Source organism: Stenotrophomonas maltophilia (genome assembly GCF_004920835.1).
Taxonomy (GTDB): domain Bacteria; phylum Pseudomonadota; class Gammaproteobacteria; order Xanthomonadales; family Xanthomonadaceae; genus Stenotrophomonas; species Stenotrophomonas maltophilia_AQ.
The window spans coordinates 1-49,940 of record NZ_QFHO01000032.1 but is presented as its reverse complement, the minus strand read 5'-3'; the positions used below and the strand labels follow the sequence as shown (position 1 = coordinate 49,940).

Annotated in this window: 48 protein-coding genes, 1 other RNA gene, 1 pseudogene and 1 riboswitch; of the genes and pseudogenes, 29 read left to right on the top strand and 21 right to left on the bottom strand. The window is 66.4% G+C overall.

All coding sequences use genetic code 11. The features are described 5' to 3' along the window. Window positions 1-107 precede the first annotated feature (107 nt). Window positions 108-1,685, bottom strand: coding sequence for a BCCT family transporter (locus DI041_RS18060; RefSeq protein ID WP_136639585.1), 1,578 nt, complete (start codon window positions 1,683-1,685; stop codon window positions 108-110). A 246-nt stretch (window positions 1,686-1,931) separates the two neighbouring features. Further along, window positions 1,932-2,033: riboswitch (TPP riboswitch) on the top strand. Window positions 2,034-2,115: 82 nt separating this feature from the next. Between DI041_RS18060 and thiC the strand changes: the two genes are divergently transcribed. The 6 genes from thiC (at window position 2,116) to DI041_RS18030 (ending at window position 11,664) form a co-directional block, all read left to right on the top strand. Beyond that, window positions 2,116-3,960 (top strand): phosphomethylpyrimidine synthase ThiC, encoded by a 1,845-nt coding sequence (gene thiC / locus DI041_RS18055; RefSeq protein ID WP_046983048.1) that lies wholly within the window; start codon window positions 2,116-2,118, stop codon window positions 3,958-3,960. 133 nt (window positions 3,961-4,093) lie between these two features. Further along, the gene (locus tag DI041_RS18050; RefSeq protein WP_136639586.1) at window positions 4,094-4,765 is read left to right on the top strand and encodes an ion channel; all 672 of its coding nucleotides are present in this window, start codon (window positions 4,094-4,096) and stop codon (window positions 4,763-4,765) included. A gap of 259 nt (window positions 4,766-5,024) precedes the next feature. Beyond that, on the top strand, window positions 5,025-7,349 hold the full coding sequence (locus DI041_RS18045) for a winged helix-turn-helix domain-containing protein (RefSeq protein WP_046983047.1): 2,325 nt from the start codon (window positions 5,025-5,027) through the stop codon (window positions 7,347-7,349). A 115-nt stretch (window positions 7,350-7,464) separates the two neighbouring features. Continuing rightward, window positions 7,465-8,364 carry a helix-turn-helix transcriptional regulator gene (locus tag DI041_RS18040; RefSeq protein WP_046983046.1) on the top strand — a complete coding sequence of 300 codons (900 nt, stop codon included), beginning with the start codon at window positions 7,465-7,467 and terminating at the stop codon, window positions 8,362-8,364. Between the two features lie 49 nt (window positions 8,365-8,413). Continuing rightward, complete coding sequence (locus DI041_RS18035; RefSeq protein ID WP_136639587.1) at window positions 8,414-11,284, top strand: TonB-dependent receptor plug domain-containing protein; 2,871 nt, start codon at window positions 8,414-8,416, stop codon at window positions 11,282-11,284. Between the two features lie 170 nt (window positions 11,285-11,454). Continuing rightward, window positions 11,455-11,664, top strand: coding sequence for a hypothetical protein (locus tag DI041_RS18030; protein ID WP_046983044.1), 210 nt, complete (start codon window positions 11,455-11,457; stop codon window positions 11,662-11,664). Window positions 11,665-11,727: 63 nt separating this feature from the next. Here DI041_RS18030 and DI041_RS18025 read toward each other — a convergent pair whose 3' ends face one another. Then, the gene (locus tag DI041_RS18025; protein ID WP_046983043.1) at window positions 11,728-12,849 is read right to left on the bottom strand and encodes an HDOD domain-containing protein; all 1,122 of its coding nucleotides are present in this window, start codon (window positions 12,847-12,849) and stop codon (window positions 11,728-11,730) included. A gap of 151 nt (window positions 12,850-13,000) precedes the next feature. Then, a complete protein-coding gene (ppa, locus tag DI041_RS18020; RefSeq protein ID WP_005410935.1) occupies window positions 13,001-13,537 on the bottom strand; it encodes an inorganic diphosphatase in 537 nt (178 codons plus the stop codon). A 184-nt stretch (window positions 13,538-13,721) separates the two neighbouring features. Between ppa and DI041_RS18015 the strand changes: the two genes are divergently transcribed. The 4 genes from DI041_RS18015 to DI041_RS18000 all read left to right on the top strand — a co-directional run bounded on the left by DI041_RS18015 (window position 13,722) and on the right by DI041_RS18000 (window position 18,957). After that, complete coding sequence (locus tag DI041_RS18015) at window positions 13,722-14,195, top strand: hypothetical protein (RefSeq protein WP_046983042.1); 474 nt, start codon at window positions 13,722-13,724, stop codon at window positions 14,193-14,195. A 72-nt stretch (window positions 14,196-14,267) separates the two neighbouring features. Then, window positions 14,268-14,768, top strand: coding sequence for an RNA polymerase sigma factor (locus tag DI041_RS18010; RefSeq protein ID WP_046983041.1), 501 nt, complete (start codon window positions 14,268-14,270; stop codon window positions 14,766-14,768). Between the two features lie 104 nt (window positions 14,769-14,872). Beyond that, a complete protein-coding gene (locus DI041_RS18005) occupies window positions 14,873-15,811 on the top strand; it encodes a FecR family protein (RefSeq protein WP_136639588.1) in 939 nt (312 codons plus the stop codon). A 224-nt stretch (window positions 15,812-16,035) separates the two neighbouring features. Then, the gene (locus DI041_RS18000) at window positions 16,036-18,957 is read left to right on the top strand and encodes a TonB-dependent receptor (RefSeq protein ID WP_136639589.1); all 2,922 of its coding nucleotides are present in this window, start codon (window positions 16,036-16,038) and stop codon (window positions 18,955-18,957) included. 150 nt (window positions 18,958-19,107) lie between these two features. Here the strand turns inward: DI041_RS18000 and DI041_RS17995 are convergent, their stop codons facing one another. Continuing rightward, entirely contained in the window at window positions 19,108-19,365 is a 258-nt protein-coding gene (locus DI041_RS17995) for a DUF2789 domain-containing protein (protein ID WP_136639590.1), read from the bottom strand. A gap of 108 nt (window positions 19,366-19,473) precedes the next feature. Here DI041_RS17995 and DI041_RS17990 point away from each other — a divergent pair, with 108 nt between their 5' ends. From DI041_RS17990 to DI041_RS17970, 5 genes are read left to right on the top strand one after another with little or no spacing between them, the layout of a single operon-like run. Next, entirely contained in the window at window positions 19,474-20,061 is a 588-nt protein-coding gene (locus tag DI041_RS17990; protein WP_046983038.1) for a biliverdin-producing heme oxygenase, read from the top strand. Between the two features lie 31 nt (window positions 20,062-20,092). Continuing rightward, window positions 20,093-20,560, top strand: coding sequence for a YbaN family protein (locus tag DI041_RS17985; protein WP_136639591.1), 468 nt, complete (start codon window positions 20,093-20,095; stop codon window positions 20,558-20,560). After that, a complete protein-coding gene (gene exbB / locus DI041_RS17980) occupies window positions 20,547-21,275 on the top strand; it encodes a tonB-system energizer ExbB (RefSeq protein ID WP_046983036.1) in 729 nt (242 codons plus the stop codon). The genes DI041_RS17985 and exbB overlap by 14 nt, the downstream gene beginning before the upstream one ends. Before the next feature lie 9 nt (window positions 21,276-21,284). After that, window positions 21,285-21,710 (top strand): TonB system transport protein ExbD, encoded by a 426-nt coding sequence (exbD, locus tag DI041_RS17975; protein ID WP_046983035.1) that lies wholly within the window; start codon window positions 21,285-21,287, stop codon window positions 21,708-21,710. Next, complete coding sequence (locus DI041_RS17970) at window positions 21,707-22,426, top strand: energy transducer TonB (RefSeq protein WP_136639592.1); 720 nt, start codon at window positions 21,707-21,709, stop codon at window positions 22,424-22,426. Before exbD ends, DI041_RS17970 begins: the two co-directional genes overlap by 4 nt. A gap of 85 nt (window positions 22,427-22,511) precedes the next feature. Here DI041_RS17970 and DI041_RS17965 read toward each other — a convergent pair whose 3' ends face one another. Beyond that, window positions 22,512-24,539: a sodium-translocating pyrophosphatase gene (locus tag DI041_RS17965; RefSeq protein ID WP_136639593.1), complete on the bottom strand. Its 2,028-nt coding sequence runs from the start codon at window positions 24,537-24,539 to the stop codon at window positions 22,512-22,514. A 342-nt stretch (window positions 24,540-24,881) separates the two neighbouring features. On the opposite strand from DI041_RS17965, the gene DI041_RS17960 reads away from it, so the two are divergent. Then, window positions 24,882-25,385: a hypothetical protein gene (locus DI041_RS17960; protein WP_136639594.1), complete on the top strand. Its 504-nt coding sequence runs from the start codon at window positions 24,882-24,884 to the stop codon at window positions 25,383-25,385. A gap of 72 nt (window positions 25,386-25,457) precedes the next feature. Here the strand turns inward: DI041_RS17960 and DI041_RS17955 are convergent. Further along, window positions 25,458-25,846 (bottom strand): annotated as a pseudogene (locus DI041_RS17955) (DUF488 domain-containing protein). A gap of 118 nt (window positions 25,847-25,964) precedes the next feature. Further along, a complete protein-coding gene (locus DI041_RS17950) occupies window positions 25,965-27,221 on the bottom strand; it encodes a 6-phosphofructokinase (RefSeq protein WP_136639595.1) in 1,257 nt (418 codons plus the stop codon). Window positions 27,222-27,357: 136 nt separating this feature from the next. Here DI041_RS17950 and DI041_RS17945 point away from each other — a divergent pair, with 136 nt between their 5' ends. The 3 genes from DI041_RS17945 to DI041_RS17935 all read left to right on the top strand — a co-directional run bounded on the left by DI041_RS17945 (window position 27,358) and on the right by DI041_RS17935 (window position 30,189). Then, window positions 27,358-27,921 (top strand): adenylate kinase, encoded by a 564-nt coding sequence (locus tag DI041_RS17945; protein ID WP_012512023.1) that lies wholly within the window; start codon window positions 27,358-27,360, stop codon window positions 27,919-27,921. Between the two features lie 328 nt (window positions 27,922-28,249). Then, a complete protein-coding gene (gene mpl, locus DI041_RS17940) occupies window positions 28,250-29,614 on the top strand; it encodes a UDP-N-acetylmuramate:L-alanyl-gamma-D-glutamyl-meso-diaminopimelate ligase (protein WP_136639596.1) in 1,365 nt (454 codons plus the stop codon). Continuing rightward, a complete protein-coding gene (locus tag DI041_RS17935) occupies window positions 29,611-30,189 on the top strand; it encodes an LON peptidase substrate-binding domain-containing protein (protein WP_136639597.1) in 579 nt (192 codons plus the stop codon). Before mpl ends, DI041_RS17935 begins: the two co-directional genes overlap by 4 nt. A gap of 150 nt (window positions 30,190-30,339) precedes the next feature. On the opposite strand, the gene DI041_RS17930 is transcribed toward DI041_RS17935, so the two are convergent. Next, window positions 30,340-32,334 carry a bifunctional DedA family/phosphatase PAP2 family protein gene (locus DI041_RS17930; RefSeq protein ID WP_136639598.1) on the bottom strand — a complete coding sequence of 665 codons (1,995 nt, stop codon included), beginning with the start codon at window positions 32,332-32,334 and terminating at the stop codon, window positions 30,340-30,342. 85 nt (window positions 32,335-32,419) lie between these two features. Here DI041_RS17930 and DI041_RS17925 point away from each other — a divergent pair, with 85 nt between their 5' ends. Next, window positions 32,420-33,082, top strand: a complete 663-nt coding sequence (locus DI041_RS17925; protein WP_006389922.1) for a serine/threonine-protein kinase — start codon at window positions 32,420-32,422, stop codon at window positions 33,080-33,082. Then, complete coding sequence (locus tag DI041_RS17920) at window positions 33,079-33,585, top strand: DUF2867 domain-containing protein (protein ID WP_136639599.1); 507 nt, start codon at window positions 33,079-33,081, stop codon at window positions 33,583-33,585. The genes DI041_RS17925 and DI041_RS17920 overlap by 4 nt, the downstream gene beginning before the upstream one ends. A 63-nt stretch (window positions 33,586-33,648) precedes the next feature. Here DI041_RS17920 and DI041_RS17915 read toward each other — a convergent pair whose 3' ends face one another. Continuing rightward, complete coding sequence (locus DI041_RS17915) at window positions 33,649-34,332, bottom strand: hypothetical protein (protein ID WP_046983025.1); 684 nt, start codon at window positions 34,330-34,332, stop codon at window positions 33,649-33,651. 108 nt (window positions 34,333-34,440) lie between these two features. Between DI041_RS17915 and DI041_RS17910 the strand changes: the two genes are divergently transcribed. The 3 genes from DI041_RS17910 to DI041_RS17900 all read left to right on the top strand — a co-directional run bounded on the left by DI041_RS17910 (window position 34,441) and on the right by DI041_RS17900 (window position 37,453). Then, the gene (locus DI041_RS17910; protein WP_136639600.1) at window positions 34,441-35,259 is read left to right on the top strand and encodes an SDR family oxidoreductase; all 819 of its coding nucleotides are present in this window, start codon (window positions 34,441-34,443) and stop codon (window positions 35,257-35,259) included. Window positions 35,260-35,352: 93 nt separating this feature from the next. After that, window positions 35,353-36,345, top strand: coding sequence for a YiiG family protein (locus tag DI041_RS17905; RefSeq protein ID WP_136639601.1), 993 nt, complete (start codon window positions 35,353-35,355; stop codon window positions 36,343-36,345). Between the two features lie 178 nt (window positions 36,346-36,523). Beyond that, the gene (locus DI041_RS17900) at window positions 36,524-37,453 is read left to right on the top strand and encodes a YiiG family protein (RefSeq protein WP_211195217.1); all 930 of its coding nucleotides are present in this window, start codon (window positions 36,524-36,526) and stop codon (window positions 37,451-37,453) included. 65 nt (window positions 37,454-37,518) lie between these two features. On the opposite strand, the gene DI041_RS17895 is transcribed toward DI041_RS17900, so the two are convergent. Continuing rightward, a complete protein-coding gene (locus tag DI041_RS17895) occupies window positions 37,519-38,391 on the bottom strand; it encodes an ion transporter (protein ID WP_136639602.1) in 873 nt (290 codons plus the stop codon). A 63-nt stretch (window positions 38,392-38,454) separates the two neighbouring features. On the opposite strand from DI041_RS17895, the gene DI041_RS17890 reads away from it, so the two are divergent. Continuing rightward, a complete protein-coding gene (locus tag DI041_RS17890) occupies window positions 38,455-39,681 on the top strand; it encodes an acetylornithine transaminase (protein ID WP_006467246.1) in 1,227 nt (408 codons plus the stop codon). A 51-nt stretch (window positions 39,682-39,732) separates the two neighbouring features. Here DI041_RS17890 and DI041_RS17885 read toward each other — a convergent pair whose 3' ends face one another. Further along, complete coding sequence (locus tag DI041_RS17885; RefSeq protein ID WP_136639603.1) at window positions 39,733-40,344, bottom strand: HAD-IA family hydrolase; 612 nt, start codon at window positions 40,342-40,344, stop codon at window positions 39,733-39,735. Between the two features lie 123 nt (window positions 40,345-40,467). Here DI041_RS17885 and azu point away from each other — a divergent pair, with 123 nt between their 5' ends. Then, on the top strand, window positions 40,468-40,917 hold the full coding sequence (azu, locus tag DI041_RS17880) for an azurin (protein WP_046983018.1): 450 nt from the start codon (window positions 40,468-40,470) through the stop codon (window positions 40,915-40,917). 141 nt (window positions 40,918-41,058) lie between these two features. On the opposite strand, the gene hemL is transcribed toward azu, so the two are convergent. Both hemL and thiE read right to left on the bottom strand, forming a co-directional pair. Next, entirely contained in the window at window positions 41,059-42,348 is a 1,290-nt protein-coding gene (gene hemL / locus DI041_RS17875) for a glutamate-1-semialdehyde 2,1-aminomutase (protein ID WP_046983017.1), read from the bottom strand. Window positions 42,349-42,364: 16 nt separating this feature from the next. Continuing rightward, a complete protein-coding gene (gene thiE / locus DI041_RS17870) occupies window positions 42,365-42,991 on the bottom strand; it encodes a thiamine phosphate synthase (RefSeq protein ID WP_136639604.1) in 627 nt (208 codons plus the stop codon). A gap of 34 nt (window positions 42,992-43,025) precedes the next feature. Between thiE and DI041_RS17865 the strand changes: the two genes are divergently transcribed. Next, window positions 43,026-43,250: a rubredoxin gene (locus DI041_RS17865; RefSeq protein ID WP_014038358.1), complete on the top strand. Its 225-nt coding sequence runs from the start codon at window positions 43,026-43,028 to the stop codon at window positions 43,248-43,250. A 71-nt stretch (window positions 43,251-43,321) separates the two neighbouring features. Here DI041_RS17865 and DI041_RS17860 read toward each other — a convergent pair whose 3' ends face one another. The 8 genes from DI041_RS17860 to DI041_RS17825 all read right to left on the bottom strand — a co-directional run bounded on the left by DI041_RS17860 (window position 43,322) and on the right by DI041_RS17825 (window position 47,550). Continuing rightward, window positions 43,322-44,167 carry a SirB1 family protein gene (locus tag DI041_RS17860; protein WP_010484022.1) on the bottom strand — a complete coding sequence of 282 codons (846 nt, stop codon included), beginning with the start codon at window positions 44,165-44,167 and terminating at the stop codon, window positions 43,322-43,324. Between the two features lie 298 nt (window positions 44,168-44,465). Further along, entirely contained in the window at window positions 44,466-44,909 is a 444-nt protein-coding gene (locus tag DI041_RS17855; protein ID WP_136639605.1) for a DUF192 domain-containing protein, read from the bottom strand. 20 nt (window positions 44,910-44,929) lie between these two features. Next, on the bottom strand, window positions 44,930-45,577 hold the full coding sequence (gene rpiA / locus DI041_RS17850) for a ribose-5-phosphate isomerase RpiA (protein ID WP_046988281.1): 648 nt from the start codon (window positions 45,575-45,577) through the stop codon (window positions 44,930-44,932). 22 nt (window positions 45,578-45,599) lie between these two features. Further along, on the bottom strand, window positions 45,600-46,079 hold the full coding sequence (locus DI041_RS17845; RefSeq protein WP_012512007.1) for an EVE domain-containing protein: 480 nt from the start codon (window positions 46,077-46,079) through the stop codon (window positions 45,600-45,602). Beyond that, window positions 46,076-46,669 carry a 5-formyltetrahydrofolate cyclo-ligase gene (locus DI041_RS17840; RefSeq protein ID WP_046988282.1) on the bottom strand — a complete coding sequence of 198 codons (594 nt, stop codon included), beginning with the start codon at window positions 46,667-46,669 and terminating at the stop codon, window positions 46,076-46,078. Before DI041_RS17840 ends, DI041_RS17845 begins: the two co-directional genes overlap by 4 nt. Before the next feature lie 83 nt (window positions 46,670-46,752). After that, window positions 46,753-46,938, bottom strand: a non-coding RNA gene (gene ssrS / locus DI041_RS17835) — 6S RNA. Between the two features lie 97 nt (window positions 46,939-47,035). After that, on the bottom strand, window positions 47,036-47,332 hold the full coding sequence (locus tag DI041_RS17830) for a cell division protein ZapA (RefSeq protein ID WP_006467013.1): 297 nt from the start codon (window positions 47,330-47,332) through the stop codon (window positions 47,036-47,038). Next, window positions 47,329-47,550, bottom strand: a complete 222-nt coding sequence (locus tag DI041_RS17825; protein ID WP_005410898.1) for a TIGR02449 family protein — start codon at window positions 47,548-47,550, stop codon at window positions 47,329-47,331. Before DI041_RS17825 ends, DI041_RS17830 begins: the two co-directional genes overlap by 4 nt. A gap of 154 nt (window positions 47,551-47,704) precedes the next feature. On the opposite strand from DI041_RS17825, the gene DI041_RS17820 reads away from it, so the two are divergent. Both DI041_RS17820 and DI041_RS17815 read left to right on the top strand, forming a co-directional pair. Beyond that, window positions 47,705-48,253 carry a YecA/YgfB family protein gene (locus tag DI041_RS17820; RefSeq protein ID WP_046988283.1) on the top strand — a complete coding sequence of 183 codons (549 nt, stop codon included), beginning with the start codon at window positions 47,705-47,707 and terminating at the stop codon, window positions 48,251-48,253. A gap of 5 nt (window positions 48,254-48,258) precedes the next feature. Continuing rightward, window positions 48,259-49,581, top strand: coding sequence for an aminopeptidase P N-terminal domain-containing protein (locus DI041_RS17815; protein ID WP_136639606.1), 1,323 nt, complete (start codon window positions 48,259-48,261; stop codon window positions 49,579-49,581). The last annotated feature ends 359 nt before the right edge of the window (window positions 49,582-49,940 follow it).

Genomic DNA, 49,940 nt, shown 5'->3' with positions numbered 1-49,940 from the left:
GTATAAGAGACAGCCGCCCCGCCCAACCAGTAACAACCCAGAGCCGCCTTGGCTTCGGCCGTTGCCTTTGCCTGAAAAAGCGGTGCAGCCGCAGGCTGCAAACACCCTCAATCCTGATCGTGCGCGCGTGCCGCCTCCGCCTGGGTCTCTTCCTGCGCCGCCATCTCGCGTGCGATCCACGCATCGATCATGTGCCGCTGGCGCTGCGCCTGCCGCCGCTCGCGCGTGTACTCCTGGTCCAGTACCCGGTACAGCGACACCATCACCAGCACCATCAGCAGCGCGAATGGCAACGCCGCAATCGTGATCATGCCCTGCAGTGCCTCCAGCCCGCCCGCCAGCAGCAACGCACCGGCGATCAATGCAATGCCCACGCCCCACGCTACCTTGTGCTTCCGCAGTGGCTCGCCGGCATCGTCGGTGGACATGCTGGCCAGCACCAGTACCGCCGAATCGGCCGAGGTCACGAAGAAGATCATCAGCAGCACCAGCGCAATGCACGACAGCAGCAGCGGCAGCGACATGCTGTCGAACATGGTGAACAACACCGTTTCGTATCCGCTGCCCAGCGCCTGCACCAGGTCGGCCTGGCCGAAGATCTGCATCCAGATCGCGGTGCCGCCGAATACCGAGAACCAGAAAAAGCCCAGCAGTGTCGGCGCCAATACCACGCCGATGACGAACTCGCGAACGCTGCGCCCGCGCGAGATGCGCGCAATGAACGAACCGACGAACGGTGCCCAGGAAATCCACCACGCCCAGTAGAAGATCGTCCAGTCCGCGACCCAGGTGCTGGACGAGAACGGCGACATGCGCAGGCTCATCGTCACCAGCTGGTTCAGGTAGGAGCCCAGTGTGGTGGTGAAGGTGTTGAAGATCGCACCGGTCGGGCCCAACACCAGCACCAGTGTCAGCAGGACCACTGCCAGCGCCAGGTTGAAGTTGGACAGCCACTTCATGCCACGGCCGACGCCGCTGAGGGTGGACGCCATGTACAGCACGAATGCGACTGCGATGATGCTCAGCTGCAGAGGAATGCCCGCATGCAGGCCGAACACGCGCTGCACGCCCGCGGCGATCTGCACAGTGCCGAAGCCCAGCGCGGTGGCCACGCCGACCGCGGTGGCCACGACCGCAGAGATGTTGACCACGCTGCCGATCCAGCCGCGGTGGTGGCGACCGATGATCGGCTGCAGCATGTCGCTGACCTGGCCGCGACCGTTGCGGTTGAACTGGAACCAGGCCATCGCCAGGCCGATAAGGGCGTAGATCGCCCACGGGTGCAGCCCCCAATGGAAGAACACGTAGCGCATCGACGCACGCGCCGCGTCCATGCTCTCGGGAGCGAGGCCTTCAGGGGGCTTGCTGAAATGCGAGATGGGTTCGGCCGCACCCCAGAACACCAGGCCGATGCCCATGCCGGCAGCAAACAGCATCGACATCCAGCTGGCGCGGGAGAATTCGGGCTCGGCGTCCTCGCCACCGATTCGCAGGTTGCCGAAGCGACCGAAGGCCAGGTACATGAGGAACGTCAGCGCAAGGAATACGACCAGCAGGTACAGCCAGCCGACGCTGCGGATGACATCGGTCAGCGCCGATTGCACCACGGCATTGAAGGGCCCCGGTGCAACACCGGCAAGCAGCACCAGCAGTAGAACCAGCGCGATGGAAACGCGAAACACCATGAAGGAGCTTCTCCGATCAAGGGATTGAGGGGAGCGAGCAGAGCTTGCTGCGAGGGGGCCGGCGGCATGCAGCACGAGCCGGGCAGGGGCCGCGAAGACGGCAACGGAAACACCGGCCGCAGCGGCACGATGCGCGTGCACGTTACTGAATGCGATGTCACGGTTCTGTTAATGCTGATGGAGCAGCGCCATGCCATGCGTGGATGAATCGCCAGGAGATGCAGTGGTTTCTATGCTCTAATGCACGCCAAGAAGCGGGGGTACCGCGGCCTGGTGGCCACGGTTGAGACAGTCCCTTGGAACCTGATCCGGCTCATACCGGCGTAGGGAAGCTTTGCAGTGCAGCCGTGCCCGGACTCCGCCCAAGGACCGTCCGCGCGCGGCAGCAGTGCGCCGCCGCTTCGTCCCTGACCTTTCTGGACGATGCCCGATGAACGCACAGCTCTCCGCCCTGCAGCAACAGGCCCAGCAACTCTCCGAATCCGTGACCCGGCCGATTCCCGGTTCGCGCAAGATTCACGTGCCCGGCTCGCGCCCGGACCTGCTGGTGCCGATGCGCGAGATCGCGCTGACCCGCACGCCGACGCTGTTCGGTGGCGAAGAAAATGCACCGGTCACCGTCTATGACACGTCGGGCCCGTACACCGATCCGGAGGTGCGCATCGATCTGTCGGCCGGCCTGCCGGCGCTGCGGCGCGGTTGGGTGGAGGAACGTGGTGATACCGAGCAGCTCGACGGCCTGAGCTCGTCGTTCGGCCGCGACCGCGAGCATGACCCGAAGCTTGATGCGGTGCGCTTCCCCGCGCGCAGCCTGCCACGCCGTGCGCGCGCAGGTGCCAACGTCACCCAGATGCACTACGCGCGCCGCGGCATCATCACGCCGGAGATGGAGTTCGTCGCCATCCGCGAAAACCAGCGGCTGGACGCGATCCGCGATGCCGGCCTGCTGCAGCAGCACCCGGGCGAAGCGTTTGGTGCCTCGATCCAGAAGATCATCACCCCGGAGTTCGTGCGCGATGAGATCGCACGCGGCCGCGCTGTGCTGCCCAACAACATAAACCACCCGGAAAGCGAGCCGATGATCATCGGCCGCAACTTCCTGACCAAGATCAACGCCAACATCGGCAACAGCGCGGTGTCCTCGGGCATCGCCGAGGAAGTGGAGAAGCTGGTGTGGGCGATCCGCTGGGGTGGTGACACAGTGATGGACCTGTCCACCGGCAAGCACATCCACGAAACCCGCGAGTGGATCATCCGCAATTCGCCGGTGGCGATCGGCACGGTGCCGATCTACCAGGCGCTGGAAAAGGTCGACGGCCGAGCCGAAGCACTCACCTGGGAGATCTTCCGTGACACGCTGATCGAGCAGGCCGAGCAGGGCGTGGACTACTTCACCATCCACGCCGGGGTGCTGCTGCGCTACGTGCCGCTTACTGCCAAGCGGGTCACCGGCATCGTCAGCCGCGGCGGTTCGATCATGGCCAAGTGGTGCCTGGCACATCACAAGGAGAACTTCCTCTACACGCACTTCGAAGACATCTGCGAAATCATGAAGGCCTACGATGTGACCTTCTCGCTGGGTGATGGGCTGCGCCCGGGCTGCATCGCCGATGCCAACGACGCCGCGCAGTTCGGTGAGCTGGAGACACTGGGCGAACTGACGAAGATCGCCTGGAAGCACGACGTGCAGACCATGATCGAAGGCCCAGGCCATGTGCCGATGCAGCTGATCAAGGAGAACATGGACAAGCAGCTGCGCGAGTGTGGTGAGGCGCCGTTCTATACGCTGGGCCCGCTGACCACCGATATCGCACCCGGCTACGACCACATCACCAGCGCGATCGGCGCGGCGATGATCGGCTGGTTCGGTACCGCCATGCTCTGCTACGTGACGCCGAAGGAGCATCTGGGCCTGCCCAACCGCCAGGATGTGCGCGACGGCATCATGGCCTATCGCATCGCCGCGCATGCGGCCGATCTGGCCAAGGGCCATCCGGGCGCGCAGGTGCGCGACAACGCGTTGAGCAAGGCGCGTTTCGAATTCCGCTGGGAAGACCAGTTCCACCTTGGCCTGGATCCTGAGAAGGCCAAGGAGTTCCACGACGAGACGCTGCCCAAGGACGCGCACAAGCTGGCCCACTTCTGCTCGATGTGTGGTCCGCACTTCTGCTCGATGAAGATCACCCAGGACGTGCGCGAGTACGCCGAGTCGGGCATGAAGGAAAAGTCGGAGGCGTTCCGCGCCGCGGGTGCCGAGGTCTACCACCAGAGCTGATCCCGAGCGGGTAGCGCCCGGCCATGCCCGGCGACGCGGTGGTCCAGGAAACCCGCCGGGCATGGCCCGGCGCTACCGGAGCCTCACATCCGTCCCGGTTATCCTCCGCCCATCACCCCGGGGAAGGGACGCCATGCCTGTTGCCTTGACTACCCGCTGGCTGGCCATCGCCCGCCGCATTCCGTCCGCCTGGCTGCTGGGCGCACAACTGCTGGCGGTGCTGTTGTATCCGGCGCTGGATGACACCGCCAGTGGCCGTGCGGCACTGGGCATGTTCGGCATGGCGGTGCTCGGCCTGGCGTTGTGGGTGGTGCAGCGCAGTCCGCTGGGCACCTGGTTGGCGCTGCTGTTGGCGATCCCTGCAGTGGTGTTCTCGCTGGCTGGCGCGCTGCTGGACCGTAGCGCCCTGCTGACCACCGCACAGTTGCTGGAGAGCCTGCTGTACTTCTACACGGCCGGTGCGTTGATCGCCTACATGCTCCAGGACCATAAGGTCACGCGCGATGAACTGTTCGCAGCCGGTGCAACGTTCACGTTGCTGGCCTGGGCATTCGCCTTTGCTTTTTCTGTGTGCCAGCAGTGGTATCCGGGCAGTTTCCAGGGCACAGGCGGGGGGGCGCAGCGCACCTGGATGGAGTTGCTTTATCTGAGCTTCAGCTTGCTGTCAGGGGTGGGCTTGAGCGACGTCGTGCCGCTGCATCCACAGGCACGCGCATTGGTCATGCTGGAGCAGTTTTCCGGCGTGATGTACGTGGCTTTGGTGGTTTCGCGACTGGTCGGATTGACCATGCTGAGGCGCGTTTGAAAATGAACGCCAGATAAAAATTTCGCGCCCAAAAGGGCGCGAATAGTGTTGCGAATTATGTGAATGCGTCGGCGAGAGAGAGCCTGATGTCGACCACGCGATAGGCGAGGTAACCGGCATAGGCTAGTATTCGCGCGCTTCATTGTTTTTGCGGTATGCGCCGATGCTTTGTGCGGAGTCTGGCTTTTCGCTGTTCCCAGGACGGGACGGTATCGAAGGCGAACACTGCCCGGGACCTGTCTCCACTGTGTAGCGGAAAATGAACAGCAGCGAATTCCAGCCCCCCGGATTCGATCGGATCCGGATAGGAGAGTGCACCGTCACTCTGTCCTCGCGCGAAGTCGAGGTCGTCGGTGCGCGTCGCCCGCGCCGGCTGACGCCGAAGGCGTTGGGCGTGCTGCGCGCGTTGCTGCGGCAGCCGGGTCGTGTCGTCACCCGCGATGAACTGTTTGCCGAAGTGTGGCCGGACACGCTGCCGACCAACGATGTGCTGACCCAGGCCGTCACGCAGCTGCGCAAGGCCTTCAGCAACGACGACGACAATGGTCAGGCCTATATCGAGACCATCGCCAAGACCGGCTATCGCCTGCTGGTGCCCGTGCAGGTGCTGGACGATGTCGAGCCGGTCTCATCGCTGATGCCCGATGACGAGCCCGTGGAAGTGCAGCCAGCCACTGCGGCGATTGCCGTGGTGCCTGCGCATGTGCAGGAGAAACGTCGCCGTTGGCGTCATGTCCGTCGTCGCGTGCTGCTGCTAGTGGGTGTGGTGATGCTGGTTGCGTTGCTGGTATTAACCGCGCTGCTGCTTCGCCGGGCACCGGCCAGCAGTTCGGCGGTGGACGCCGCCGTGGAGAACGGCACGCGAGTGATTGGCAGTCCAGAACGACCCTATCGGCTGATCACTGCGACCAGCGGCTTTGAAACCTATCCCACGCTCTCACCTGATGGCTCGCTGGTGGCCTATGAAGGCGCCAACGAAGATGGCACTGGCGGTGGCGCGATCAAGGTGCAGACCTCCGGCAACGCACCGGCACGGCAGCTCCTGGTGCCACCGGCCGGCGCGGTCGATCGTTTCCCGAACTGGTCGCCGGATGGGCGCGAGATCGCCTTCGCGCGTTTCTCTGCCGATGGTGGCTGCCAGGTGCTGGTCGCCAGCGCCACCGGCGGTGCAGTGCGCCAGGCCACGCGTTGCGATGGCACCGAGCTGCTCAGTTTCGACTGGACCCCCGATGGCCGCGGGTTGGTGTTTGGCAGTATGGTCGGGCGCTACGCACATCGCGGCATCCGAGTGCTGGATCTGGCCAGCGGCCAGTGGCGCGCGCTGGAATACAGCGTCGACCAGGATGACTTTGACTACGCACCGCGCTATTCGCCCGACGGACAGTGGCTGGTGTTCGTGCGCAATCCGCAGTTGGGTGATCTGTGGCGCATGCCGGCCAGTGGTGGTGTGCCCGAACAATTGACCAACGAAGCGGCCGAGCTGCGTGGCTGGGCCTGGCTGGACGATGGCCGCACCATCGTGTTTGGTCGCCGCGTCGACAGCGAAGCGCGGCTTTACTACCTGGATGTCGAGCGGCATACGCTGCGTGATGCCGGTCTGGATGATGCACAGTGGCCGGCAGTGTCGCGCCGCGGTGGCATGCTGGCCTTCGTTCACCGGCGCGCTCAGTTCGGCGTGTTCAAGGTGCCGATGCAGGGCAATGGCGCGCCTGAGCGCCTGTTTGCTTCCAGTGGCCGCGATGGGCAGCCGATGGCCGCGCCGGATGGGCGGCAGCTGGTTTTCACCTCCGATCGCTCCGGCAGCTTCGCGCTGTGGTGGGCGGATATGCAGCGCCCTGATTCGCTGCGACCCATTGAAGGGCTGCGGCCGGAAGCGCGGCAGGCGCCGGACTGGTCGGCCGACAGTCGGCAGTTGCTGGTGGTCGGCCGCGACCAGCATGGACGGACCGTGGTCTATGAAATCGCCCCGCGTGATGAACGCCTGCACCCTTTGCCGGTCCCGGCCGAGCAGCCCCTGCAGGCCTTGTATGGAGCCACGCCGGAACAACTGCTGGTGGTCGAGCGCGATACCGACCAGCGCACCCGGCTGAGCCTGTTCGATCGCAGTGTGCAGCCATGGCGCCTGCTGGCCAGCATCGATGGTGTTTCGCAGGCGCGATTCGACCGCAACAGTGGCCGGGTGTTGTTCACGCGGTTGGCCGCTGGCGGGCTGTGGTCGGTGGACGCGGCGCTGTCGCCAGCCAGCGTGCAGCAGATCAGTGATGACCGGCCCAGCCGTTGGCGATACCGGGCCTGGACCGTGGCCGGCAACAGCAGCATCGGTTACCTGGGCACATCGACCAGCTGTGGCACGACTCTGGTGCGGATCCAGGTCGGTCGCGAGGAACCGGAGCGCTGCCTGGACGCAGAACGGCTCAGTGCCGGCAACGGGCTCAGCGCCAGTACCGATGGACGTGACCTGTTCGTGGCGATGGCGGTCAGCGATGGTGCCGACATCGGTGTGATGCGGTTGCCTGAACGCCCGCCCGCGCTGTTCCCGGCTTTCTCCAAGTTGCTGTTGTTCAAGGGAAATGGGCCTTCGTAATTTTTTCGTCGGGACCTCGCCGCGAATTCGTGGCGATCTCGTCGGACTTTCCTGACGCGGTGCCGCCTGATTTGGCAAAACGGAGTCCTGTACTAGGCAAATCCGTGGTGCCCCCATGCGTCAACTCTCGCTGGCCGATCGCGGCCAAACCGTCTCCCTGGATCGCTCGCTCGACGATGTCGCCCCGACCTGCCTCGGTGTGGCACGGCTGGGCAGCCTGCAGACCGCTGGCAGCAGCTTCACTGTCTGGATGCAGGTACGTGGCAGTTCCTGGGTGGAAGCCAAGGAAGGGCGTTTCCGCCTGCGCCAGGGCGAGTGGATCGCCTTCGAGAAGGAATCGCGTCCACTGGTGCAGGCAGGTCGCAACGGGTTGTGCATTGGCCTGAACCTGACCGTCGAAGCCCTTCGCGTGCTGACCGAGATGGCCGACTGCGGACTGTATGCCGGTCGTGGCCGGATGAACCGCGGCGACGCCCGTGTTGCCCTGCGGCTGTGGCGCGATGCGCTGGCCAGCGGCCAGCCGGCCCAGGCGCTGCGCCCGCTGCTGCTGCACCTGGCGGGCCTGCAGCGCGGACTGGCCGACAACGTGCAGCGCTGCCCGGGCCGCTCGCGCAGCCGCAAGCGCCAGGTGTTCGGCCGCATGCAGCGTGCCCGCCTGTACCTGGAAGGCAACAGCCACCGGGTGGTGCGCATCGGCGAGCTGGCCGAGCTGACCAATTTCTCCAGCTGGTACTTGTCCAAGACCTTCCAGAGCCTGTACGAGGAAAGCCCGCAGTCGTTGTCGGCGCGGCTGCGCCTGGAGCGGGCCGCCGATCTGCTGCGCGACACCGATATGATGGTCGGTGAGGTCGCTGCGGCCAGTGGTTTCGACAACTGCTGCAGCTTCGCGCGTGCGTTCCGTGCCCGCTACGGCCAGTCGGCTTCGCGCTTCAGGGAGAACGGCGGCTTGCTCCCGCCACATTCTGCAAAGTCTCCGGTTGGTTCGCGCAAATACAGCGCTGCAACGCAATCGTAACGTGCTGGGGTGTTTTAACACGCTGCTAACACGTACCTTGGAGAGATTGATGAACGTTCGTAATCCCGCAGTGCGGTTCGGCTTGCTGCCGGCCGGCATCGCGCTGGCGCTGGCGCCGGCCTTTGCTTCGGCTCAGGAAGCAAAGGGCACCACCGACCTGGACCGCATTTCGGTCACCGGCTCGCGTATCCGCGGCGCTGCCGTTGAAACCCAGCAGCCGGTCGTTACCCTCAGCCGTGAGAACCTGGAAAAGCAGGGCTATACCTCGGTTGCCGACGTCCTGCAGAACCTGACCTCGGCCGGTTCCCCGGCCATCTCGCGTTCGGAATCGCTGGCTTCCGGCGAAAACGTCGGCGGCTACTACGTCGACATCCGCAACCTGGGCGCCCAGCGCACCCTGGTGCTGATGAATGGCAAGCGCCTGGGCGCTACCACCTCGGGTTACCAGGATCTGAGCCAGATCCCGATGTCGGCCATCGAGCGCATCGAAATCCTGAAGGATGGCGCCTCCGCCATCTACGGGTCGGACGCGATCGCCGCCGTGGTCAACGTGATCACCCGCAAGCGCTTTGACGGTGCTGAAGCCAGCGTCTATGTCGGCCAGTACGGCAAGGGCGACGGCGACACCACCACCTATTCGTTCACCCTCGGCAGCGAAGGTGAGCGTGGTGGCGTGACGCTGGCCGCCGAGTACTCCAAGCAGGACCCGGTGTGGGCCAAGGACCGCTGGTTCAGCCGTGACGGCAACGCCGGCCCGAACTACCCGGGCTCGGGTGCCAGCCCGATCAACCAGAAGGGTGGGTTCTGCGACCCGTGCGTGACCCCCAACCTGAAGAAGGGCGAGCCCGGCTACATCGGCCCGACCGACCAGCGCTGGTACACCCTGCGCGATGGCGGCGACCCGACCAAGCGTTCGGACTATCGTCTGGAAACCAGTGCTGACGCCGTCAATGCCAACGAGCAGATGATGGTGCAGACCGGCATCGAGCGTAAGTCGCTGTACGTCAACGGCAACTACGACTTCACCGACTCGATCGCGTTCAATGCGGACGTGATCTACAACGAGCGCACCACCAACCAGCAGATCGCCGGTTACCCGTACCAGTCGGCCTCGTTCGATACCCCGCTGTCGAAGGACAGCGCGTTCAACCCGACCGATCAGGACCTGACCTTCCGTCGCCGTCTGTGGGAAATGCCGCGTACCACCGAAAGCAAGCTGAAGACCCTGCGCTTTGCGCCGAGCGTCAGCGGCTTCTTCGAGTTCGCCGGCAGGACCTTCGACTGGGACGTCGGTGCGCTGTGGAACCGCAACGAATCGACCAAGACTGGTCACGGCGACATGAGCCTGATCGCCTCGCGCCAGGCGCTGGGTGCTTCGTTCGTTGGTCCGGACGGCGTGGCCCGTTGCGGCACCAGCATGGCTGACCCGCTGGCCACCAGCAACTGCCGTCCGTGGAACCCGCTGCTGCCGTACGGCGTTGCAGGCAATGGCTCGCTGGCTGACCCGGCTGCCCAGTCGTTCCTGTTCCCGTACTTCACCGATACCGGTCTGACCAAGACCACCAGCTTCACCGCCAACCTGTCCGGTTCGATCGTGACCCTGCCGGCCGGTGATCTGGGCTTCGCCGTGGGCGTGGAGCACCGCAAGGAAGAAGGCCGCTTCTCGCCGGACGCCTTCGCACAGTCGGGTGAGTCCACCGGTCTGGGCAAGCAGACCACCCAGGGTGACTACTCGCTGGATGAAGTCTACCTGGAGCTGAACGTGCCGGTCCTCGCCGACATGCCGTTCGCCAAGGAGCTGACCCTGAATGCTGCGACCCGCTACTCGGACTACAGCAACTTCGGCAACACCCTGAACTCCAAGTTCGGCTTCACCTGGCGTCCGCTGGACGAACTGCTGGTCCGTGGCACCTGGGCTGAAGGCTTCCGTGCCCCGACCATCGACGATCTGTACGGTGGCCTGAGCAGCAGCTTCGAGTCCTACACCGATCCTTGCGGTATCACCGCTCCGGGCTCGGTCAATGGCAACGGCGCTTGCTCCTCGCGTGGCGTGCCGGTGGGTTACACGCAGCTGGGCCAGGGCCTTGTTCCCTGCACCTCGACCCCGTGCGCTACCCCGGACCAGTTCATTTCCGGTTCCAACTCCGCGCTGAAGCCGGAAACTTCCAAGAGCACCACCGTGGGTGTGGTGTGGAGCCCGCGTTGGGTCCAGGGTCTGGACATCTCGCTGGACTGGTACAAGTACGAAATCAGCGACATGATCATCGCCGACAGCGTCGATCGTATCCTGCGCGACTGCTACGTGCTGGGTGATTCGGCCCGTTGTGCCGGTCACACCCGTGCTGGTGATGGCCACATCTCCGCGATGACCTATGGTCTGGCCAACCTGGGCCAGATGGAGACCCAGGGCTACGATCTGGGTATCAAGTACCGCCTGCCGGAACTGGCCATCGGTCAGTTCAACATCGATTGGCAGACCAGCTACCTGTCCAAGTACGACGAGCAGGGCCAGAATGCTGATGGCAACAACATCACCATCGGCCGTGTCGGCGAAGCCGGCCTGTTCCGTCTGCGCTCGAACGTGGGTGTTAACTGGTCGAAGGGTGACTTCGGCGTGTCCTACATGGCGCGTTACTACTCGGGCATGAACGAAGCCTGCGTGGCCAACCGTCCCTGCGATGTCGCTGATCGTTACCAGAACGGCGAGAAGTCCCCGCTGCGCAAGACGGGCTCCAACACCTTCCACGATCTGCAGGTCAGCTGGAAGGCGCCGTGGGATGCGACCATTGCTCTGGGTGCCAACAACGTGTTCGACCACAAGGGCCCGATCATGTTCACGCAGCCGAACTCGAGCTTCGCCTACTACGGCGGTTTCGATGTCGGTCGCTTCCTGTACATGAAGTACACCCAGCGCTTCTGATAGTTCGAAGTGCAATCGCAGTAACAGGAGGGCGGGCCGCAAGGTCCGCCCTCTTCTTTTGTAGGGAAACTCCGAAGCATGTTGGAAGGTGAGCGAAGTCACGATCCTGCTGTGTCGTAATCAACACAGTTAAGGGGTCCACTTCCGGACGCCTGCACATGGAGAGAGCGATGAAGAGCACGCTGTTGCACAAACTGTCTGCTGCTGCACTGATCTATGCAACATTGGTGGGGGCGGTGTTCGCCCAGACCGGTGGCGTCTGCGGTGGTGGACTCTACTGCGAAGAGTTCCGGCAGCAGTGCCTGGCCGCAGGCAAGTCGAAGGTGCTGTGCGATCTGCAGTATCGTCATTGCGTGCAGGACGCCTGCGGCGCGCGTTGATGCATAAAAGGCGCGCCTTTGCAGGCGCGCCTTTTATTGGTCCTGCCAGTGTGATGGAGAGACTCAGGCCTCTCCTGGAATCAGTCCCATCAACGCATTGGCATGCTCGCGCCACTGCGGCAGCTTGTTGAGTACGCCCGCGCGCTGCAGGTAGTCCTCGTCCACCGGGTCGCCATTGACCAGTGCCAGTGCCACATGCACCGCGCCGGTCACCCAGAAGCTGCGGGTGCTGGCACGCTGTGGCTGCAGATGGAACGCCACCGCTTCGATGATCGGCATCGGCAGTCCCCACAGGCCCAGCAGGTAGGCGCCGGCTTCGGCGTGGCCTGGGCGCGCGTCGCCAGCCAGCGACGGCTCGGTGCGCTCGTTGCGTACACCCGGCAGCAGCAGGCCGATATCGGCCAGCAGCGCGGCGGTTGCGCCCAGTTCGGCACTGGATTCGGGCAGCAGGCGTGCGGCCAGCCGCGAGGCGAGCAGGGCACGTTGCTGCAGCGAGTTGCGTTCGGCCGTGGACAACGTCGGTGCCGAGAACACTTCGCTGGCCAGTACCAGGTCGCGCAGCGTCGACAGGCCGAGGCGTGTCACCGCCGTGCGCAGGTCGGCAATGGTGCGGCCCTGGCTGAAGAACGCCGAGTTCGAAAGCTGCAGCACCTTGGCGGCAATCGCGGGATCGGCGGCAACCAGCTTGGCCACGTCGGCGCTGTCGGCATCGTCGTCGTGTTCCAGCGCCTGGGTCAGGCTCAGGTACAGGTGCGGCGGCGACGGCAGCTTCTCGATGCGGCCGATGGCACCGCGCAGACGGGGGCTGTCCAGTACCTCGCGCAGCTCTTCCAGGCTGGTCAGTGCCTCCAGCAGCACTTCCGGCGCCAGCGGCAGTGGCAGGAAGCGGTGGGCGACACCGATCAGGCGCGCCGGCGGCGGACGGTTGCCATGCTGGGCATCCACCAGTGCGATACGGATGGTTTCCGGGCGCAGCGTCCGGATCTGGCCGAGCAACGTGGTTGCATTGAGGTCCGGCAACTGCGGACAGACAATCACCGCATCCACGCCCTGCGTAGCCACCGCGGTCATCGCGGTCTGGCCATCGGTGGCGGTCAGCGGCTGCCAGTCTTCCCCAAGATCGGCAATGAATTCGGTCAGCTCGGCCGGCAGGCTGGCTGCATCCCCAACAAGCAGAATACGCACGACACATTCCCCTGGCTGTCTCGACGATGGATGTCGACGACGTGTGAAGTGACGCAATTTACCTAATACGGCGGCACGTGTGATGTGCCGCAGTCATGAAACGTGACCCGCATCGCTCCGACGGCCTGCGCCGGAGCGATCCGGTTCAGGCTCAGGCCTTGCTGTCGAGATGGCGCTGGTGCGCCTCGATCAGGATCTGCTTGGCCTCAGCGGCGCCGCCCCAACCGTCCAGCTTGACCCACTTGCCCTTCTCCAGGTCCTTGTAGTGCTCGAAGAAGTGGCCGATGCGCTCCAGCCAGTGGCTGGACACCTGGGCGATGTCTTCCACGTGGGCGTAGCCACTGAAGATCTTCGAGACCGGCACGGCCAGGATCTTCTCGTCGCTGCCTGCCTCATCGCTCATCTTCAGCACGCCGACCGGACGGCAGCGCACGACCGAGCCCGGTACCAGCGGCAGCGGCAGCACCACCAGCACGTCGGCCGGGTCGCCGTCGCCGCACAGGGTGCTTGGCACGTAGCCGTAGTTGCACGGGTAGCGCATCGGGGTCGACAGGATACGGTCGACGAAGATCGCGCCGGTTTCCTTGTCCACTTCGTACTTCACCGGCTCCGAGTCCTTCGGGATCTCGATGATGACGTTGATTTCTTCCGGCGGGTTCTTGCCGGGCGAGACGAGTTCCAGACCCATGGTCGTGCTCCAGGTGGGGGATATAGACGGATAGCCCCCCATTTTATGCCTTTGCCGGGCGCTGTGCAGGGGGCGGGGCCGACAGCACGGCGCGGCAGTGGCCCACCCTTGCGGGAGGTGTTGCCCGATGGGGTTGTCGGGACGCCGGGTGCAGGCTGGAACCCTCTTCCCGAGGAGCTCCCGCATGAAAGTGTCTGCCCTGCCGATCGGCCTGACCTGCGCGCTGCTGATGGCGCCGTCGGTACAGGCGTTTCCCTATGTCGATCTGATCGACTACCCGCACCAGGAGGCCAACTGGGACCGCTTCTTCGCCCTGGAAGGCCGGTTGCAGCATGGTTTCGACGCCATCTGTGGCGACACCTTCTGCGAGGGCGAGTACAGCGACATCCGTGCCCTGCGCCTGCGCTGCTCGGTCGATGCGGTGCGCGGCACCATCCAGGAGTGCCTGTGGGCATTTGCCGCCAGTGATCTGGAGGTCTCCCGCAACGATGGCACGATCGTGGCCCGGCAGCCGACCTGGCTGTGCCGGCTGCCGCTCATGCCGGGCACCGGGGTGGAGGCCTTCCATGCCGCGCTGGCGGCTCGCAATCCGCTGCACGATCCGCTGCCGGGCACGTCGCAGAGCGCCTATGACGGCCTGACCGAGTGCATCCATTGATGAGAACGTGACTGATTCGCATTAACGGAGTAGCATGCGCGGCGCCTTCCGTCTGTCCTCCCGGCCTCGCGCATGTCCTCCAATGCCGCCACCCTCACCGAACTGCTGATCCGCGAGCGGCCGGCACTGCTGCGCCGGGTGCAGCGCATCCTGGGGGGCGACAACGGCGCCGAAGACGTGATCCAGGCGGTGTGGTTCAAGGCACGTGGGGTCGACGACAGCCAGGCCATCGACAACCCACGGGCCTATCTGTACCGGCTGGCCGCCAACCTGGCCACTGACCACGGCCGCGAATCGACCCGCCGCAACCGCCTGCTCGCAGACCATTACCTGTGGGGGCCGGACGAGGTGATCTCGACCGAAGAGCAGGCGATGGCACAGGACGAACTGCAGCGGGTGCTGGATGCCGCCGGCCACCTGCCGGAGCCGACCCGCACCATTTTCCGCCTCAACCGCCTGCAGGGCCTGACCCAGGCCGAGATCGCACGCCGCCTCGGCGTGTCGGTGACCACTGTCGAAAACCACGTGCGCTCCGCGCTGCAACGCCTGGCCTGGGCGCGCAGCGGCCGATGATCGACCCGGCTTGGGGCAGGCCTTCGCTGAAACGTCTTGATTACTGGACCGTGCATGCGGTCTAGTTCCTCTGCCCGCGCTTGAATGCGCCTCTCTGCCAGCCGATGAGCCCGCCGAACACGCTGCCCGCCGCCAACGACGATGCCCTGGCCGAACAGGCCCGGGGCTGGATCGCGTGGTTGGCGTCGGGCGACATCAGTGATGCGCGCATGCGCGACTTCGAGTGCTGGCTGGCACTGCCGGGGCATCGTCGTGCCTTCGAGCACGAGCGTGTGCTGTGGCGCAGTGCCGGGCCGCGTCCGCCACAGGCCGCGACGATCGTGCGGCGCCGGCCGCAGCGCCTGCGGTGGGCGATGGCCGCCGCTGCGGCGCTGGCGATGCTGGTGGTGTGGCCGGAAGCCTGGCTGCGTGCGCAGGCCGACCATCGAAGCACGCATGTCGTAAAGAACGTGCAGCTGCCCGATGGCAGTCGCGCGGTGCTGGATGCCGACAGCGCGATCGCCGTGCGCTTCGATGCGAATGCGCGCCAGATCGAGCTGCTGCGTGGCCGCGCCTGGTTCGAGGTCAGTCCGGACGCGCAGCGGCGTTTCAGCGTGCGTGCCGGCAATGGCGTGGTTGAGGATATCTCCACCGCGTTCACCGTTGCGCGAGGCGATGACCGGGTGGAAACCCAGGTCGGGCAGGGCAGGGTGCGTGTGGCCAGCCCGGCCGACGGTGGCTGGACCTATCTGCAGGTGGGGCAGCGTGCGGTCTATGGCGAGCGCAGTGGCGTGACGCGGCTCGATGACGTGGCCGCTGACAGCGTCGGCGCCTGGCGGCAGGGTGAGCTGTTGCTGGAGCAGGCCAGCGTCGCCGACGCGGTGCGAGGGGTGGGGCGCTATCGTGCCGGCCCGACCTTTGTACGCGGTGATCTGTCGCGGTTGCCGGCGGTCAGTGCGGCGTTGCGCATCGATCGTCCGGAACAGGCGCTGGACGCGCTGGCGGCAACGGCAGGTTTGCAGGTCACCCGCCTGCCGCTCGGGGTCGCCATCGTCCATCAGTAGATCCCCGCCATTCCCCGGTGTGCCGACCAACGGTCGGAACCCACCACTGCAACCAGCCGACCAACGGTCGGCACCCATCGCGACCGCGAATCTCCCTTGGGGTTGTCGCCACCCCATCCGTCTTACCCCGCGAACGTACCCGCCGCCGCCACGTACGTCGCCGTGTCCGCGCCTGCCGCGGATGACGCCGCGCCCGCGGCTCCGATTACCTGACAGGTTCCCCCATGTTCGACTCCCATCGCCCGGGCCGCGTGCTGCGCCCGTCCCGCCTGTGCATCGCGTTGCTGGCTGCCGGCCTCGCCAGCGCCGCACCATCGTCCGTATTGGCGCAGGACGCCGCCAGCGGCCATGCGGCCATGCAGCGTTTCGACATTCCCGCGCAGCCGCTGGATGAAGCGCTGCGCAGCTACATGCGCCAGTCCGGCGTGCAGGTGGTGTATCCGGCTACGCTGGCCCAGGGCGTGAGCTCGCACGCGGTCAGTGGCAACCTGTCTTCCGATGAGGCCCTGGCCCGCCTGCTGCAGGGCAGTGGCCTGGCGGTGCGCCGGGTCGGCGCCGATGCGGTCACCCTGGAGGCGGCATCCCCAGCGCAGGCCGACAGCGGCGTGATCGTCACCGACACGCTGAGCGTGGCCGGCGACCGCGTCGACAGTGGCGCGGCCAGCGATGAGGCGCGGCTGCTCGACAGCTACCGCAGCGTGGGCTCCACCACCACGCTCAATCGCACGCATCTGGAGCGCTTCCGCGGTACCTCCAACGGCGACATCGTCAAGGGCGTGGCCGGCGTCACCGCCGGTGATCCGCGCGTGGGCAACGGTTTCGACGTCAACATCCGTGGTATCCAGGGCCAGGGCCGCGTGCCGGTGATCATCGACGGTGGCCAGTCGAGCATGGACACCTACCGAGGCTACGCAGGCCAGTCGCAGCGCAGCTACCTCGATCCGGACCTGATCTCCAGCCTGACCATCACCAAGGGCCCGAGCCTGCAGGCCAATGCCTCCGGTGGCATCGGCGGCGTGGTCGAGATGGAAACGCTGAAGATCGGCGACGTGCTGCGCGAAGGCCGTGACTTCGGCGTACGCGTGCGTGGTGGCCTGGCCAACGCCAGTGCCAACAACCTGCCTTCCTACAGTGCCGCGCCGCGCAGCGATCGCAGTGCCACCGGCAGCCAGTTCTTCAACGTCGCCGCGGCTGGTCATTGGGATCGTTTCGATCTGGTCGCCGCCTATGCCTACCGTGACAATGGAAACTACTTCTCCGGAAAGCACGGCTACGACGATTTCCCGCAGACCCGGCGCACGCTGGCACCGCTGAATCCGCCGCGTACCGAGGTCTTCAATACCTCGGCGCGCTCGAAGTCGGCGCTGCTCAAGGGCACCTGGCGCATCGACGATGCACAGACGCTGGAAGCAGGCTATCGCCGCTACGAAGGCACCGCCGGCGAGATCATGGCGTCGCAGATCATCCGTGTGGATCGCGACCGCATCCCGCAGTGGGATCCGGGCCACGTTGACATGGACAGCTACACCCTGCGTTACCGCTTCAACCCGGACAGCGAGCTGATCGACCTGCGCGTCAATGCCGCCTACACCGACACCGACAGCGTGATGTACAACAGCCTCACCGGCATCACCCCGTGGTACTTCGATCGACGCACCGAGTGGTACGACGCGCCCAGCTTCAGTGGCGACCCCGGCTACAAGGATGCCTACCGCAATCCGCTGCGACAGAAGCGCTTCGGCCTGGATGCCAGCAATACCTCGAAGTTCGACACTCGTGCCGGCGCGTTCACCCTCGACTACGGCCTGTCCTACAGCGACGAAGACATCGCGCCGGGTAGTTCGGGGCCGGTCATGCACGACGATCTGATCAACAACCGTTTCCTGCGCAACGCCGAGCGCAAGGAATACAGTGCCGTGGCCTCGCTGAAGTGGCAGCCCGATGAGCACTGGGAACTGCTGGCCGGCGGCCGCTGGAACCGGGTGGACGTGCAGGACCGCAACCGCTTGGCCACGCCCGATGCCTATGAGGTGCAGGGCCAGTACCGCTACACCGAACTGCTCAACGGCAACCCGGCGCTGCCGTCGTGGCGTGCCAAACGCATCGCGCTGCTGAACTGGTATCCGGATGCCAACGGCAACTTCACCCAGGCATCGCTGCTGGCTTCACCGTACAAGAAGGGTACGGTGGGCGACATCGGTGGCTGGAACTTCTACGACGCCGGCAAGGCGCAGGACCTGGAGGTGCCGGTCAGCTGGACCTGGTCGCAACCGATCCGCCGTCGTGACACCGCGTTCTCGCCGACCGCCAGCGTGGCCTACCGCTTCAGCGAAGACACCATGGTCTACGTGAAGTACGCCGAAGGCACCAAGCTGCCGAGCCTGTTCGAGACCACGCTGGGCCTGTTCACCGCCGCCAAGCCGGTCGGCGAGCTGAAGCCGGAGCGTGCGCGCAGCTGGGAAATCGGTGCCAGTACCATCCGCTACGACCTGTTCACCGCCGGCGACCGCCTGGCGCTGAAGCTGGCCTACTTCGATACCCGCATCGACGATCTGATCACCCGCGACTACCGCACGCTGTCGGCCGGCCTGATCCGCAACGTCGATCAGTTCAAGGTCTCGGGCATGGAGTTCCAGTCCAGCTATGACAGCGGCAAGGTGTTTGCTGATCTGTCCGCGCACTACTACTTCAAGGCCAAGACCTGCGCACCGGACATCGCCGCCGAGCGCCGTGCCTATGGTGCGCAGCGCAAGAACGATGAGCTGGCCAATACGCCCAACTGCGTGGACGGCGGCTTCGAGGGCTCGTATACCAACACCCAGAACCCGCCGCGCTACATGGTCAACCTGACCCTGGGCTCGCGCCTGTTCGACGAACGCCTGACCTTCGGTACCCGCGTGGTCCACAACGCCGGCCCGATCAGCAAGCTGGACAAGGACTGGAACGTGGGCCTGTCGGCGATCCAGCAGCTGTACCGGCCGACTACCCTGGTCGACCTGTTCGCCAGCTGGAGCTTCAACGACCAGCTGTCGGTGGAAGCGGGCGTGGACAACGTCACCGACCGCTACTACCTGGATCCGCTGGCGCTGGGCGTGATGCCGGCCCCGGGCCGTACCGCGAGGCTGGCGCTGACCTGGAAGTACTGATCGGTCGCGGATGAGTGGTGGGGTCGGATCCCTTTCCTGCGGAAAGGGCTCTGACCCCATCGCGCCCCAACCGCCCACGGTGGGTGCGGACCTTGGTCCGCACCGCTTCTGCCGTGCAATCGCCCGCGCCGGGCCATGCCCGGCGTCTGCTTACAGCCCGGTGGCAGCCTTCACTGCATCTTCGTGCAGCGACTCGTTCAACTCATCCACCACGGTGCTCCACGCCGCGTCGGCCTGCAGCGATTCGGACAGGAACTGGCGCTGGGCGTCGTTCCAGTAGGTCGCCTCGACCACCTCCACATCGGTGGCCAGCTGGTGCTCGCGGATGAAGCGGGCGATGCCCTCGGCGCTGGCGTCCAGGCCCAGCTGCAGGAACAGGTTGGTCATGCGCGGTTCGGTGGTGATCATCATCGGTTCCGGGTGGAAGAAGGGACTGGCCCATTATCGGTGCACATGGGCTTGGGGAAAGCCCCGTGGCGAACGTCTACAGCAGGACGACCCCCTTGGCATTCCCCCATGAACGCACACATCGCCCCTGAAGACAGCCGCAGCCTGCGGCTCAAGGCCGCCACCCGCGACAGCCACGGCGCGTTGGACAAACGCATCATGGCCGGCGACATCTTCGCTGACCGCGGCAACTTTGCCCGTTTCCTGCGCGTGCAGTACCGCTTCCACCGCAGCATCGATGCGCTGTATGCCAACCCCGCGCTGGACGCACTGCTGCCCGACCTCGGTGAGCGCCGCCGCCTTACACAGGTGGCACGCGATCTGCAGGACCTGGAGCAGACCCTGCCGGGGGCCGACATCGCGGCGTTGCCGTCCGATCTGGAGCTGCCCGCTGCATTGGGGTGGCTGTATGTGGCCGAGGGCTCCAACCTGGGCGGCACCGTGCTGTACAAGATGGCTGCCAAGCTCGGCCTGGACCGCGATTTTGGTGCCCGTCACCTGGCCGCGCACCCGGATGGCGCGGCGCGCCACTGGCGTGAGTTCACCGCTGCGCTGGATGCGGTGCCGCTGAGCGCCGAGCAGGAGCAGCAGGTGATCGATGCGGCGGACGCCGCCTTCCGCAGCGTGCACGGCCACGTTGAAGTGGAATTCGCCTGATGGACACCTTCTGCGTGCAGGCGCACGGCTGATGCGCTGGCTCTGGTTCGCGCTGGGCTGGGTGATGGTCGGGCTCGGGGTGATCGGCGCGCTGCTGCCGGTGATGCCGACCACCATCTTCCTGATCCTGGCAGTGGGCTGCTTCGCACGCAGTTCACCGAAGTTCGAGCAGCGCCTGCTGGCGCATCCGCGTTATGGCCCGTCGCTGCGTCTGTGGCGCGAGCAGGGTGCGGTATCGCGCAAGGGCAAGGCGTTTGCCAGCGCCGGCATGGCAGTGGGGTTCGCCCTGTTCTGCTGGGGCGCGCACCCGTCGTGGCGGCTGCTGCTGGGCGTGGGCCTGTTCTTCGCGGTCAGCGCCGGCTACGTGCTCAGCCGCCCGGCACCGCGGCTGGAGCCCAATCCGGTCGTGGAAGTGGACGACGCCAATGATCCGCGCACGGCCCGCCGCCGTGCAGCGACCCCTGATGCTGATGGAAAACGAGACGATGCTGCCTGCTGACCTGGCCCCCGTGGCTGCCCCTGCACTGACGCCCTGGGGCATGTATCTGGCCGCCGACGTGGTGGTGAAGACAGTGATGATCGCGCTCGCGCTGGCATCGCTGGCCACCTGGACCGTCCTGTTGGCCAAGGGCTGGGAGCTGGCCCGCCAGGCACGGCAGCTGCGGGCGGCGCTCGCGCTGTTGCTGCAGGCGCCGAGCCTGCCCGGCGAGAGCGCCGACGCCAGTGTTCAACAGGGCACCGCATTCGCCATGCTGGACGCAGCGCGCACCGAATTGCGCCTGTCGCAGGAACTGGATAGTCGCGACGGCATCAAGGAACGCATTGCCTCGCGCCTGGACCGCATCGAACTGGAGACCGCGCGCATGCAGCGACGCGGCATCGGCGTGCTGGCCAGCATCGGCGCGGTGGCGCCGTTCGTCGGCCTGTTCGGCACGGTGTGGGGCATCATGAACAGTTTCATCGGCATCGCGCACAGCAACACCACCAACCTGGCGGTGGTTGCACCCGGTATTGCCGAGGCCTTGCTGGCGACCGCGCTGGGCCTGGTCGCAGCGATTCCCGCAGTACTGGTCTACAACCATTTCAGCCGCGTGCTGGCCGGCCTGCGTGGCCTGCTCGGCGATCTGTCGGCGGCGGTGCAGCAGCTGGTGTCGCGTGACCTCGATCGTGCCGTTCCGCGTAACGCAGCGGCGCCGCTGCGTGCCGTGCACTGAGGCGCGACGATGGCGATCAGGACCGCGTCCGACCGTGACGACGCGCCGGAAGAAGCGCACGAGATCAACGTCACGCCCTTCATCGACGTGATGCTGGTGCTGCTGATCATTTTCATGGTGGCTGCACCGCTGGCCACCGTATCGGTTCCGGTGCAGCTGCCGGCCAGCAGCGCCAGTGCCACGCCGCTGGAACAGGCGCCGGTGTATGTGACCGTGCAGGCTGATCTGTCGCTGCGCGTTGGCGAACAGGCCGTCGCGCGCGACGGGCTGGCGGCTGCATTGCAGGTGGCCACTCACAGTGACACCGAGCAGCGCATCTTCCTGCGCGCCGATACCCGTGTGCCCTACGGCGAACTGATGGCGACGCTGGATGCATTGCGTGCGGCGGGTTACCTGAAGGTGGCGCTGGTCGGCCTGGAGCAGGGCACGCGATGAGTGGACTGCGGCGCTGGGCGACCAGCCTGGCGATCGTGCTGCTGGTGCATGCGCTGTTGATCGGCGCGGCCTGCTGGTGGGCGGCGCGCGCACCGGTGCTGGCTGCGACGGCCCCACCTGCCGCGCTGATGCTGGAACTGGCGCCGATGGCACAGGCACCGCCGGTGCCGCCGCGCGAGGTCGCCACCGGGCCACTGCAGCAGCAACAGCAGCGGCAGGTGCCGAAACCGGCCCTGCGTGAGCTGCCGAAGGCGCCGGTGCAGCCGCAGGGCGACCTGCCACCGGCGCGTACACCGGAGCCGACGCCGTCGCCGGACAGCGCTGACGCCAACGTCGCGCAGACCAGCGCACCGCCGCAGGTGGCGGCCGACGCGGCCGCACGCTACACCGCACCGCAGACCACGGCCGGCGAACGCAGTCGCGCCGAGGCAACCTGGGAAGGGCGCCTGCTAGGGCATCTGCAGAAGCACCGGCGCTATCCGCGCCAGGCCGAGCGGCTGCGCCAGCAGGGCGTGGTCTATGTGCGCTTCGCAGTGGCCCGCGATGGCACGGTTTCCAGCCTGAAGCTGGGCCGCAGCAGTGGCTTCGAACTGCTCGACCAGGAGACGCTGGACACCGTGCGGCGCGCCAGCCCGTTGCCGGTGCCTCCGGCCGAAGTGGCCGGCGACCCGGTGGAAGTGATGGTGCCGGTGTCGTTCTTCCTGCGCGGGCGGTGACCTTGTAGAGCCGATCCGATGCTCGGCTGTTCTCCGATCCCGCGAGCCCGTTGAGCCGAGCATGGGCTCGGCTCTACAGGGGGCCTTACAGCAGCGGCACCAGCAGCAGCGCCACGATGTTGATGATCTTGATCAGCGGGTTGATCGCCGGGCCGGCGGTGTCCTTGTACGGGTCACCCACGGTATCGCCGGTCACCGCGGCCTTGTGCGCTTCGCTGCCCTTGCCGCCGAAGTGGCCATCCTCGATGTACTTCTTGGCATTGTCCCAGGCACCACCGCCGGTGGTCATCGAAATGGCCACGAACAGGCCGGTCACGATCGTGCCGATCAGCAACCCGCCCAGCGCACGTGGCCCCAGCAGCAGGCCGACCACCACCGGTACCGCGACGGGCAACAGCGAGGGCACAATCATTTCGCGGATCGCCGAGCGGGTCAGCATGTCCACCGCACGGTCGTACTGCGGCTTGGCAGTACCCTGCATGATGCCGGGGATCTCGCGGAACTGGCGCCGCACTTCCTCCACCACCGCGCCGGCGGCGCGCCCAACGGCTTCCATCGCCATCGCACCGAACAGATAGGGAATCAGACCGCCGATCAGCAGGCCGATGATCACCGTGTGATCGCTGAGGTCGAAGCGGAACTCCTGGCCGGGATTGGCTGCCTGCAGGTTGTGGGTGTAGTCGGCGAAAAGCACCAGCGCGGCCAGTGCCGCCGAGCCGATGGCATAGCCCTTGGTCACCGCCTTGGTGGTGTTGCCCACTGCATCCAGCGGATCGGTGATGTCGCGGATTTCCGAGGGCAGCTCGGCCATCTCGGCGATGCCACCGGCGTTGTCGGTGATTGGCCCGTAAGCATCGAGGGCGACGATCATGCCGGCCATCGACAGCATTGCAGTGGCAGCGATGGCGATGCCGTACAGGCCACCCAGCGCGAACGCACCCCAGATGGCCGCGCACACCGCGATTACCGGCAGCGCGGTGGACTTCATCGAGATGCCGAGGCCGGCGATGATGTTGGTGCCGTGGCCGGTGGTCGATGCCTGTGCCACGTGCTGCACCGGCTTGTACTGGGTGCCGGTGTAGTACTCGGTGATCCACACGATCAGCCCGGTCAGGACCAGGCCGATCAGCGCGCAGCCATACAGCGCGATGGGGCCGTGTACGTTGTCGGCCATCAGCCCGGTGGTGATCGGGTAGAACGCGATGGCCGCCAGCACGCCGGACACGATCACGCCCTTGTACAGCGCGCCCATGATGGAACCGCCCGGCTTCACCTTGACGAACAGCGCACCGATGATCGAGGCGATGATCGATACGCCGCCCAGCACCAGCGGATACAGCACGGCATTGGCACCGGCTTCGGCCAGCATCAGGCTGCCCAGCAGCATGGTGGCGATGACGGTGACCGCATAGGTTTCGAACAGGTCCGCTGCCATGCCAGCGCAGTCGCCGACGTTGTCACCAACGTTGTCGGCGATCACCGCCGGGTTGCGCGGGTCATCCTCGGGAATCCCGGCTTCGACCTTGCCGACCAGGTCGGCGCCGACGTCCGCGCCCTTGGTGAAGATGCCGCCACCCAGGCGCGCGAAGATCGAGATCAGCGACGAGCCGAACGCCAGCCCGACCAGAGCATGCAGCGCCTGGTCCATCTGCAGGCCCATGCGCAGCAGCAGCGCGTAATAGCCGGCCACGCCCAGCAGGCCCAGCCCGACTACCAGCATGCCGGTGATCGCACCGCCGCGGAAGGCGACGTCCATCGCCGCGCTGATGCCGTGTCGTGCGGCCTCGGCAGTGCGCACGTTGGCACGCACCGAGACGTTCATGCCGATATAGCCGGCTGCACCGGACAGCACCGCACCGACCGCGAAGCCGATTGCGGTGTACCAGCTGAGGAAGATGCCGACCAGCACGAACAGCACCACGCCGGCGATGCCGATGGTCAGGTATTGGCGGTTGAGGTAAGCGCGTGCGCCTTCCTGGATCGCGTTGGCGATCGCGATCATGCGCTCATTGCCGGTGGGTTGGCGCAGGATCCAGCGCGCCGAGACGATTCCGTACAGGATCGCGAGAATGGCGCAGCCCAGCGCCAATGACAGCCCATGACGTTCCAGCATTAGACCCCTCCGCAGAATGGATGGACAAGCATCCAGTGGCGATGAACGGCACCACGAGGGGGACGACGGGCTGCAGCCTGGAACCAACCCGTACCGACCTTGGTGGTCGTCCGACGTATGGCGGTGTTCAGCATTCCCTGGTGCCCGCAGTATGCGTGCACCGGCCCCGGGATGGTAGCGCCGGGCCGCGCCTCATGGCCCGCGGCCGCCATCACGACGAACGCATCGCCATGCGCGGGGAACCCGCCGCCGGGACGTGGACTGATTCATGAACCCACGAGCCTTTGCACCCCGTTAAGCCTCCCTCTGCAAGCCTGCGCACAGTCCTGAAGGAGATCCCGCATGCGCCTGTCCCTGTTGATGCTTGCCGTCCTGGCCCCGGCGATGCCCGCGCTGGCTGCCGAAACCCCCGAACTGCAGCGTGCCGTCGGTGCGGCACAGGTGGTGGGCGCGGTGCACACACTGCGGCAGATCCCCGAGGCCTGCGCGCGCCTGGAAGGTGCATTCACCGGCCAGGCTGCCGAGCCATATCGCTTCGCGCCGGTGCGGACCAGCGAGCAGTGCCAGCCGCGCGCACGGTTCGTCGACTACGCCAAGGCGCAGCCGAGCGCGGACAAGGGCTGGAAGCTCAATGATGTGATCCGCGTACCCAATGCCGCATGCCCGGCGCAGCAGGCGGTAGTGCGGGTGTGGCGCCTGCCGGTGAACAGCACCCAGGCATTGGATGGGCAGGGCCAGTCGCGCATCTATCTGGAAGAGGCGAAGAAGCAGGCCGCTGCCGGCAAGATCCCGCAGGTGACGATGTTCGCCGCGCAGCTGCAGATGGAGGGCAAGGCCTGCAATTGAAATTGCGTGGGCGGTGTACCCACGCGGTCATCCACGGGTAGTGCCGGCCGCTGGCCGGCAACCCTGCAATCATCACTCCGCCAGCGTCGCCCCGCGCGCCACCAGTAGCTCGCGCAGCGCCGTGCGATGGCAATGCGCCTCGTCCTCGCAGTAGCAGCCCACGCTGATGTCGCTGTGCTGCGACATCGCGGCCAGCAGGTCCAGCGCGTGCGCCGCATCGGGTGCCTTCATCTCGGCCTTGTAGTGGCGGAAGAACGCATCCCAGTCGGCCTCCGTCTTCGCCTCATGCGCCTGCTTCACCAGTTCCGCGCTGGGCGACAGGGTCGGGAACCACACGTCGTACCAGTCCTGCCGGGCGAACTCACTGCGCGGCACGCCACGTGGCGGCCGTCGCACCGTGCCGATGCGGAGCCCTCACCGGGCGCACGCGGTGTACCCAGTCGAACAACACGCAATGCCATGGCAGGCCTCCATAAAAAGGGGACGGAGGGGATTAAGTCGTATCCGGCCCACTGCTGACGCTGTTGGAGATGACGGAGGGGCAGATGCGACTTAATCCCCTCCGTCCCCTTTTTCGACTCAGCCCTCGAAGGCCGGCAGCTTCTGCTTCACCGCCACGTTTTTCAGCGCCACGTATTTCGGCAGGCCATCGGTGCCATACGGCAGCGGCGCTTCGCCCTTGATCAGCGGCGACAGGTAGGCGCGTGCCTTGGCGGTGATACCGAAGCCATCGCGGCGGATGAAGCCGGCGGGTATCTTCTTTTCATGGTTGGCGATCTTCGACAACGGCGCCGCTTCGATCTTCCAGCGATACGGCGCATCACTGCTGCGCACGATCACCGGCATCACACCGTTCTGGCCCTTCAGTGCCAGCTGCACCGCGGCCTTGCCCACTGCCTGCGCTTGCTCCCAGTCGGTCTTGCTGGCCAGGTGGCGGGCCGAGCGCTGCAGGTAATCGGGCAGCGCCCAATGCACCTTCAGGCCCAATTGGTCCTTGACCCGGCCAGCCAGATGCGCGGCCACGCCGCCCAGCTGCGAGTGCCCGAACGAATCCTTGCCGCCACCGGCGTCGGCGACGAAGCGGCCATCGGCGGTAGCGATGCCTTCCGAGGCCACCACCACGCAGTAGCCGACGCGGTCGACCACGGCCTTGACCTTGGCCAGGAACACCGCCTCGTCATAGGCGCGTTCGGGCAGCAGGATGATGTGCGGTGCTTCGTCATCGCCGTTGCCGGCCAGGCCAGCGGCCGCAGCCAGCCAGCCAGCGTGGCGGCCCATTGCCTCGTAGATGAAGACGCGGGTGGAGGTCTCGGCCATCGCCGCCACGTCCAGCGCCGCTTCGCGCACCGACACGGCGGTGTACTTGGCCGCTGAGCCGAAGCCGGGGCAGGTGTCGGTCACCGCCAGGTCGTTGTCGATGGTCTTGGGCACACCGATGCAGGTCAGGTCGTAGCCAGAGGCCTTGGCCAGCTGCGAGACCTTCAGCGCGGTATCGGCCGAGTCGTTGCCACCGTTGTAGAGGAACCAGCGCACGTCGTGTGCGCGCAGCACCTCCAGCAGGCGGTCGTAGCGGGCGCGGTCGGCGTCCAGCGATTTCAGCTTGACCCGGCATGAGCCGAAGGCGCCGCCCGGGGTATGGGCCAGCGCGCGGATGGCCGCGGCGCTCTCCTTGCTGGTGTCGATCAGCTCCTCGCGCAGGGCGCCGAGGATGCCGTTGCGGGCGGCCAGGACCTTGATGCCCTTGGCCCGGGCCTGCTCGATCACCGCTGCGGCAGTGGCATTGATGACCGCGGTGACACCGCCGGACTGGGCATAAAGGAGAGTACCGTTGCGCATGCTTCTACCTGCTCGGGGGAGGGGACATTGCAGGGACATTACCCGTATGCGGTAAAGTGGCGCTATTGCGGTGCAGCGATACCGGACCGTCCGGGACGCGAACCTTCTTAATTTTCAACACGTTGGAGTCAGGTCAATGCGATTGGTTCTGTTGGGACCGCCCGGTTCGGGCAAGGGGACACAGGCGACGCGCCTGAAGGAAAAGCTGGGTATCGCCCACATTTCGACCGGTGACATGCTGCGCGCGGAAATCGCTGCCGGCTCCGAGCTGGGCAAGCAGGCCAAGGCGGTGATGGACGCCGGCAACCTGGTCTCGGACGACATCCTGCTGGGCATGCTGGAGTCGCGCCTGACCCAGGCCGATGTCGCCAAGGGCTTCATCCTGGATGGCTACCCGCGCAATGTGGCCCAGGCCAATGCGATGGACGGCCTGCTGGCCAAGATCGGCCAGCCGCTGGACGCGGTGGTGCAGCTGGACGTGGCCACCGAGCTGCTGGTCGACCGCATCGCCGGTCGTGCCAAGGAGCAGGGCCGCGCCGATGACAGTCCGGAAGCGGTGCGTCAGCGCCTGCAGGTCTACAACGACCAGACCGCCCCGGTGGTCGACTTCTACGCTGCCCGTGGCACCCTGGCCCGCGTCGACGGCGTCGGTGAGCTGGACGAGATCGAAGCCCGCATCCTGGCGGCGATCAAGGGTTGAACCGGCCGGGCCGGCACCTTGCCGGCCCCCGGGCGCAAAAAAACACAGGCCTGGTCCGCGAGGATCAGGCCTGTGTCGTTTGATAGGCGCCAGCAGAGGGCTTGCTCAGGGCCCCGCAGCATGAGCTCCCTTGGGGATGGCCTCTTGGGGAGTAGGACCGGTTCGGGTACTGCGGCTGGCAGTTCGAATTGTGTCCGGGTTCACAGAACATCGCTATCGGGATTTCCCTGACAGAAGATTGGAGTTTTCTCACATCCTGTGTAGGACTTGTCTTACCCCCGGTCGGACATTGGCCCTATACAGCCGTCATCAGTCACAATCCTCGGTCATGAGCAGCGTACATATCCTTGCAATCGCCGGCACCTTCATGGGCGGCGTGGCCGCCCTGGCGCGGGAACTGGGCCATACGGTCAGCGGCAGTGACCAGGCCATCTACCCGCCGATGTCGACCCAGCTCGAGCAGCTGGGCATCACCCTGGACCAGGGCTACCGCGCCGACAGCGTGCCGGCCGGCACCGGCCAGGTGGTGATCGGCAACGCGCTGTCGCGCGGCAACGCGGCCGTGGAGGCCGTGCTTGATGCCGGCCAGCGCTACATTTCCGGGGCGCAGTGGCTGTCCGAGCAGGTCCTGCCAGGGCGCGATACCCTGGCCGTCGCCGGCACCCACGGCAAGACCACCACCACCACCATCCTCACCTGGCTGCTGGAAAGCGCCGGCCGCTCGCCGGGTTTCCTGATCGGCGGCGTGGCCGAGGACTTCGGCGTTTCGGCCCGGCTGGGCCAGGGCCGCGAGTTCGTGGTCGAGGCCGATGAATACGACACCGCCTTCTTCGACAAGCGCAGCAAGTTCGTGCACTACCGGCCGCTGGTGGCCATTCTCAACAACCTCGAATACGACCACGCCGACATCTTTCCGGACGTGGCGGCGATCCAGCGCCAGTTCCACCACCTGGTGCGCACGGTGCCGGCTCGCGGCCGCTTGATCGTCAACGGCGAGGACCAGCACCTGGCCGAAGTACTGGCCATGGGCTGCTGGACCCCGGTGGAGCGTTTTGGTTTCGATCCCTCGCTGGAATGGCACGCCGAACTGCTGGCCGCCGATGGCAGCGCGTTCCGCGTGCACCATCGCGGGCAGGCACTGGGTGATGTGCAGTGGTCATTGCTGGGCCGCCACAACGTGCTCAACGGCCTGGCCGCACTGGCTGCCGCGCATGCGGTGGGCGTGGTCCCGGCCGAGGTGATTCCGGCGCTGGCGCACTTCCGCAGCGTCAAGCGCCGCATGGAAGTGATCGGCAGCCACGATGGCATCACCGTCTACGATGATTTCGCCCATCACCCGACTGCGATCGCCACCACGCTGGAAGGCCTGCGTGCCAAGGTCGGCGATGCGCGCATCGTGGTCGCGATGGAGCCACGCAGCAACTCGATGCGGCTGGGCGCGCATGCGCATGCGCTGGCCCCGTCGCTGGCGCTTGCCGATGAAGTGGTGTTCCTGCATCGTCCTGAGCTCGCGTGGGACGCGGCGGCAGTGATCGCCGCCGTGCGTGGTGAAGCGCATGCGGTGCCGGATACCGACGCACTGCTGGCGCAGCTGCAGTCCAGCGTGCGCAGCGGTGACCACGTGGTGTTCATGTCCAACGGTGGCTTCGACGGCGCGCCGCGTCGCTTCCTCGCCGCCCTGCAGGCCCGATGAGCGCCGACGATTCGCTGCCGCTGTTTCCGCTGCACACCACGCTGGTGCCGGGTGCAGCGGTGGGCCTGCGTGTGTTCGAGCGCCGCTACCTGGATCTGGTCCGCGACAGCGGCCGAAGCGGCGAGGGCTTTGGTGTCTGCCTGATCCTCGATGGCCAGGAAGTGGGGGCACCGGCGACGCCTGCGGCGTATGGCGTGCAGGTACGCATCGAAGACTTCGATGTCGGCGCCGACGGCGTGCTGCAGCTGCGCCTGCGCGGCACCCGCCGCTTCCATGTCGAGCGCACCCGCGTGCGCGACAACGGCCTGGTGGTGGCCGATGTGCATTGGTGCGAGGAAGATCCCGACGACGAACTGAAGCCGCAGCATGCGCTGCTGGCCACGGTGCTGGGGCACATCATCGAGCAGGCGGGCGAGACCTATGCGCCCGCCAGCCCGGCACTGCTGGACCAGGCCAGCTGGGTCGGCTGGCGGCTGGCCGAACTGCTGCCGCTGAGCGAGCAGCAGCGCCTGCAGCTGCTGCAGATGGATGACCCGCACCAGCGGTTGCAGCAGTTGCTGGGCTGGATGCCGTAACCGGAAACCGCCAACCAAGGTTGGCGACTACCAGGGCGCGGCGAAACCGGTAGATGCCGACCTTGGTTGGCAGCCTTTTCCCGAAGCGCCAACCAAGGTTGGCATCTGCCAGGGCGCGGCGGTAGCGCCGGGCCATGCCCGGCGGCTCCATCACGGCGTGGTCTTCAACCGCAGCACCGGCAGCCCGGTTTCGCTGTGCACGTCTTCGCGCTGCGGCAGGTCCTGCACGGCGTCCTTCACCGCGTTCAACGCCGGGTCGACGCCGCGCAGCGGGTGCCACATGCCGATCCACTCGAAGTGGCGCTCGTAGCGCAGGGTCTGCGCGCTGCCCAGCCACAACGGCGTGTTGCCCGGCTGCAGCTGTGCCGGTGCAGGCCACAGGCGCAGCACATAGCGCTCATCCGGCTTCGCGCCCTGGCGCACCATCAGCAGTGCTTCCACGCGGGTGTCCAGCGTTGCCGGCAACACCGGCAGTTCATCAGCACCGGTGTTCTTGTCCAGCATCAGCAGCGCCTGCTGCCAGCCGGCCTGTTCCTGCCGCTTCCAGCCGCGCGCTTCCAGCTGTGCCTGCAGTGGTGCCAGCGGCCCGGCCACCTGCACGTCAAGCGGCCAGCGCTGGTCGTCGTCGAATTCGTTGCGGCGCGCCGGCAGCGTGGACCAGTCGTGCTGCCACCAGGCCTGCGCATCCATCGCCTGCGGGGCCGGCAGGGTCGGCTCGAAGCGTTCCAGCTTCACCGGAATGTGGCGCGGCGCGTACCACATCGCCGCTACCGCGAACACGCCATAGAACAACCAGGCCACCGGCTTTACCCAGAACGAGCGGTTGAAGCGGCGGCGGTAGGCGATGCCCAGCACCAGCAGCCAGAACGTGCCGAACAGCATGCCGCCGATCACATCGCTCAGCCAATGCGCGCCCAGGTACAGGCGCGAGAAGCCGATCAGGCTGACCACGATGCCGGACACCAGGTACGGCCAGACGCGGGTTCGGCCGGGCATCTCACGGGCGATCAGCACCGCGAAGAAACCGAAGGTGATGGTGGCCATGGTCACCGACACCGACGGGAAGCCGAAACCGCTGCTGGCATCGACCGGGCGTACCACATCCACGGTGGCGCCCAGCAGCATCGTCAGCGCCAGGCCGAAGGCGAGTGCGGCCAGCCAGTGCGCGGCTGCCATCCAGCGCCGGCGCCAGATCAGGTAGCCCATCGCCGCCGCCGTGGCCGGCAGCAGTACCTGCCAGGCGCCCAGCGAAGCCAGTGCTGCCATCGGGTAGTCGGCCAGCGGGTTGCGCAGCGCCAGCATGGCCTGGTGCACCAGCAGGTCGATCGCCAGCGGTTCACCGTGCGCGACCACCACGGTGAGCAGCGCGAACCAGCCCCAGCCCAGCACCAGCAGCATCAACGCCAGCATCGCCAGCGGCACCGATTCACGGCGCTTGGGATCCAGCACGCCGACGGTGTAGCGGCCCAGCGTCGGGTGGCGGTTGGACCAGTCCAGCAGGCGTGCCAGCCAGTTGTCCATGCGGGCGGCCGACCAGCGGTAGCCGTACAGCACGATGGCCCAGACCAGGCTGAGGATCACCGCCAGCAGGCCGACCACCACCACCAGACGCCCGGCCACCGCCGCGACTGCGTCATAGGCTTCTCCAAGAATCCAGCCCGGCGCCAGGAACAGCACCGCCCACGAAATGCTGGCGATGCCGCTGGCCTGCACGTAACGGCTGGCTGGCATCTTCATCATGCCGGCAATGGCTGGCACGAACGGGCGGATCGCGCCGACGTAGCGTGCGATCAGGATGCTCTTGAACGCATTGCGGCGGAACAGGTTCTCGCCGCGGTCGAGTAGCTGCGGGTAGCGGCTGAACGGCCAGACGCCGCGCAGGCGGTCACCCCAGCGGCGGCCGATCCAGTAGCTGATGCCGTCGCCGGCAAAGGCGCCCAGGGCTGCAGCCGCAACCGCGTACGGCCCGGAGATCTGGCCCAGGCCGATGAACACGCCCACCGCGAACAGCAACGGCAGCGCCGGCACGATGGCGCCAAGAATGATGACCGCATCGCAGAAGGCGATGAGGAAGATAACGGCACCCGCCAGCACGGGGTGAGCGGCAATCCACGCGAGCGTGGCGTCGATCCATGAAGAGTCCATTGCCCGATTATAGGGGCGTGAAGGTGACTGGTTCCCAGCCGCTTCGTGACCGTTTGCAACCGGCGCCATCGCCTAGAATGGGCCCATGCCGCATACGCCAGACGCTCCACCGCATGCTTTGAAGGCCGACAGTTTCGGCCAGATCCTTCTTGTGAAAGGGCCCGATGGCCCCTTCGTGCGCCGTGATCTGGGCGCCACACCGCTGTGGCTGCGGCTGCCGGCCTGGTGGCTGGCCCGCCGCGAGGCACGCGCGCTGCAGCACATCCACGGCATGGCCGATGTGCCGCAGCTGCTGGCCTGGAATGGCCGCCACCTGGACCGCAGTTTCATGGCCGGCGATGCCATGTACCAGCGTCCGCCGCGCGGCGATCTGGCCTGGTTCCGCTCGGCGCGTCGGCTGCTGCAGCAGCTGCATCGCAACGGCGTTGCCCACAACGACCTGGCCAAGGAAGCCAACTGGCTGGTCACCGAGGATGGCCGGCCGGCGCTGATCGACTTCCAGCTGGCGGTGATCGGCAACCCGCGCTCGCGCTGGATGCGGCTGCTGGCCCGCGAGGATCTGCGCCACCTGCTCAAGCACAAGCGCATGTACTGCCGCGAGTCGCTCACCCCGGTGGAGAAGCGCGTGCTCAAGCGCACCTCGTGGGTGCGCGAGCTGTGGTTCGCCACCGGCAAGCCGGTCTACCGCTTCGTTACCCGCCGCATCCTGCATTGGGAAGACAATGAAGGGCAGGGGCCCAAGCCGTGAGCCGTGCGCAGGTGGTGACCGGCCCGCCGGGTGCGGGCAGCGTCCTGCGCCCACAGCTGGCTGGCGCCGACTTCGTGCACGCCTGCCAGGCGACGACCCGTCGGGATGGGCGCTCGGCCCTGCAGGCCTACCGCGACATGGCCGCGACCATTCCCGGCTGGTTCGATGGGCTGATGGCGCTGCGCAACCACGGCATGCGCCTGCTCGGCATGAAGCACCTGGGCTCGTTGCGTGCGGTGCAGGTTGTTGAGGATCCTCAACCCGGCCAGCGGCTGGGCATCTTCACCCTGCAGTCGCTGGATGACGATGCCATCGTGCTGGAAGACAACGACCGCCATCTGCGCGTGCAGCTGGCCCTGCAATGGCAGGGTGACGTGCTGGAAGTGGCCACCGTGGTGCATACCCATAACGCGTTCGGCCGGGTCTACATGCTGCCGGTGGCGCCGGTACATCGATTGATCGTGCCGCACCTGCTGCAGAAGCAGGTACGCGCCTATCGGTAGCGCAGGGCCATGCCCGGCGGCATTGAGCGTTGTGTCCGCCGGGCATGGCCCGGTGCTACCTGCTTACGGCGTTGCCGGCACCACCTGCTGGCCGATGAAGTTACGCTTGGCGTCGAAGTCGTAGGCGATCTGCAACTGCCCCACATCCGGGCAGGCGTGGCAGTCGCGCAGCGGCGTGCGGTACAGCAGGCGGATGCCGCCGTTCTCCAGCGGCGAAGCACCGGCCGACTGTGCTGGCGCGAACGGCGTGGCCTGCGGGTTGGTCTTCAGCAGTTCCTGTACGGCAGGATCGGCGCGCAGCGTGTCGTCCAATTGCACGGCATCCACGTCGATGCGCTTGCCACCGGCATCGACCAGTCGCGTGCCCTCATTGGTGTTGGCGCGGAACGGATACTCGACCGTGGCAATGCCCAGTCCTTCGTTCTCGTGCCAGGCGGTCACATAGGCCAGCTCACCGCCGCTGGACAACTGCTCGGCGGCGGTAATGGCATCGGCGCTGGCGCCACCGGCGCGCATCGCATCGCGCAGGCAATCCCGGGTGGCCGCATTTTCGCCCTGGCGGCAGGCGTTGAGATCGCCATCCCAGACCACCGCCTCGCTCCAGCGCATCTTGCCGTCGGCGGCGGCCTTCTCCGCACTGGGCGCGTCACCGGCGGGCGGCTCCTTGCCGGGTTCCGGCGAACGGCCCTGGCAGGCAGTCAGCAGGGCAAGCCCCAGGGCAGGCAGCAACAGGCGGGAACGGCGCATGGCGTGGACCTCGTGCGTTGTCTGGAGGCCCGAGTATCGTCAAGGCCGGGTGAACTCCGCGTCGGCGCGGCATACTAGCGACTCATTGCATACGCTGGAGTGTGGAACGTGGGCAGTCTGCAGGGCAAAACGCTTTTCATCACCGGTGCCTCGCGCGGCATCGGCTTGGCCATCGCACTGCGCGCTGCGCGCGACGGCGCCAATGTGGCCATTGCGGCCAAGTCGTCGGTGCCGAACCCGAAGCTGCCGGGCACCATCCATAGCGCGGCCGAAGCGGTAACGGCGGCTGGTGGCCAGGGTCTGGCCCTGAAATGCGACATCCGCGAGGAAGAGCAGGTGCAGGCGGCGGTGGCGGCCACGGTCGATACCTTCGGTGGCATCGACATCCTGATCAACAACGCCAGTGCAATCTGGCTGCGTGGCACGCTGGATACGCCAATGAAGCGTTTCGACCTGATGCAGCAGGTCAACTCGCGCGGCAGCTTCCTGTGCGCGCAGGCCTGCCTGCCTTACCTGCTGGAGGCGCCGAACCCGCACATCCTCACCCTCGCACCGCCGCCGAGCCTGGACCCAAAGTGGTGGGCACCACATACCGGCTACACGTTGGCGAAGATGGGCATGAGCTTCGTCACCCTGGGTCTGGCCGCGGAATTCGGTCCGCAGGGCGTGGCGGTGAATGCGCTGTGGCCGCGCACCGTCATCGCCACCGATGCGATCAATATGATTCCGGGCGTGGATGCGGCCGGCTGCCGCACGCCGCAGATCATGGCCGATGCCGCGCATGCGGCGCTGGTGCGCGAAGCGACGGGCTTCCACGGCCAGTTCCTGATCGATGATGAAGTGCTGGCGCAGGCCGGTATCACCGATCTTTCGGGTTACGCGGTGGATCCGTCGCGTCCGTTGTTGCCGGATCTGTTCCTGGATTGACCGCGCGTCGCGGGAAGAGGCCGAGGGCTGCGACCCTCGGCCTGCTGCGCTAGAATGCGCGGCTGTAATCGTTTTCAACAGGGATGTGAACACATGTCACGCACTCTTTCCGTTGCGGCGCTGGCCGCTTCGCTGTCGTTGATCCTGACCGCCTGTGGTGGCAAGGCCCCCGCAGCTGCGGGCGGCGCCGCTGCCTCCGGCACGGCGGACGCCAGCGCGGCCCCGTCCGACACACAGCAGCAGTTGACCGCCAAGCTCAACGCCTACATCGGCTGCTTCAACGCGCTGGATTCGAAGACCCACGGCAGCATCCAGTCCTACACGCGCTGGATCAAGGATGTCGACGCTGGCCCGACCGGGCGCGAGACGCACGTGTACGGACCGTTCGAGATCAGCGATTACGACATGAAGCAGTGCGACGCCCCGGTGACCGAGGCGATCGCTGCCAAGCCGGCGCTGGCCGATCTCGATGCGGCTGCAGGCCATTACCAGCAGGCGCTGAAGGCGCTGGTGCCGCTCAGCAAGGACGCGCATGATTACTACGATCGCCAGGACTACGAGGACGACCAGTTCGCCAAGGGCAAGCAGCTGCACGCGCCCTTGATGGCCGCCTTCAAGGATTTCGTGGCTGCCAGCGAAACGTTCAATGCCGAGCTGGAGCGTCAGAACGACGCTGCCCAGCGCGAGCAGCTCAAGGCGCTGGAGCAGGCCGAGGGGCGCACCCGCGAGTACTACCGTCTGGCGATGATGCTGGAAGCCAAGGCCATCATGGATCTGATGAGCGAGGATGATTTCGATCAGGCCAAGGCCCGTGAACGTCTGGATGCCTTCAACCGCATTTCCGATGAAGCGCACGCCAAGGTTGCCGACCAGGAACCGGGCAAGTCGGACTGGGAAGGCTTCGAACGTGGGGCCGAGAATTTCCGGCGCGAAGGCAAGGAGCGGCTGCAGCGCGTCAGCGAGAAGAAGCCTTACACCGATTTCGAACGACGCATGCTTGATTCGCCGTCGATGGCGCCGCGTGGCTCTGCCAACAAGCTGATGCAGGAATACAACACGCTCGTTTTCCAGAGCAACCGCCAGTAACCCGCGCTTCCGTCGTGTCGTTTATGTCGCAATCGAGCAGGTCGATTGCGACATGGCACACCTTGGGGTCCCGAATGGCAGGTGCTTCGGCAGTTGGCTGAGCGGCTGCCCGCGCCATGGCCGACGATGCACGCTGCTTCTGTTTCTGCAAGGAATCGATTTGAACACATCCACGCGCATGCTTCCTCTTCTTCTGCTGGGCACGCTGGCCAGCCTGACGGGCTGCAACAAGGTCGCGGGGCTGGCTGCGGCCGACCCCAGCCTGGCCAAGATCAACGCTTACATCGAGTGCTATAACGGTGTGGAGCAGCCCGTCCATGACGGCTTCCAGACTTACACCAGCTGGATCAAGGATCCCCAAGCCGGCCCTACCGGCAAGGAGGCGCAGCCGCGTTCGCCAGGCAAGGTGCTTTCGCATCGCGTCGAGTATTGCGGCCAGCCGCTGAGCGAAGCACTGGAGAAGGCACCAGCGACGCCCTTGGATGAGCCGGTGCGCCAGTATCAGAAGGCGTTCCAGTCGCTGTATGCGCGGATTGAGAGTGCCGATGGGTACTTCACCCGTGAAGACTATCGTCGCGACGGCGGCGATGGGATGCGTGCCCAGCACGCGCCGTTGATGCAGGCGTACGCGACGTTCTTCAAGGCCAGCGAGACGCTGGATGCAGCACTGGAAAAGAACGAGGAAGAACGCCGGGCTGAACAGCTCAAGCAGATCGAGGCGGACGAAGGCCGTTCGCTGACGTACTACCAGCTGCGCATCGTGGGGGACGGCAAGCGCCTGGCGACGTCGCTGCAGGGAGAGTCGCCGGATCTACAGGGGGCGCGCACGCAGCTGGCCAGCTATCAAGCCTTGGTCAAGGAAATGCAGGACGCAGGGGTGGGCAAGGACAACCCGCTGTGGGCACATGTGCAGCGATCGACCGACGTACTGATCCGCGATGCCGGGCGTCGTGTCGATCGCCTTGCGTCAGGCAAGGCATTCACCGACCGTGAGCGCGAGCAGGAACGCGCATCCAGCGGTCGCGTGGGCTCGGCGCCCGCGGGGACGGAGGCCGCAGTGATGGCCGCCTACAACGATCTGGTGACCACCAGCAACCGCATGCGGTGAGTAACGGCGCACGCATCCATGCGTAACCGCCAAGGGGGAGTGCCGGCCGCTGGCCGGCCTGCGCCTCAATGGTTGAACGCATCCGGCAGCTGGCCACCACACTTGCGGCAATGGCGCGCATCCGGTTCGTGCCCTTCCAGTCCGCAGTCCGGGCAGCCACGCGCATCACGGCGCGCGGCCTGCTCGGCCTCGCGCATGGTGCTGGCCAGTTCGGCGGTGTAGATGCCGGTGGGCACGGCGATGATGCTGTAGCCGATCAGGATCAGCACCGAGGTCACGAAGCGGCCAAGCACGGTCTGCGGAACGATGTCGCCGAAGCCGACCGTGGCCATCGTCACCACCGCCCAGTACATGCTGGTGGGGATGCTGGTGAAACCATACTGCGGCCCCTCGATCACGTACATCAGCGCACCTGCGATGATGGTGATGGTGATCACCGTGAACAGGAACACCAGCACCTTGCGCCGGCTGCGCCACAGCGACGTCATCAGGACGCCGCTTTCCTCGATGTAGCGGGTCAGCTTGAGGATGCGGAACACGCGCAGGATGCGCAGCGCGCGCACCACCAGCAGGCTCTGCGCACCGGGAATGAACATCGACAGATAGGCGGGCAGGATCGACAGCAGGTCGATGATGCCCCAGATACTCGTCGCGTAGCGCAGCGGCCGTTTGACCACTGCCAGCCGCAGCAGGTACTCGGCAGTGAAGATGATCGTGAAGCCCCACTCAAGCACGTACAGCCACGTGGACCACTCGGCATGCAGGTGCTGCACGCTGTCGATCATCACCACCAGGATGCTGGCGATGATCGCCACCACCAGGATCAGGTCGAAATTACGCGAGGGACGGGTGTCGTGGCGGTAGATGATGTCGAACCACCGACGGCGCCAGCCGGTCTCGGTGGCAGGGTTCAGCTGGGGGGCGGAAAACGGTCGCATGGGCGCATTGTGCCGCAGGGTTTCCGGCGCGAGAATGGGGATTCCTGAACCCTGCCGACTGCCATGACCGCCGCTACCGATCCGCTGATCTCCCTTTCGCACTATTACCTGCCGGTCTACAAGCCCCGCCAGGTGGTACTGGAGCGGGGCCAGGGCGCCCGCGTGTGGGACAGCCAGGGCCGTGAGTTCATCGACCTGGCCGCCGGCATCGCCGTGTGCGGCCTGGGCCACAACGATCCGGACCTGGTCGCCGCACTGGTCGAGCAGGCCGGCAAGCTGTGGCACACCAGCAACGTGTTCTACAGCGCACCGCCGCTGCACCTGGCCGAGGAACTGGTGAAGGCCAGCCGCTTCGCCGAGCGCGTGTTCCTGTGCAACTCCGGCGCCGAAGCCAACGAAGTGGCGATCAAGATGGTCCGCAAATGGGCCTCCAGCCAGGGCCGCCCGGCCGACAAGCGGGTGATCATCACCTTCCGTGGCAGCTTCCACGGCCGCACCATGGGCGCGGTCACCGCGACTGCGCAGCCGAAGTACCAGGAAGGTTACGAGCCGCTGCCCGGTGGCTTCCGCTACATCGATTTCAACGATGAGGTGCAGCTGGAAACCGCGATGGCCGCCGGCGACGTGGCGGCGGTAATGCTGGAACCGATCCAGGGCGAGGGCGGCGTGATGCCGGCCAAGTCCGGTTTCCTCAAGCGCGTGCGCGAACTGTGCGACCAGCACAACGCACTGCTGGTGCTGGACGAGATCCAGGCCGGCATGGGCCGCACCGGCACGCTGTTCGCGCACTGGCAGGACGACGTGGTGCCGGACATGGTCACCCTGGCCAAGGCGCTGGGCGGTGGCTTCCCGATCGGCGCGATGCTGGCCGGCCCCAAGGTCGCTGAAACCATGCAGTTTGGCGCGCACGGCACCACCTTCGGTGGCAATCCGCTGGCTGCCGCCGTCGCGCGTGTGGCGCTGCGCAAGCTCGCCTCGGCGGAGATCGCCGCCAACGTCAGCCGCCAGTCGAAGGCGCTGCGCGATGGCTTCGCCCGCATCAACGACGAGTTCGGCGTGTTCAGCGACGTGCGTGGCCGGGGCCTGATGCTGGGCGCGGTGCTGAGCAAGGACTTTGCCGGCCAGGCTGGTGCGATCCTCGATCACGCTGCCGAGCAGGGCCTGCTGACGCTGCAGGCAGGCCCGGACGTGCTGCGCTTCGTGCCGTCGCTGAACATCACCGACGAAGAAGTGGCCGAAGGCCTGAAGCGCCTGCGCGCAGCGATTGCTGCGTTCATCGCCGCGCGCTGAAGCCAGCGGCGATAACTATAGAGCCGAGCATGGGCTCGGCTCTACATTGGTTCACGCAATCTGGTAACGCTTCAACACCTTGCCCAACCCACGGCCATCGCGCACGGTTTCCGCGTGCAGGCCGGCGGCGCGTGCGCCGCGCACGTTGGCGAACAGATCATCGACGAACAGCGTGCGCGCAGGTGCCACGCCGAGCGCTTCCAGCGTGCGCAGGAACACCGCGGGCGCCGGTTTGCGCAGACCGAAATCCGCGCTGCAGAACACGCGGCCCTGCAGCGCAGGGAACAGTTCCGGTAGCAGGGTGGGCAAGGCCTGCTGCATCAGTGCGCCATTGTTGGTCAGCACCGCCATCGGCAGCTGCAGTGTCTGCAGCCTCTGCAGCCGCTGCAGCACGGCCGGCTGTGGATGGCTGGCGGCCTGTCGCGCAGCGATCCAGGTGTGCATATCGACGGTGCGGCCCAGCTGTCTGCTCAGCTGCGCCAGATAGGTGGGGCCATCCAGTACGCCGCAGTCGTGCTGCGCCTCCAGCCCGCAGTCGTACAGCGCGGCCTGCACGGTTTCCGGCGCGACATCCAGCGCCCGCGCCAGGTGCAGCACGCGCTGCGCGCGCTGGTACTGCACCAGCACGCCATCCACATCCAGCAGCAACAGGTCGATCCGCATTGGCCGAGCATGCCATTGCAGTGAACACGCGGGAAACCCTGGACCAGTCATGCGACAGACGGTCGCAGACGGGGCCGCAGGCGCCTGCCTAGAATGGCGCTTGAATCCGCAGGAGATGCAACGATGAAGGCTTGGATGGTGGCAGTGGGACTGGGCGCGCTGATGCTGGCGCCGTCGGCGATGGCGCGGGTATGTGCGGTCAGCATCGACAGCACTGACCAGATGAGCTTCAGCAGCCGCGAGATCAAGGTGGCGGCCGACTGCACCGCCGTCGACCTGACCCTGCGCCACACCGGCAAGCTGGCCGCTACCGCGATGGGCCACAACTGGGTGCTGACCCGCAGCGCCGACTACCAGCCGGTGGCAATGGCGGGCATGCGCATGACCTTGGCCGACAGCTACCTGCCGAAGGCCGACAAGCGTGTGCTGGCACACACCAAGGTGATCGGCGGCGGCGAAACCACGCGCGTGCGCTTCTCTACCCAGGGGCTGCAGAAGGGGGGCGACTACACCTTCTTCTGCTCGTTCCCCGGCCACTTCGCGATGATGAAGGGCAAGTTCGCCTTCGGTTGATGCCTTATGTAGAGTCGAGCCATGCTCGACTGCTCCGTGCCAACCAAGGTTGGCACCTACCAGATGCGGCAGTGCCAACCAGGGTTGGCACCTACCAGATGCGGCAGTGCCAACCAAGGTTGGCACCTACCAGAGCGAGGCTCAGCCCTTGGCGGCCTTGAACGCCACGCGCGCAGCGGCCAGCGTCGCTTCGATCACCGCATCATCGTGCGCGCTGGACAGGAAGCCGGCTTCGTACGCCGACGGTGCGAGGAACACGCCCTGGTCCAGCATCGCGTGGAAGAAGCGGTTGAACGCCGGGATGTCACAGGCGGTGGCCTGCGCATAGGTCTCCACCTTCTCGCTGGTGAAGAACAGGCCGAACATGGCGCCCACGCAGGTGGTGGTCACGGCCACGCCGGCTTCGGCGGCGGCCGCTTCCAGGCCGGCACACAGGCGCGCGGTGCGCTCGGCCAGATCGGCGTGGAACCCCGGCTGCTGTATCAGTTCCAGCATCGCCAGGCCAGCGGCCATCGCCACCGGATTACCGCTCAGCGTACCGGCCTGGTAGATCGGGCCGGCTGGTGCGATCTGCTGCATCAGCTCGCGGCGGCCGCCGTAGGCGCCCACCGGCATGCCGCCGCCGATGATCTTGCCGAAGGTGGTCAGGTCCGGGGTGATGCCGTAATGCGCCTGTGCACCGCCGAGGGCGACGCGGAAGCCGGTCATCACTTCGTCGAAGATCAGCAGCGTGCCGTGCTTCGTGCACAGTTCGCGCAGGTGCTGCAGGTAGCCGTCGCGCGGCGGGATGCAGTTGGCATTGCCAACCACCGGTTCGATGATAAGGCCGGCGATGTCGTCGCCCTGCTGCTCGAACAGCGCGGTGGCCGCTTCGAAGTCGTTGTAGGGCAAGGTCAGGGTCAGTTCGCTCAGGCCGGCTGGCACGCCCGGTGAGGTCGGCACGCCCAGGGTCAGCATGCCGCTGCCGGCCTTGACCAGGAACGAATCGCCATGGCCGTGGTAGCAGCCCTCGAACTTGACGATGCGGTTGCGGCCGGTGGCGCCACGGGCCAGGCGGATGGCCGACAGCGTGGCCTCGGTGCCCGAGTTGACCATGCGCACCATCTCGCAGGACGGCACCAGGCGGGTGATGGTCTCGGCCATGGTCACTTCGGCCGCACAGGGCGCGCCGAAGGACAGGCCATTGTCGATCGCCTTCTTCACCGCTTGGCGCACCGCCGTGTGGTTGTGGCCGACGATCATCGGGCCCCAGGAGCCTACGTAGTCGATGTAGCGGTTGCCGTCGACGTCGTACAGGTAGGCACCGTCGGCGCGCTCGACGAAGAACGGCTCGCCGCCGACCGACTTGAACGCGCGCACCGGCGAATTGACGCCGCCCGGCAGCAGCTGCTGGGCGCGGGAGAACAAGGCGTGGGACTGGTCGTGGTTCATGCGGATTTCCTGGGCATTACGCGAACTGGGCGAGGTAGGCGCGCTGGGTCGCCACCGGGTCTTCGGCGGCGAACACGCTGCTGACCACGGCGACCAGATCGGCGCCGGCGTCGATGATGGGACCGACATTGTCCGGCGTCAGCCCGCCGATCGCCACCCGTGGCACGCCCAGTGCGGCGCTTTGCCGCAGCAGGTCGGTGTGGGCGCGGCTGCTGGTGACCTTGGTGGTGGTCGGGAAGAACGCGCCGAAGGCCACGTAACTGGCACCGGCGGCCACGGCCTTCTCGGCATTGGCCAGCTGGTCGTAGCAGGAGGCGCCGATGATGGCGTCGGCGCCGAGCAGGGCGCGCGCGCTGGGGATATCGCCGTCGGTGCCGCCCAGGTGCACGCCGGCCGCACCGACCGCTTTGGCCAGTGCCGGGTCGTCGTTGACGATCAGCGGCACGCCGTGTTCCGCGCACAGCGCCTGCAGGGCGGTGGCCTGCTCCAGTCGCAGCGCGTCGCTGGCGGTCTTGTTGCGGTACTGCAGCCAGGTGGCTCCAGCGGCCAGCAGCGGCGCGGTGCGGGCCAGCAGGCGCGCGGTATCGGGCTCGTCCGGGGTGATCAGGTAGACGCCGCGGGGCGCCGGGGAAGCAGAAGTCATCGATGGCTACCGGTGAGTGGGCCGCGATGGGACAATGGCGGCCCGTGAATCCAGCCCTGATTATCCGATGAGCGACGCCACCCCCACCACCTTGCGTACCTGGATGTGCGTGGTCTGCGGCTTTCTTTACAGCGAAGCGGAAGGCTTGCCGGAAGAGGGCATCGCGCCGGGGACGCGCTGGGAAGACATTCCCGAGACCTGGACCTGCCCGGACTGCGGGGTGACCAAGGCCGATTTCGAGATGGTCGAGGTCGATTGATTGCAATGGCCGCCGGGCATGGCCCGGCGCTACCGGTGGGTGCGGACCGTTGGTCCGCACACCGGACAACCTCAATGCAGCCGCGGCACCGGCCCACCCAGGTCGATCAGCTTCTCGCGCAGCCACTGCGCATCGCTGGCCTCGGGATTGCGCTTCAGGTACTGCCCCAGATCGTGCCGGGCACCGGCCAGATACTCCAGCTGCAGGTAGGCCAGGCCACGGTCGCGCAGGGCGTCGTCCTGCTCCGGGGCCAGTTTCAGCAGGCGGTCGGCACTGCGCGCAGCGCGGTCCCATTCGCCCGCTTCGGCATACACGCCGTGCAGGTTGCGCAGCATCCGCATCAGGATCGCGCGCGCAGGGGCCGGGTCGAGGATCTGCGCCAGCACCTGGTCGTCGGGCATCTGCCCGCCCAGGTGTGACTTGGCCCGCTCGCGCAGTTCGTCCACGTCCAGCGGGCGGCCGCCATTGAACGGGTCCATCACCAGCACGCCGTCGTCCACCGGCAGGCGCACCAGGAAGTGCCCGGGGAAGGACACGCCGTCGAGCGGGATTCCCAGCCGGCGCGCGACTTCCATCTGCACCAGCGCCAGCGAGATCGGGTTGCCCAGGCGGCGCTCGAATACCTGGTTGAGGTAGCTGTTGCGCGGGTCGTAGTACTCGTCGTGGTCGCCGCTGTAGCCCAACTCGTCGAACAGGTGGCGGTTGATCGCCGCCATTTTCAACGGGCTGTTGTCGATGCTGTCCACTTCCGAGCGGAGGTGATCGACGTGGCTCTGGATCAGCGCGTCGTACGTGGACGGCTGCAGATCGGGGTATTCGTCGCGCGCGATCAGCAGCGCGGTCGGCAACAGTGGCAGCGCCTCGTCTTCGAGGTCGGCCAGTGCATCCCAGTCGGGGAGTGAGATCCGGTCCTGCATGACCACAGACTGGCGTCATTCGCAGGCGGTTTCAAGCGGTGCCGCGTGAAAAGAACATCGTCTTGGAACTGTCGTGTCGACCAAGGTCGACACCTACCAACAGCCGCCGGCCAACTGTCAGAGGTGGGGCGGTGTGGGCTTGCAGGACCGCAGGCGCCATGGATGGCGCCTACGAGCCCCCAGGGATGGGTTTACGGCGTGTCCTGCAGGCCCACACCGCCCCGCCATCCCTCGGTAGCCCAGCTTTTGCCTTTGATGTTGATTCGGCGGGTGCCGGGCGCAGCCCGGCAGAACACTGTTACTCGATGCCCGGGCCGAAGGTCAGCTCAGTGCCGTCCTTCAGCTTGAGTTTCTCCGCCTGGCCGGCATTGAGCTCCAGCACATAGCGCGCCGGGCCTCCGCTGGGGTAGGGCGGGCACATGTCCCCGGCCGAGCACGGCGGCACATCGCGCTGCTGGCTGACCAGCTTGCGCTCGCTGTCGAAGTACAGGATGTCCAGCGCAAGCTTGGTGTTCTTCATCCAGTACGCCTGCATTTCTTCGCGGTCGTGGATGAACAACATGCCGTGGTCAGCGGCCATCTGGTCGCGGAACATCAGTCCGCGCGCGCGGGTTTCATCGTTGGTGGCCAGCTCTACCTGGTAGCGCGCACCATCCAGCTCGACCCAGTGGCGGGCCGCATCGGTGGCGCAGCCGGCCAGGGCCATCAGCGGAAGCATCAGCAGCGAACGCAACAGTGACATCGTCAGGATCCTTGCAAAGGTCAGAGCACGACCGGCGGCTCGCCGCCGACGATCACCACATCGGCGCGACGGCGCGCGAACAGGCCGACGCAGACCACGCCCGGCAGCTGGTTGAGCTCGCGCTCCAGCTTTTCCGGATCGGTGATCTGCAGGTTGTGGATGTCCAGGATCTGGTTGCCGTTGTCGGTCACCACGCCTTCGCGCCAGGTCGGCTGGCCGCCGGTCATGTCGCGGATCTGGCGGGCGATCAGGCTGCGCGCCATCGGAATCACCTCCACCGGCAGCGGGAATCTGCCCAGCACCGGCACCTGCTTGCTCGGGTCGACGATGCAGATGAAGCGCTCGCTGGCCTCGGCGATGATCTTCTCGCGGGTCAGCGCGGCACCGCCGCCCTTGATCAGGCACTTGTTGGCATCGCACTCATCGGCGCCGTCCACGTACAGCGACAGGTTGCCGCTGTGGTTCAGCTCGATCACCTCGATGCCGTGCTGCTTCAGGCGCGCGGTGCTCTGTTCGGAGCTGGACACGGCGCCCTTGATGCGGTGCTGGATGCGGGCCAGGGCATCGATGAAATAGGCCACGGTGGAACCGGTGCCGACACCGACGATCATGCCGTCTTCAACGTACTCGATGGCTTTCTCGGCGGCCAGGCGCTTGGCTTCGGACATGGGAGAACTCTCAGGCAGGGAATCAGGATTTCTTTTCCAGCGACAGCAGCAGCTTCCACTGCGCAGCCGTCACCGGGAACACCGACAGGCGGTTGCCCTTGGCAACCAGCGGGAAGCCTTCGCCCAGCGCTTCGGCGTGCAGCTTGATCTCGTCCAGCGCGATCACCTGCTTGAGCTTGCGGTCGAAGGCCACGTCCACCAGCATCCAGCGCGGGTTCTCGCGCGTGCTCTTGGGGTCGTGGTAGTCGGATTTCGGGTCGAACTGGGTGTCGTCCGGGTAGGCCGTGCTGGCCACCGTGGCCAGGCCGACGATGCCCGGCACCTTGGTGTTGGAGTGGTAGAACAGGATGCCGTCGCCCACCTGCATGCCATCGCGCATGAAATTGCGCGCCTGGTAGTTGCGCACCCCGTTCCAGGGTTCGACCTTGACCTTGGCCAGGTCATCGATGGAGAAGGCGTCCGGTTCGGACTTCATCAGCCAGTAGCGCTTGCGGGCGGTCATGCGTTCACGGGGGCAGCGGAGGGGAACAGGGTGCCGTCTTCGGTGCAGATCGCATCCACCGGCACGTCCCACGACGCCACCGGCAAGGACTCGACCTGCTGCACCGCGAACGCCGCGCCGACCAGCCAGGGCGGCGCCGGCCGGTCGTGGCGGAAGGCGAAGCTGCGATCATACCAGCCGCCCCCCATGCCCAGCCGTCGGCACTGTGTGTCGAATCCCACCAGCGGGGTTACCACCAGCGCCATCTGCGCCGGTTCCAGGGTGTCTTCCACGGCTACATCCGGCTCGGGGATGCCGTAACGGTTGCTGGTCAGCGGTTGTCCGGGCCGCCACGGCGCGAAGCGCAGCGTGTCGCCTGCCAGAATCGGCAGGCAGTAGGTCAGTGTGTCGGGTAGCTGCAACTGCCACCGGTGCAGGGCGATTTCGCCATCCAGCGCCCAGTAGCCGGCCACCGTACCTTTGCGCGGGGCGAAGGGCAGGGCCAGCAGGGCATCGGCGAGGGATTCGGCGGCGGCGATGCGCTCACCGGCGGAAAGGTCGCGGCGGCGTTGCCGCAGGTCGTGGCGCAGGGCCTGGCGCGGGTCGGTCATGGCAGCGTGCGGCAAGGATCAGCCGTCATTGTGCCGGAAAGAACAAGGGCGACGCCCGAAGACGCCGCCCTTGCTGGAATATTGCATTCTCCGCAATGTCGATGCATGCGAAACGACCTTGAACCCGGGGGCTCAAGTGGGAACGCTGGAGAACCATCGGGCTTCCCGCTACAAGGCGGACCTGCACTCCCGGCGCTGTCGCGCTCCCGGTGTCGTTCTTAAGGGACAAGGCGAATGTTTGCACATGCCGTCGAGTACCGCAGAGAACGCGTGGCCATTATAGCCAGCACACAGGATCTGGATAGGCCGTTCGTCGGCAACAGTCCGTGCCAATTCAGATATGAGAAGACGCGTTATGCGCGTTTCTCACGCACCGCCGTCAATCGCACGGTCCAGGCGCCGGTTCAGGTCGGCCAGCGTCTGCTGCAGCGCCACCGCCTGGCGGGCGTTCTCGTCGCGCAGCAGCTGCAGTTCGTGGGCCAGGTTCAGCGCGGCCAGCACGGCCACGCGGTCCACCGCAGCCATGCGGTTGCTGCCACGGATCTCGCGCATGCGTGCATCGAGCAGGCGCGCCGCCGCCATCAGGCTGTCGCGTTCATCACCGCCGACACCCACGGTGTATTCACGATCGAGGATGCGGACACTGACCGGTTCGGCGCTCATGTGTGCTGCTCCAGGGATTTGAGCCGGCTGATCATTGCTTCCACCCGCGAGCGCGCCTGTTCGTTCTTGGCCAGCAGCGTGGAGCGCTCGGCCACCAGTTGTTCCTGCTGGTGGCGCAGGCTGCGGTTCTCCTCGGCCAGCCGCTGGTTGCGTTCAAGCAACGCTTCCACGCGGGCGGCGAAGTCCTGCAGCTGGGCAAGGGGATCGGCGGGTTCCATGCGGGCACGATAGGCAAGCGGGGCAAGGGCGGTCAAGCGCTGTCGCAGCAAGGCCCGGCGGCCACGGGGAGGAGACCGTCAGGTTGCTACACTAGGCGGTCTCACGGGCGCGCGCGTGCGCGCTCCTGGTTTCCTTATCCGAACGAGCCACACGATGACCGAACTTCCCTCCGTCGACGACGTTTCCCGCGCCAGCCAGGCGCTGGGCCTGGGTGCCACCGCTGCCGAGCTGCACGGTGCGCTGTGTGGCTGGCTGGCCGCTGGCGGCGCCCCCGGCAATGACTGGCCGGCGCGCGTGCTGGCCGACGACAATCTGGCCCCGGTGGCCGCCGACAGTGTGCTGGCTCAGCTGCTGCAGGCCACCATCAAGCAGCTGGAAGACCGCGACTTCGCCTTCGAGCTGCTGCTGACCGACAACGACGACGTGGCCGCGCAGGCCGATGCCATGTTCGCCTGGACCCGCAGCTTCCTCGGCGGCTTCGGCCTGGGCAGTGGCGGCCATCGCCCGGCGCTGTCCGAAGAGGGCGAAGAAGCGTTGAACGACATGGCCAGCCTGGCCCGCGCCTCCAGCGAGGACTTCGAGGCCGGTGGTGACGATGACGACGAAGCACTGTCGGAGATCGAGGAGTTCATCCGCGTGGCGGTGCTGTTGCTGCACGGTGACGTGGTGCTGGCCTCGCGCCATCGGCAGCGGCTGAATTGATGGATATCAAGCAGCGCACCGGCATCGCGGCCGGCGAGTACAAGCGTCGCCGCCGCCAGCTGATGGACATGGCCGGCGAGGACGCGATCCTGGTGCTGCCCGCCGCAGCCGAGAAGGTGCGCAGCCTGGATACCCATTACCCGTTCCGGCAGGATTCGGACTTCCAGTACCTGAGTGGCTTCCCGGAACCGGAAGCGGTGCTGGTGCTGATTCCCGGTCGCCGCCATGGCGAGGCGATCCTGTTCTGCCGCGAGCGCGACGCCGAGCGCGAAGCCTGGGACGGTGGCCGTGCCGGCCAGGAAGGCGCGGTGGCGCAGTACGGCATGGACGATGCCTATCCGATCGATGATCTGGACGAGATCCTGCCGGGCCTGCTGGAAGGGCGTTCGCGCGTCTATTACCACTTCGGCCGCGATGCCGACTTCGACCTGAAGCTGATCGGCTGGGTCAACCGTGTTCGTTCGCAGGTGCGCCACGGCGCGCAACCGCCGCATGAGTTCCTGGAGCTGGGCCATCTGCTGCACGAGCAGCGCCTGTTCAAGTCCGGTTCGGAAGTAGCGCTGATGCACCATGCCGCGCAGATCAGCGTGCGCGCGCACCTGGCGGCGATGAAGGCAGCGAAGGCGGGCATTCACGAGTACGAACTGCAGGCCGAACTGGAACGGGTGTTCCGTGCCAACGATGCGGTGCCGGCGTACTGCAGCATTGTCGGTGCCGGCCGCAACGGTTGCATCCTGCATTACCGCGACAACAACGCGCGTTCGCGTGACGGCGAACTGGTGCTGATCGATGCCGGTGCCGAGTACCGTGGCTATGCCAGCGACATCACCCGCACGTTCCCGGTGAATGGCCGCTTCAGTGCCGAACAGCGCGCGCTGCACGACCTGGTCGGTGATGCACAGGCCGCGGCACTGGCCCAGGCCAAGCCGGGCGTGGCCTATGAGATGGGCCACCTGGCGGCGGTGCAGACCCTGACCGAAGGCCTGCTGCGGCTGGGCCTGCTGAAGGGCACGCTGGAAAAGAACCTGTCCGAGGGCCTGTACCAGCGCTTCTACCGGCACAAGACCGGGCACTGGATCGGCATGGACGTGCACGACGTGGGCGACTACCGCCTGGCCGGCGATTCGCGCCTGCTGGAGCCGGGCATGGCGTTCACCATCGAGCCGGGGCTGTACATCGGCGTGGACGACACGACGGTGGAACCGCGCTGGCGCGGTATCGGCATCCGCACCGAGGACGATGTGCTGATCACCGATGACGGCCATCGCGTGCTGACCGAGGGCCTGGCGCGCAGCGCCGACGAGATCGAAGCGGTGATGGCGGGGTAAGGGGTTTCGGCAGGGCTTGCAGCCCTGCACCCGCTGCAATCAACGGCAACTGCCAATGCCAGAGCGGCATTCCGTGGGATGGCGGGGCGGTGTGGGTGGTCAGGACACGCCGTAAACCCATCCGTGGGGGCTCGATGGCGCCATCCATGGCGCCAACGGTCCTGCCCACCCACACCGCCCCACCTCTGACAGATTCCTGCGGCTGTTGGTAACGGCGGTTGTTGGAACGAACGACGATTGGTAGGTGTCGACCTTGGTCGACACAGAGCGAGCGCAGCGAGCGACCCGCTTTTGCTTTTCTTTTTTCTTTTCCGTGGTTGAACGCGCGCAGGAAACTGTCAGAGGTGGGGCGGGGGGGG

Excerpts from the sequence above, each read along its gene's own strand:
- DI041_RS17995 (WP_136639590.1), bottom strand. The coding sequence starts at position 19,365 with ATGATCACCACCGAACCGCGCATGACCAACCTGTTCCTGCAGCTGGGC.
- DI041_RS18050 (WP_136639586.1), top strand. The coding sequence starts at position 4,094 with ATGCCTGTTGCCTTGACTACCCGCTGGCTGGCCATCGCCCGCCGCATT.
- DI041_RS17885 (WP_136639603.1), bottom strand. The coding sequence starts at position 40,344 with ATGCGGATCGACCTGTTGCTGCTGGATGTGGATGGCGTGCTGGTGCAG.
- DI041_RS17830 (WP_006467013.1), bottom strand. The coding sequence starts at position 47,332 with ATGAGCGCCGAACCGGTCAGTGTCCGCATCCTCGATCGTGAATACACC.
- DI041_RS17945 (WP_012512023.1), top strand. The coding sequence starts at position 27,358 with ATGCGATTGGTTCTGTTGGGACCGCCCGGTTCGGGCAAGGGGACACAG.
- azu (WP_046983018.1), top strand. The coding sequence starts at position 40,468 with ATGAAGGCTTGGATGGTGGCAGTGGGACTGGGCGCGCTGATGCTGGCG.
- hemL (WP_046983017.1), bottom strand. The coding sequence starts at position 42,348 with ATGAACCACGACCAGTCCCACGCCTTGTTCTCCCGCGCCCAGCAGCTG.
- DI041_RS18045 (WP_046983047.1), top strand. The coding sequence starts at position 5,025 with ATGAACAGCAGCGAATTCCAGCCCCCCGGATTCGATCGGATCCGGATA.
- thiC (WP_046983048.1), top strand. The coding sequence starts at position 2,116 with ATGAACGCACAGCTCTCCGCCCTGCAGCAACAGGCCCAGCAACTCTCC.
- DI041_RS17860 (WP_010484022.1), bottom strand. The coding sequence starts at position 44,167 with ATGCAGGACCGGATCTCACTCCCCGACTGGGATGCACTGGCCGACCTC.
- DI041_RS18000 (WP_136639589.1), top strand. The coding sequence starts at position 16,036 with ATGTTCGACTCCCATCGCCCGGGCCGCGTGCTGCGCCCGTCCCGCCTG.
- DI041_RS17935 (WP_136639597.1), top strand. The coding sequence starts at position 29,611 with ATGAGCGCCGACGATTCGCTGCCGCTGTTTCCGCTGCACACCACGCTG.
- DI041_RS17820 (WP_046988283.1), top strand. The coding sequence starts at position 47,705 with ATGACCGAACTTCCCTCCGTCGACGACGTTTCCCGCGCCAGCCAGGCG.
- DI041_RS17825 (WP_005410898.1), bottom strand. The coding sequence starts at position 47,550 with ATGGAACCCGCCGATCCCCTTGCCCAGCTGCAGGACTTCGCCGCCCGC.
- DI041_RS17930 (WP_136639598.1), bottom strand. The coding sequence starts at position 32,334 with ATGGACTCTTCATGGATCGACGCCACGCTCGCGTGGATTGCCGCTCAC.
- DI041_RS17855 (WP_136639605.1), bottom strand. The coding sequence starts at position 44,909 with ATGTCACTGTTGCGTTCGCTGCTGATGCTTCCGCTGATGGCCCTGGCC.
- DI041_RS17905 (WP_136639601.1), top strand. The coding sequence starts at position 35,353 with ATGTCACGCACTCTTTCCGTTGCGGCGCTGGCCGCTTCGCTGTCGTTG.
- DI041_RS17990 (WP_046983038.1), top strand. The coding sequence starts at position 19,474 with ATGAACGCACACATCGCCCCTGAAGACAGCCGCAGCCTGCGGCTCAAG.
- DI041_RS17895 (WP_136639602.1), bottom strand. The coding sequence starts at position 38,391 with ATGCGACCGTTTTCCGCCCCCCAGCTGAACCCTGCCACCGAGACCGGC.
- DI041_RS17970 (WP_136639592.1), top strand. The coding sequence starts at position 21,707 with ATGAGTGGACTGCGGCGCTGGGCGACCAGCCTGGCGATCGTGCTGCTG.
- DI041_RS17840 (WP_046988282.1), bottom strand. The coding sequence starts at position 46,669 with ATGACCGACCCGCGCCAGGCCCTGCGCCACGACCTGCGGCAACGCCGC.
- DI041_RS17900 (WP_211195217.1), top strand. The coding sequence starts at position 36,524 with ATGCTTCCTCTTCTTCTGCTGGGCACGCTGGCCAGCCTGACGGGCTGC.
- DI041_RS17890 (WP_006467246.1), top strand. The coding sequence starts at position 38,455 with ATGACCGCCGCTACCGATCCGCTGATCTCCCTTTCGCACTATTACCTG.
- DI041_RS17845 (WP_012512007.1), bottom strand. The coding sequence starts at position 46,079 with ATGACCGCCCGCAAGCGCTACTGGCTGATGAAGTCCGAACCGGACGCC.
- DI041_RS18015 (WP_046983042.1), top strand. The coding sequence starts at position 13,722 with ATGAAAGTGTCTGCCCTGCCGATCGGCCTGACCTGCGCGCTGCTGATG.
- DI041_RS17950 (WP_136639595.1), bottom strand. The coding sequence starts at position 27,221 with ATGCGCAACGGTACTCTCCTTTATGCCCAGTCCGGCGGTGTCACCGCG.
- DI041_RS17925 (WP_006389922.1), top strand. The coding sequence starts at position 32,420 with ATGCCGCATACGCCAGACGCTCCACCGCATGCTTTGAAGGCCGACAGT.
- DI041_RS17960 (WP_136639594.1), top strand. The coding sequence starts at position 24,882 with ATGCGCCTGTCCCTGTTGATGCTTGCCGTCCTGGCCCCGGCGATGCCC.
- DI041_RS18040 (WP_046983046.1), top strand. The coding sequence starts at position 7,465 with ATGCGTCAACTCTCGCTGGCCGATCGCGGCCAAACCGTCTCCCTGGAT.
- rpiA (WP_046988281.1), bottom strand. The coding sequence starts at position 45,577 with ATGTCCGAAGCCAAGCGCCTGGCCGCCGAGAAAGCCATCGAGTACGTT.
- exbB (WP_046983036.1), top strand. The coding sequence starts at position 20,547 with ATGCTGCCTGCTGACCTGGCCCCCGTGGCTGCCCCTGCACTGACGCCC.
- DI041_RS18005 (WP_136639588.1), top strand. The coding sequence starts at position 14,873 with ATGAGCCCGCCGAACACGCTGCCCGCCGCCAACGACGATGCCCTGGCC.
- exbD (WP_046983035.1), top strand. The coding sequence starts at position 21,285 with ATGGCGATCAGGACCGCGTCCGACCGTGACGACGCGCCGGAAGAAGCG.
- mpl (WP_136639596.1), top strand. The coding sequence starts at position 28,250 with ATGAGCAGCGTACATATCCTTGCAATCGCCGGCACCTTCATGGGCGGC.
- DI041_RS18035 (WP_136639587.1), top strand. The coding sequence starts at position 8,414 with ATGAACGTTCGTAATCCCGCAGTGCGGTTCGGCTTGCTGCCGGCCGGC.
- DI041_RS17915 (WP_046983025.1), bottom strand. The coding sequence starts at position 34,332 with ATGCGCCGTTCCCGCCTGTTGCTGCCTGCCCTGGGGCTTGCCCTGCTG.
- DI041_RS18060 (WP_136639585.1), bottom strand. The coding sequence starts at position 1,685 with ATGGTGTTTCGCGTTTCCATCGCGCTGGTTCTACTGCTGGTGCTGCTT.
- DI041_RS18010 (WP_046983041.1), top strand. The coding sequence starts at position 14,268 with ATGTCCTCCAATGCCGCCACCCTCACCGAACTGCTGATCCGCGAGCGG.
- DI041_RS17985 (WP_136639591.1), top strand. The coding sequence starts at position 20,093 with ATGCGCTGGCTCTGGTTCGCGCTGGGCTGGGTGATGGTCGGGCTCGGG.
- DI041_RS17865 (WP_014038358.1), top strand. The coding sequence starts at position 43,026 with ATGGCGGCCCGTGAATCCAGCCCTGATTATCCGATGAGCGACGCCACC.
- thiE (WP_136639604.1), bottom strand. The coding sequence starts at position 42,991 with ATGACTTCTGCTTCCCCGGCGCCCCGCGGCGTCTACCTGATCACCCCG.
- DI041_RS18030 (WP_046983044.1), top strand. The coding sequence starts at position 11,455 with ATGAAGAGCACGCTGTTGCACAAACTGTCTGCTGCTGCACTGATCTAT.
- ppa (WP_005410935.1), bottom strand. The coding sequence starts at position 13,537 with ATGGGTCTGGAACTCGTCTCGCCCGGCAAGAACCCGCCGGAAGAAATC.
- DI041_RS17965 (WP_136639593.1), bottom strand. The coding sequence starts at position 24,539 with ATGCTGGAACGTCATGGGCTGTCATTGGCGCTGGGCTGCGCCATTCTC.